The sequence below is a fragment of the Cellulomonas fimi genome, from assembly GCF_012952065.1.
Taxonomy (GTDB): domain Bacteria; phylum Actinomycetota; class Actinomycetes; order Actinomycetales; family Cellulomonadaceae; genus Pengzhenrongella; species Pengzhenrongella fimi_A.
In genome coordinates, this window is record NZ_JABCJJ010000003.1 from 57,672 (window position 1) to 114,519 (window position 56,848).

57 protein-coding genes and 2 pseudogenes (2 of these 59 only partly in view) are annotated in these 56,848 nt (G+C 70.6%); 8 read left to right on the top strand and 51 right to left on the bottom strand.

The genetic code is table 11. The features are described 5' to 3' along the window. The 18 genes from HIR71_RS03045 to HIR71_RS03130 form a co-directional block, all read right to left on the bottom strand. Positions 1-5, bottom strand: the start of a protein-coding gene (locus HIR71_RS03045; RefSeq protein WP_169323319.1) for an NAD(P)-dependent oxidoreductase. 661 nt of this gene lie to the left of the window's left edge; the window shows 5 of its 666 coding nt (coding positions 1-5); it begins with the start codon at positions 3-5; its stop codon lies off the left edge, out of view. Between the two features lie 242 nt (positions 6-247). Then, a complete protein-coding gene (locus HIR71_RS03050; RefSeq protein WP_169323321.1) occupies positions 248-1,630 on the bottom strand; it encodes an amidohydrolase family protein in 1,383 nt (460 codons plus the stop codon). Beyond that, positions 1,627-2,025 (bottom strand): RidA family protein, encoded by a 399-nt coding sequence (locus tag HIR71_RS03055; protein ID WP_169323323.1) that lies wholly within the window; start codon positions 2,023-2,025, stop codon positions 1,627-1,629. The genes HIR71_RS03050 and HIR71_RS03055 overlap by 4 nt, the downstream gene beginning before the upstream one ends. Before the next feature lie 52 nt (positions 2,026-2,077). Next, positions 2,078-2,842 (bottom strand): FadR/GntR family transcriptional regulator, encoded by a 765-nt coding sequence (locus tag HIR71_RS03060; protein ID WP_169323325.1) that lies wholly within the window; start codon positions 2,840-2,842, stop codon positions 2,078-2,080. Positions 2,843-2,888: 46 nt separating this feature from the next. Then, complete coding sequence (locus tag HIR71_RS03065) at positions 2,889-3,623, bottom strand: SDR family NAD(P)-dependent oxidoreductase (protein ID WP_169323326.1); 735 nt, start codon at positions 3,621-3,623, stop codon at positions 2,889-2,891. A gap of 98 nt (positions 3,624-3,721) precedes the next feature. After that, entirely contained in the window at positions 3,722-4,741 is a 1,020-nt protein-coding gene (locus HIR71_RS03070) for an ABC transporter substrate-binding protein (protein ID WP_169323328.1), read from the bottom strand. A gap of 43 nt (positions 4,742-4,784) precedes the next feature. Beyond that, positions 4,785-5,837, bottom strand: a complete 1,053-nt coding sequence (locus HIR71_RS03075; protein ID WP_169323330.1) for an ABC transporter permease — start codon at positions 5,835-5,837, stop codon at positions 4,785-4,787. After that, a complete protein-coding gene (locus HIR71_RS03080) occupies positions 5,834-6,628 on the bottom strand; it encodes an ATP-binding cassette domain-containing protein (protein WP_169323332.1) in 795 nt (264 codons plus the stop codon). The genes HIR71_RS03075 and HIR71_RS03080 overlap by 4 nt, the downstream gene beginning before the upstream one ends. 6 nt (positions 6,629-6,634) lie before the next feature. Next, positions 6,635-7,315 (bottom strand): isochorismatase family protein, encoded by a 681-nt coding sequence (locus tag HIR71_RS03085; protein WP_169323333.1) that lies wholly within the window; start codon positions 7,313-7,315, stop codon positions 6,635-6,637. A 543-nt stretch (positions 7,316-7,858) separates the two neighbouring features. Then, positions 7,859-9,034, bottom strand: coding sequence for a M28 family metallopeptidase (locus HIR71_RS03090; protein WP_169323335.1), 1,176 nt, complete (start codon positions 9,032-9,034; stop codon positions 7,859-7,861). 1 nt (position 9,035) lies between these two features. After that, positions 9,036-10,112, bottom strand: a complete 1,077-nt coding sequence (locus tag HIR71_RS03095; protein WP_211373716.1) for a phosphotriesterase family protein — start codon at positions 10,110-10,112, stop codon at positions 9,036-9,038. A 10-nt stretch (positions 10,113-10,122) separates the two neighbouring features. Then, positions 10,123-11,202 (bottom strand): DUF6786 family protein, encoded by a 1,080-nt coding sequence (locus HIR71_RS03100; protein WP_169323337.1) that lies wholly within the window; start codon positions 11,200-11,202, stop codon positions 10,123-10,125. A gap of 5 nt (positions 11,203-11,207) precedes the next feature. Then, a complete protein-coding gene (locus HIR71_RS03105) occupies positions 11,208-11,957 on the bottom strand; it encodes a glutamine amidotransferase (RefSeq protein WP_169323339.1) in 750 nt (249 codons plus the stop codon). Between the two features lie 10 nt (positions 11,958-11,967). Further along, positions 11,968-12,936 (bottom strand): ribokinase, encoded by a 969-nt coding sequence (locus tag HIR71_RS03110; protein ID WP_169323341.1) that lies wholly within the window; start codon positions 12,934-12,936, stop codon positions 11,968-11,970. 10 nt (positions 12,937-12,946) lie between these two features. Beyond that, a complete protein-coding gene (locus tag HIR71_RS03115; RefSeq protein ID WP_169323343.1) occupies positions 12,947-13,918 on the bottom strand; it encodes a substrate-binding domain-containing protein in 972 nt (323 codons plus the stop codon). Between the two features lie 56 nt (positions 13,919-13,974). Beyond that, positions 13,975-14,937, bottom strand: a complete 963-nt coding sequence (locus HIR71_RS03120; protein ID WP_169323345.1) for an ABC transporter permease — start codon at positions 14,935-14,937, stop codon at positions 13,975-13,977. Between the two features lie 22 nt (positions 14,938-14,959). Continuing rightward, positions 14,960-16,492, bottom strand: a complete 1,533-nt coding sequence (locus HIR71_RS03125) for a sugar ABC transporter ATP-binding protein (RefSeq protein ID WP_311836064.1) — start codon at positions 16,490-16,492, stop codon at positions 14,960-14,962. Continuing rightward, positions 16,485-17,597: a LacI family DNA-binding transcriptional regulator gene (locus HIR71_RS03130; RefSeq protein ID WP_169323347.1), complete on the bottom strand. Its 1,113-nt coding sequence runs from the start codon at positions 17,595-17,597 to the stop codon at positions 16,485-16,487. Before HIR71_RS03130 ends, HIR71_RS03125 begins: the two co-directional genes overlap by 8 nt. Before the next feature lie 419 nt (positions 17,598-18,016). Here HIR71_RS03130 and HIR71_RS03135 point away from each other — a divergent pair. Beyond that, positions 18,017-18,277 (top strand): annotated as a pseudogene (locus HIR71_RS03135) (integrase core domain-containing protein); the annotation flags it as partial. Between the two features lie 76 nt (positions 18,278-18,353). Here HIR71_RS03135 and HIR71_RS03140 read toward each other — a convergent pair. The 29 genes and pseudogenes from HIR71_RS03140 to HIR71_RS03280 form a co-directional block, all read right to left on the bottom strand. Further along, on the bottom strand, positions 18,354-21,491 hold the full coding sequence (locus HIR71_RS03140) for a LysM peptidoglycan-binding domain-containing protein (RefSeq protein ID WP_169323349.1): 3,138 nt from the start codon (positions 21,489-21,491) through the stop codon (positions 18,354-18,356). Continuing rightward, a complete protein-coding gene (locus tag HIR71_RS03145) occupies positions 21,488-21,943 on the bottom strand; it encodes a pilus assembly protein TadG-related protein (protein WP_169323351.1) in 456 nt (151 codons plus the stop codon). Before HIR71_RS03145 ends, HIR71_RS03140 begins: the two co-directional genes overlap by 4 nt. Further along, positions 21,940-22,398 (bottom strand): TadE/TadG family type IV pilus assembly protein, encoded by a 459-nt coding sequence (locus HIR71_RS03150; RefSeq protein ID WP_169323353.1) that lies wholly within the window; start codon positions 22,396-22,398, stop codon positions 21,940-21,942. Before HIR71_RS03150 ends, HIR71_RS03145 begins: the two co-directional genes overlap by 4 nt. Further along, positions 22,395-22,841: a TadE/TadG family type IV pilus assembly protein gene (locus HIR71_RS03155; RefSeq protein WP_169323355.1), complete on the bottom strand. Its 447-nt coding sequence runs from the start codon at positions 22,839-22,841 to the stop codon at positions 22,395-22,397. Before HIR71_RS03155 ends, HIR71_RS03150 begins: the two co-directional genes overlap by 4 nt. Positions 22,842-22,862: 21 nt before the next feature. Continuing rightward, positions 22,863-23,066 carry a hypothetical protein gene (locus HIR71_RS03160; protein ID WP_169323357.1) on the bottom strand — a complete coding sequence of 68 codons (204 nt, stop codon included), beginning with the start codon at positions 23,064-23,066 and terminating at the stop codon, positions 22,863-22,865. Between the two features lie 40 nt (positions 23,067-23,106). Beyond that, positions 23,107-24,018 carry a type II secretion system F family protein gene (locus HIR71_RS03165; RefSeq protein WP_169323359.1) on the bottom strand — a complete coding sequence of 304 codons (912 nt, stop codon included), beginning with the start codon at positions 24,016-24,018 and terminating at the stop codon, positions 23,107-23,109. Beyond that, positions 24,018-24,905: a type II secretion system F family protein gene (locus HIR71_RS03170; RefSeq protein WP_311836050.1), complete on the bottom strand. Its 888-nt coding sequence runs from the start codon at positions 24,903-24,905 to the stop codon at positions 24,018-24,020. The genes HIR71_RS03165 and HIR71_RS03170 overlap by 1 nt, the downstream gene beginning before the upstream one ends. Then, the gene (locus tag HIR71_RS03175; protein WP_169323361.1) at positions 24,902-26,443 is read right to left on the bottom strand and encodes a CpaF family protein; all 1,542 of its coding nucleotides are present in this window, start codon (positions 26,441-26,443) and stop codon (positions 24,902-24,904) included. Before HIR71_RS03175 ends, HIR71_RS03170 begins: the two co-directional genes overlap by 4 nt. Further along, positions 26,440-27,219, bottom strand: a complete 780-nt coding sequence (locus HIR71_RS03180; protein WP_169323363.1) for a CpaE/TadZ family protein — start codon at positions 27,217-27,219, stop codon at positions 26,440-26,442. Before HIR71_RS03180 ends, HIR71_RS03175 begins: the two co-directional genes overlap by 4 nt. Continuing rightward, positions 27,216-27,911 (bottom strand): SAF domain-containing protein, encoded by a 696-nt coding sequence (locus HIR71_RS03185; protein ID WP_169323365.1) that lies wholly within the window; start codon positions 27,909-27,911, stop codon positions 27,216-27,218. Before HIR71_RS03185 ends, HIR71_RS03180 begins: the two co-directional genes overlap by 4 nt. 33 nt (positions 27,912-27,944) lie before the next feature. Beyond that, positions 27,945-28,463: an ATP/GTP-binding protein gene (locus tag HIR71_RS03190; protein ID WP_169323367.1), complete on the bottom strand. Its 519-nt coding sequence runs from the start codon at positions 28,461-28,463 to the stop codon at positions 27,945-27,947. A gap of 389 nt (positions 28,464-28,852) precedes the next feature. Next, positions 28,853-29,410 (bottom strand): hypothetical protein, encoded by a 558-nt coding sequence (locus HIR71_RS03195; RefSeq protein ID WP_169323369.1) that lies wholly within the window; start codon positions 29,408-29,410, stop codon positions 28,853-28,855. Positions 29,411-29,770: 360 nt separating this feature from the next. After that, positions 29,771-30,628: a hypothetical protein gene (locus tag HIR71_RS03200; protein WP_169323371.1), complete on the bottom strand. Its 858-nt coding sequence runs from the start codon at positions 30,626-30,628 to the stop codon at positions 29,771-29,773. Positions 30,629-30,973: 345 nt separating this feature from the next. Beyond that, positions 30,974-31,249 carry a hypothetical protein gene (locus HIR71_RS03205; protein WP_311836051.1) on the bottom strand — a complete coding sequence of 92 codons (276 nt, stop codon included), beginning with the start codon at positions 31,247-31,249 and terminating at the stop codon, positions 30,974-30,976. 77 nt (positions 31,250-31,326) lie between these two features. Beyond that, entirely contained in the window at positions 31,327-31,803 is a 477-nt protein-coding gene (locus HIR71_RS03210; protein WP_169323373.1) for a prepilin peptidase, read from the bottom strand. Positions 31,804-31,934: 131 nt separating this feature from the next. Continuing rightward, a pseudogene (locus tag HIR71_RS17580) lies at positions 31,935-32,596 on the bottom strand (response regulator). An 11-nt stretch (positions 32,597-32,607) separates the two neighbouring features. After that, positions 32,608-33,549: a sensor histidine kinase gene (locus tag HIR71_RS17110; protein WP_169323375.1), complete on the bottom strand. Its 942-nt coding sequence runs from the start codon at positions 33,547-33,549 to the stop codon at positions 32,608-32,610. Beyond that, positions 33,546-33,752, bottom strand: coding sequence for a hypothetical protein (locus tag HIR71_RS03225; RefSeq protein WP_169323377.1), 207 nt, complete (start codon positions 33,750-33,752; stop codon positions 33,546-33,548). The genes HIR71_RS17110 and HIR71_RS03225 overlap by 4 nt, the downstream gene beginning before the upstream one ends. Before the next feature lie 8 nt (positions 33,753-33,760). Next, positions 33,761-34,846: a hypothetical protein gene (locus HIR71_RS03230; RefSeq protein WP_169323379.1), complete on the bottom strand. Its 1,086-nt coding sequence runs from the start codon at positions 34,844-34,846 to the stop codon at positions 33,761-33,763. Between the two features lie 224 nt (positions 34,847-35,070). Then, on the bottom strand, positions 35,071-35,793 hold the full coding sequence (locus HIR71_RS03235) for a GntR family transcriptional regulator (RefSeq protein WP_169323381.1): 723 nt from the start codon (positions 35,791-35,793) through the stop codon (positions 35,071-35,073). A gap of 36 nt (positions 35,794-35,829) precedes the next feature. Continuing rightward, positions 35,830-37,071 (bottom strand): dipeptidase, encoded by a 1,242-nt coding sequence (locus HIR71_RS03240; RefSeq protein WP_169323383.1) that lies wholly within the window; start codon positions 37,069-37,071, stop codon positions 35,830-35,832. Between the two features lie 18 nt (positions 37,072-37,089). Continuing rightward, positions 37,090-38,100 carry an ABC transporter ATP-binding protein gene (locus tag HIR71_RS03245; protein ID WP_472595085.1) on the bottom strand — a complete coding sequence of 337 codons (1,011 nt, stop codon included), beginning with the start codon at positions 38,098-38,100 and terminating at the stop codon, positions 37,090-37,092. Continuing rightward, positions 38,087-39,124: an ABC transporter ATP-binding protein gene (locus tag HIR71_RS03250; protein WP_169323385.1), complete on the bottom strand. Its 1,038-nt coding sequence runs from the start codon at positions 39,122-39,124 to the stop codon at positions 38,087-38,089. Before HIR71_RS03250 ends, HIR71_RS03245 begins: the two co-directional genes overlap by 14 nt. Continuing rightward, positions 39,121-39,987, bottom strand: a complete 867-nt coding sequence (locus HIR71_RS03255; protein ID WP_169323387.1) for an alpha/beta fold hydrolase — start codon at positions 39,985-39,987, stop codon at positions 39,121-39,123. Before HIR71_RS03255 ends, HIR71_RS03250 begins: the two co-directional genes overlap by 4 nt. Continuing rightward, positions 39,984-41,159 (bottom strand): M24 family metallopeptidase, encoded by a 1,176-nt coding sequence (locus HIR71_RS03260; protein WP_169323389.1) that lies wholly within the window; start codon positions 41,157-41,159, stop codon positions 39,984-39,986. Before HIR71_RS03260 ends, HIR71_RS03255 begins: the two co-directional genes overlap by 4 nt. Before the next feature lie 5 nt (positions 41,160-41,164). Next, complete coding sequence (locus HIR71_RS03265) at positions 41,165-42,058, bottom strand: ABC transporter permease (RefSeq protein WP_169323391.1); 894 nt, start codon at positions 42,056-42,058, stop codon at positions 41,165-41,167. Next, positions 42,055-43,011 carry an ABC transporter permease gene (locus HIR71_RS03270; protein WP_169323393.1) on the bottom strand — a complete coding sequence of 319 codons (957 nt, stop codon included), beginning with the start codon at positions 43,009-43,011 and terminating at the stop codon, positions 42,055-42,057. The genes HIR71_RS03265 and HIR71_RS03270 overlap by 4 nt, the downstream gene beginning before the upstream one ends. A gap of 42 nt (positions 43,012-43,053) precedes the next feature. Continuing rightward, positions 43,054-44,694, bottom strand: a complete 1,641-nt coding sequence (locus HIR71_RS03275; protein WP_211373717.1) for an ABC transporter substrate-binding protein — start codon at positions 44,692-44,694, stop codon at positions 43,054-43,056. Further along, a complete protein-coding gene (locus HIR71_RS03280) occupies positions 44,691-45,893 on the bottom strand; it encodes a dipeptidase (protein WP_169323395.1) in 1,203 nt (400 codons plus the stop codon). The genes HIR71_RS03275 and HIR71_RS03280 overlap by 4 nt, the downstream gene beginning before the upstream one ends. A 539-nt stretch (positions 45,894-46,432) precedes the next feature. Here HIR71_RS03280 and HIR71_RS16665 point away from each other — a divergent pair. Next, entirely contained in the window at positions 46,433-46,600 is a 168-nt protein-coding gene (locus HIR71_RS16665; RefSeq protein ID WP_249051520.1) for a sigma factor, read from the top strand. A gap of 275 nt (positions 46,601-46,875) precedes the next feature. Here the strand turns inward: HIR71_RS16665 and HIR71_RS03290 are convergent, their stop codons facing one another. After that, a complete protein-coding gene (locus HIR71_RS03290) occupies positions 46,876-47,616 on the bottom strand; it encodes a GntR family transcriptional regulator (protein WP_169323397.1) in 741 nt (246 codons plus the stop codon). A 79-nt stretch (positions 47,617-47,695) separates the two neighbouring features. Here HIR71_RS03290 and HIR71_RS03295 point away from each other — a divergent pair, with 79 nt between their 5' ends. The 6 genes from HIR71_RS03295 to HIR71_RS03320 all read left to right on the top strand — a co-directional run bounded on the left by HIR71_RS03295 (position 47,696) and on the right by HIR71_RS03320 (position 54,342). Next, positions 47,696-48,481, top strand: coding sequence for an SDR family NAD(P)-dependent oxidoreductase (locus HIR71_RS03295; protein WP_169323399.1), 786 nt, complete (start codon positions 47,696-47,698; stop codon positions 48,479-48,481). Between the two features lie 67 nt (positions 48,482-48,548). Next, complete coding sequence (locus HIR71_RS03300; RefSeq protein ID WP_211373718.1) at positions 48,549-49,307, top strand: SDR family NAD(P)-dependent oxidoreductase; 759 nt, start codon at positions 48,549-48,551, stop codon at positions 49,305-49,307. An 81-nt stretch (positions 49,308-49,388) separates the two neighbouring features. After that, positions 49,389-51,359 (top strand): bifunctional aldolase/short-chain dehydrogenase, encoded by a 1,971-nt coding sequence (locus HIR71_RS03305; RefSeq protein WP_169323403.1) that lies wholly within the window; start codon positions 49,389-49,391, stop codon positions 51,357-51,359. Continuing rightward, entirely contained in the window at positions 51,349-52,677 is a 1,329-nt protein-coding gene (locus HIR71_RS03310; protein WP_169323406.1) for an amidohydrolase, read from the top strand. Before HIR71_RS03305 ends, HIR71_RS03310 begins: the two co-directional genes overlap by 11 nt. Continuing rightward, on the top strand, positions 52,674-53,456 hold the full coding sequence (locus tag HIR71_RS03315) for an S-methyl-5'-thioadenosine phosphorylase (protein ID WP_169323408.1): 783 nt from the start codon (positions 52,674-52,676) through the stop codon (positions 53,454-53,456). Before HIR71_RS03310 ends, HIR71_RS03315 begins: the two co-directional genes overlap by 4 nt. Before the next feature lie 127 nt (positions 53,457-53,583). After that, positions 53,584-54,342, top strand: coding sequence for a nucleoside phosphorylase (locus HIR71_RS03320; protein WP_169323410.1), 759 nt, complete (start codon positions 53,584-53,586; stop codon positions 54,340-54,342). Between the two features lie 87 nt (positions 54,343-54,429). On the opposite strand, the gene HIR71_RS03325 is transcribed toward HIR71_RS03320, so the two are convergent. From HIR71_RS03325 to HIR71_RS03335, 3 genes are all read right to left on the bottom strand, one after another. Then, positions 54,430-54,885, bottom strand: a complete 456-nt coding sequence (locus HIR71_RS03325) for a cupin domain-containing protein (protein WP_169323412.1) — start codon at positions 54,883-54,885, stop codon at positions 54,430-54,432. 70 nt (positions 54,886-54,955) lie between these two features. Further along, positions 54,956-55,873, bottom strand: a complete 918-nt coding sequence (locus HIR71_RS03330) for an ABC transporter permease (RefSeq protein WP_169323414.1) — start codon at positions 55,871-55,873, stop codon at positions 54,956-54,958. Further along, on the bottom strand, positions 55,873-56,848 hold the 3' portion of the coding sequence (locus HIR71_RS03335; protein WP_169323415.1) for an ABC transporter permease. 239 nt of this gene lie beyond the right edge of the window; the window shows 976 of its 1,215 coding nt (coding positions 240-1,215); its start codon lies off the right edge, out of view; it ends in the stop codon at positions 55,873-55,875. Before HIR71_RS03335 ends, HIR71_RS03330 begins: the two co-directional genes overlap by 1 nt.

Sequence of the window (56,848 nt, forward strand, 5' to 3'; positions counted from 1 at the left end):
GACATCCAGACCCTGCCGTCGCTCGTCCGCCCGGATCGGACCCACGACTCCACCCCGGCCGCGGGGAGTTGCACCCACCGGACCGAGGGTGTGAGCTGGTCGTCGATGCCAGCTGGACGACTCGAGGTCCAGACCACCAGGTCGGCCGGCTCTATGTCGGCGACCACGACAGCACCTGCGGCGGTCACGGCGCGGGCGATGACGTCCGGTTGCGCGGGTGCGATCCGGACCCGTATCGCGATCGGTGTCATGCGGTCATCCGCGCGTGCCGGGCCACGAACCGGCCCCGGGCCGGCAGGTCGGTGAGCTCGCCGTCGGCCACAACCTGCTCGCCGCGTAGGAGGACGTGCCTCGGCCTGCCCTGACCCTTGCCGTCGTCGTAGAGCGAGAAAGTGTCCGGCGATGAGCGCCGGAGGTCGCTGCCGGCCCAGCGGGCATCGGGGTCCCAGAGCACCAGGTCCGCGTCGGCGCCGACGGCGATCCTGCCCTTGCCGTCGAGCTGCAGCGCCCGCGCGGCCCGCTCGCTGCTGGCGCTCACGACCTCGGCAGGCGTGAAACCGTGGCGGTGGATGCCCTCGCTCCACAGGAACGGGGTTCTGGCCTCGATGCCGGGCGCGCCGGCGGGGACGTGGCGGTGGTCGTCGGTGCGGGCGGACTTGCTCGTGGTGGCGTACGCGCAGTGGTCGGAGCCGACCGTGGTGACCGCGCCGCTGCGCACCGCCGCCCAGAGCGCCAGCCGGTCCTGGTCCCCGCGAATGGGCGGTGAGATCACGTACCGCCACGGGTCGGGCCCGGTGAAGACGGAGTCGTCGTGGACGAGGTAGTGGGTGCAGGTCTCGGCGAAGACGTCGCTGCCGGCCCGGCGAGCTGCCTCGACCGCGGCCAATGCTTCGTGGCCGGAGATGTGGAAGATGTAGACCGGGGTGCCGATACGGCGGGCGTAGAGGGCCACCATGCCGATCGCCTCGGCTTCGGCGAGTGCGGGCCGGCTCGCCGGGTAGTCGCTGGCACCCAGACGCCCGAGCGTCTCCTGCTCGTGCAACGTGGCCGCGAGGAGCTCGTGGTTCTCGGCGTGGAACCCGGGCAGGCCCCCGTGGCGGGCGATGACGTTCATGAGCTGCCATGCCGCGCCGTCGTCCACGCGGCGGTCCTGGTAGGTGGTGTACATCTTGAATGAGGTGAAGCCGTCGGCGATCACGTCGGGCAGCGCGTCCAGGACGGGGCGGGACGCGTCGGGCAGGATCGGGTGCAGGGCGAAGTCGATGGCGATGGTTGACCCGAGGTGGTCGGCGCGGTCGTGGCAGGCCCTTCTCAGGTCGTACCCGGGTTCGCCCGGCGGCACGAAGTCCACGACCGTGGTCGTGCCACCGAGCAGCGCGGCGCGGCTGGCGCCGAGGGCGCCGTCGACCGTGCGGGTGCCGTCGTAGGGCCAGTCGATGTGGGTGTGGGTGTCGATCCCGCCGGGGGTGACGATCAGTCCGGTCGCGTCCAGCTCGTGCTGGCCCGCTGCCGGTGCACCAGGTGCGAGCAGGGCGGCGACACGCCCCGCGCGGATCCCGACGTCCATTGGGGCGCTGTGTCCGCCTGCGACGACGGTCCCGCCGCGGATGACGGTGTCGAACCAGGTCACGCTGCTTCCTCCGGGGTGTCGCGCACGGCCCAGGCCTCGATCTCGAAGCGCAGGCCGCCTGCCAGGGCGATGCCGATCGTGCTGCGGGCGGGCAGCGGGTCGCTGAAGAACTCCTGGTAGATCAAGTTGAACGTCGCGAACGTCGAGATGTCGGTGAGGAAGCAGGTGGTCTTGACGACCCTGTCGGGTCCGGTGCCCGCCGCGTCGAGGACGGCCATGAGGTTGCGCAGCGCCTGGCTGACCTCGTCCTCGAAGGCATCGGGCAGCTGTCCGGTGGCGGGATCGGCGCCGACCTGGCCTCCGGTCACCACGAGGTGGTCCCAGGCGATGGCCTGGGAGTAGGAGGCGCTGGGGGCAGGGGCGGCGGCGGTGACGATCTGGGTGAGGGCGGGCATGACTTCTCCTGAGCGTGATGGGTCTCGATCCGGGGGTGAAGGAAGATCCGAGCTATCCGGCGGGTACGGCGCGGCCGGCGAGGAGGAAGACGGCGATCGCCTCCTGCATCGAGGGTGTGACGTCGATCGTCGCGTCACCGATCAGTCGGTCGAGGTGTCTGACCATCGCCGCCTCGGCGGCGTCCGGATCTCGGGACTCGATCGCGTCAAGCAGGTCGTGGTGCTCGTGGGTCGAGCGGCGGGTGGTGCCGCGGCTCTCGGTGATGACATCGAGCACCTGCTCGAGGTGGTCGAAGCGGGGGTCGAACACCACGCTCGCCAGTCCTCGCAGCATCCGGTTGGGCACCATCTCGGCCAGTGCGCGGTGGAAGTCCACGGCCTTGCGTCGTCGCTCGTCGTCGGTCTCGATGGACGACTCGTGCCCGACGAGCAGCGCACTCAGGTTGGCGACGTCGGCGTCCGTCGCGGCCAGAGCCGCGGCACGTGCGATCTCGCGTTCGACGCCGCGGCGGGCGTGCAGGAGGTCGGCGACGTCCTGAGCGGTTCGTAGCTCGAGGGATCCGAGCTCTTGGCTCCAGCGCAGCTCGTTCGCGAACCGGTCGGCCGCGGCCCGGCCGTCGCCGGTCAGGATCCTGCCCTTGCCGCCCGGGGAGTGGGTGAGCCCGCGGGCGTCCAGGCGCCGCAGCAGCCGGCTGAGGGTCGACTCGCTCAGACCCTCGAGCGGACCGTCGAGGCGCTTGCTGATCTCGCGGGCGCCGACCGGCTGAAGGTCGGCGATCAGCGCGAGCAGCGCACGCTCCCTGGGATCCTCGTTCATGACGCCTCGGTCTCCTGTCGTGCTTCGGGTGGGCAAGCTGGGCACGTCACTGGGCGGTGTAGCCGCCGTCGACGGGCCACACGGCGCCGGTGACGAAGCTGCCGGCGGGGCTGAGGAGCAGCTCGACCACGGCTCCGATCTCGTGCGGGGTGCCGACGCGCGCCAACGGCACCCGCTGGGTCACCACGGTCATGTCCTCCCCCGTCTGCTCGAAGCCTTGCCGCAGCATCGGGGTGTCGATCGGGCCCGGGCAGACCGCGTTCGCCCGGATGTTGTCCGGTCCACCATCCACCGCGAGGGCCCGGACGAAGTTGATCACGCCACCCTTGGCGGCGCAGTACGCGACGTTCTCGGGGTACCCGACCATCCCCACCTGCGAGGCGATGGCGACGAAGGACCCCCCGCCGGCCTCACGGAAGTCCGGCAGGCAGGCCTTCGCGAGGAGGAAGACCGCCGTCAGGTTGGTCCGCAGGACCGCGTCCCACGTGGCCGGGTCCATCGTGTCCACGGTCCCGGCCCGGGTGATCCCCGCCGCGGCCACGGCACCGTCGACGGCACCGAACGCGGAGCGAGCCCGGCTGACCGCGTCGAGCAGGACGTCCGCGTCCGTGACGTCACCCCGGACGGTCAGGACCGTCGTCGACCCCAGCTCGGTGACGGCCGGAGAGAGGTCCAGGGCCAGCACCGGGCGACCAGCTCGGGCCAGCGTCTCGACCGTAGCGCGGCCGATGCCGGAGGCGGCCCCGGTGACCACCACCGCGCCGGTTGTCGTGTCAGCCATCTCGGCGTCTCCCTGCAGGTTGGTGTGCGTGTGCGTGTGCGCGTGCATGTGCGTGGACGGGTCCCGGCGGCCTCCGGCCGCCGGGACCGCTCGTCAGGTCAGGAGCACGACTCCGGGTAGAGGAACTTGGCCACCTCGGGGTCGTCCATGTTCTCCGGCGTGACCAGGACGTTGTCCACGACGTTGTCGAACGGCTCGCCGCTGACATCCTCACCACGCAGGTGCTGAACCAGTCGCGTCATGGCGTCGTACCCCTGCTTGTACGAGCCCTGGGCCACCAGCGCATCGATGGTTCCGTCCCGCAGAGCACGGACGAGCACCGGGCCCGCGTCGTAGGCGATGACGGCCACGTCCTCGGCGGCCAGGCCCTGCAGGCCGTTGGCGGCGCCGGTGGCGCCGGCCTCGGAGGTCGTGAAGATCCCGACGATGTCCGGGTTGGCCTGCAGGCTCGACTGCACGATCGTCGCGGCCTGGTTCGGGTCGTCCTCGTAGTACTGGGTCTCGAGGATTTCCAGACCTTCGGCGCCCTCCATGCCGGCGATGAAGCCCTCGGCCCGCTCGTTGGTGATCGGCAGGCCCGGCCGGTTGTCCAGGACGAGGATCTTGCCGGTGGCGTCGCCGACCAGGCGGAGCATCTCCTCCGCGGCCAGCGCACCACCGGCCAGGTTGTCCCCGTGGAACTGCGCGAGGGCGACTTCCTCGGCGAGGGTCGCGTCGGTGGTGACGACCGGGAGGCCGGCGTCGATCGCCGACTTGACCGGTGCCAGCATCGCCTGCGGGTCGGCCGGGACGAAGATGAGGCCGTCCGGTCCACTGCTCACGACCGACTCCAGGACGGGCAGCTGGTCGGCGGCGTTCATACCCCGCGACGGACCGTCGTTGGACAGCGAGATCTCTCCCCCGAGCTCGGCGGCAGCGTCTTGGGCGCCGCACTGCATGGCGGTGTAGAACGGCAGGCCGTTGTAGGTCGTCAGCAGGGAGATCTCCAGAGGCCCGTCGTTCGAGCCCCCATCCGCCGCCGCCGCTCCCGGCTCGTTCGTGGTCTGCGTGCTGCAGGACGCGAGTGCGAGCGCCGCTGTTGCGACCATCGCTGCTCCCGCCAGACGGATCTTCTTCATTGTGTCTCCTGTCCTGGGGCGTGCGTTGTGGGATGGGGTGGAGCTAGCGCGGCGCGAGCTGGCCTCGCCGGATGCCGTCGATCCAGACGGCGGTGATGAGCACCAGGCCGATGGCGATGTTCTGGTAGAAGGAACCGACGCCGACCATCACGAAGCCGGCGAGCAGCACTGTGGGGATGAAGGTGGCGACCATGGCGCCGGAGATGGAGGCGCGTCCGCCGAAGAGGCTGGTGCCGCCGATGATCACGGCGGACAGCGCCGCCAGCATGCTGGTCTCGTGGCCGGCGATTGCGGTGGTCCCGAAGCGGGTGATGTCCAGGAAACCCGCGATCCCAGCCATCAGGCCGCTGATCACGAAGACCCCCGTGGTGGTGAGCTCGACGCGGACGCCGGCCCGGCGCGCGCCGCTCGCGGAGGATCCGACGGCCAGCGTGTGCCGGCCGAAGGCGGTCCAGGCGAGCACTGCCGCCCCGACGAGGCCCACCAGAACGGCGATGAGCAGGGGAACGGGCACGCCGAGCACCGCGCGCATGCCGATCGCGCTCTGCAGCACCGGCGGCAGGTAGGGAACGTTCGCGCCGCCGGTGACCACTTGGGCCAACCCGGTCGCGATGCCCATCGTGCCGAGCGTCACGACGAACGAGTTGATCCTCAGCCGGGTCACGAGCAAGCCGTTGAACATGCCCACGAGGCAACCTGTCACGATCCCGGCCGCAAGCCCCGCGGCGATGGCCAGACCCCCGTTCGCATACTCGCCCGCTGCTGCGGCCGCACTGCCTCCGGAGACCGCGAGCACGGTCTTGGCCGAGACCACCGACGAGAGGACCAGGTTGGCGGCCACCGAGAGGTCGATGTGCCCGGCCCCGAGGACGAACGCGAGGCCGACGCCGAGCAGCATGAGTCCGGCGCTGTTGCGACCGATCGCCTGAAGGTTGGTCAGGGAGACGAACCTCGCCTCCGGGCCGGCGATCGTGAACGCGATGATCAGGGTTACGACGGCCGCGACGACGTACCAGGTCGTGGAGATGCCGGTGAAGGTCGCCGCGGAGACGGCCGGGTGCCGCGTCTGGTTCTTGGCGGGGGCGGTGGTGGTCATGACGCCCTCCTCTCGTCGTTCAGGCTTGTCTCGCCGAGCATCAGCGCGACGACGTCGCTCACGGTGGTGCCCCTCGGGTCGACCTCGGTGGCGACCGCGCCCAGTCGCATGACGACGATGCGGTCGGCGATCTCGAGCACGCGAGGCAGGTCGTGGGAGATCAGCAGCACCGCGATGCCGCGCTGCCGGGTCGCCTCGATGGTGTCCAGGACGATCTTCGACTGCTTGGCGCCCAGGGCGGCCGTCGGTTCGTCGAGGACGACGACGCGGCTGGCGCGGGACACCGCACGGGCCACCGCGACGACCTGCCGCTGGCCGCCGGAGAGCTGCTCCACCGGCCGGTCCAGGTTCGGCAGGTCGATGCCCAGGCCGTGCATGAGTTCCTCGGACTTCTGGCGCATCGCCCGGCGGTCCAGCATCCCGAGCCGCCCGAGCAGACCCGGCTTCTTCAGCTCGGTCGACAGGAAGATGTTCTCGACGACCGACAGGTGCGGTGCGACCGCGAGGTCCTGGTAGACGGCCGCCAGGCCGGCATCCATCGCGGACGCGATCGACCCCGGCTCGAGCGCGGTCCCGTCGATGCGGACCTCGCCCTCGTCGGGCGTCACGGCGCCACAGATGCAGGAGATGAACGTGCTCTTGCCGGCACCGTTGTCGCCGACGATCGCGAGCACCTCGCCCGCCCGGACCTCGAGGCTCGCGCCGCGGAGCGCCTTGACGTGGCCGTAGGTCTTACGCAGCCCCGTGGCGGTGAGCACCGGCGACGACGTTGGCGCGGCGTTGATGGACATGGAAGGTCATCCCTTGCGGTCGGGAAGGGCGGACAGGGTGCGCAGGACGTCCTGGAGGGGCTCGACGTCGGCGTAACGGGCGTCGATGTCGAACAGGTTCGCCGCGTGGGCCGAAGCGGAACGGTCACCGACCGCCTCAGCCGGGACGATCACGTGGTAGCCCCGGTTGAATGCGCTCTCTGCCGTGGCGCGGATGCAACCGCTGGTGCTGCAGCCGACGACGATCGTGGTGTCGACCTTGGCCGAGGTGAGCATCGCCTCCACGTTCGTGCCGAAGAAGGCCGATGCCCGAGGCTTGTTCACGAGCGGCTCGTCAGCCCGCCGCTCGAGGCTGGGACGCAGCGCGACGTTCTCGCTGCCGATCAGCATCTTCTCGCTGTGCGGGGTCTTGCGCCGCACCACCTCACCGATCTCCGCGAAGCTCGGGTCCCACGCCATCGTCGTGAAGATGATCGGCAGACCCTTGGCCCGCGCCACGGCGAGCAGGTCGACGATGCTGCTCTCCACGGCGGACAGGTCGGTGCCGATCTGCGCACCGGGGTTCGTCCACGCGCCCGCCATGTCGATGACGAGCACCGCCGGACGCTCACCCCAGCCGACCCGCCCCGCGAAGCCGGCGCCGGCGTAGAACTCGCGAAGCTCGGCGTTGTCGAGGCTGTGCTCGTACTTCGGGGCCAACTCAGTCATGTCGCTCCTCTGGTGTCTCTGATCGCCTTCCAGGCACAGTGAGGAGCATCACAAGCCAACGAGGCGTGTGTCAACTATGACCAACGTGTGTCAACCATGACCGCAGCCAGAGACCGCGCGGTGGGTCGAGTGAAGCCGCTGGTCAGCTCGCTTTACTCGCCATATCCGCATGTCGCCGACACCGGTGAGGTGGATCCGACTCGTCTCAATCTTCGAGATAAGAGCCCGTCTTGAACCGCCGGTCGCGGTGATCACTGCTCGATCAGGCATCTAGTCGCAGTGATCGTGTGCGGAAGAGATGACGAGACAGGATCCGATCGGGGTCGCTTCCACTACGTGACCGATTTCGAGTCACTCAATGGTCAGCGCTTCGTCGCATCGTCACGAGGTACAGCCCTTCATCCTCATCGGCGCTCGGTTCCCCATCGCCGAGCTGGACGCCCACCTGGCCGCACGGATGGCGCTCTGGGCGCACGAACTCAACCTGCTGCGGACCATCCCTCGGGCGTCGGGTCCATGTGGAGGGATGTTCACCGCCCCAGATCAGAACGGCAAAGAGATGCCTCGTGCCGGTGTCCGCGATGGTCGTTCGAGGGTTTCGACCAGTTCCTGGACGAGCGGTACCGTCCAGGCGATGTTGGCCGCGATGCCGTCGTTGGGCAGGTCGTCCGGCTGGTGAAGGCGGTGCAGGTCGTTGAAGGTGAAGTGCATGGATGGGACGCCGGCCGCGTAGAAGGCGGCGTGGTCGGTGCCGTAGGTCGGAGGGAACCTCGAGATGATCTCGAGCCGTTCCCGGGTGGAGCCTGCGAAGGCTCGGACTCGGTCCACGACTGTCTCCTCGAAGGCCTCGGGGCCGATGAAGACCTCCAAGAAGTCGCCGCGGCCCAGGCCGTCGAGGTTGATCACATAGTCGAGGCGGTCGAGGTCTTCGTCGCTTGCCGCGGCGACCATCGATCGTGATCCAGCCAGGTGCCATTCCTCAGCGGTGAAGAAGGTGATGGTGACCGGTCGGGCGGGGGGTTGCTGCATCCACTGCTCGGCGAGCAGAAGGAGCGCGATCGTGCCGCTGCCGTTGTCATAGGCCCCTGGGGTGTTCCAGAAGGTGTCGTAGTGCCCACACACCAGAACGCCACCGGTGTCCGTGCGGCCGGGGATCGTGACGGTGAGGTTCTCGCTGACCGCCTGGCCGCCGTGCGCGCACTCGGCCGAGAGCCGGACGGATACCTCATGTCCGTCGGCGAGCCACTCGCTGATCTGCAGCCCGTCGATCCTTCCGATCGCCAGATGCGGCACGGACTCGTCGGACCCGATGGGCAACGGCTGTGGGGCTGCGGGCCCTCCGTCACGGGCGTGAAGGTATGCGACGACGGTCCCGTCGACAACAGCGGCGAACTTGTGCCATTTCATCGAGTCCGCCCATAGTCCCTGGACACCGTGGGGTCGCAGGGTGGCCCGGATCTGACCAGTCGACGCGCCGCTCCACAACATCGGCCAGCAGGTGAGCTGCCGGACGATGGGGTCGGTGACCTCCACCAGTGCGGTCGCGCCGGGGTCCCATCCGTCGGTTCGGACCTGGTGCCCCTCGACGTCCAGTCCGAGCGCGGTCAGTCGGCCGCGCAAGAAGTCTGTGGCCGCTGAGATGCCTGATGTCCCGTGGAACCGTGGTCCGAGCTCGACGAGGGAGCGAAGCTCGCTCAACGCCTTGCTACGAAGATCCATCTCAGTTGTCTCCCTTGGCTCGCCAGGCGGACTCGAACAGCCTCGCGGGGTTGTCGGTCAGTAGTGCGGACGCCACGTCCGGGGCGATGCCATGCCGACCGACCAGCCGCGGAAGGAACAGTCGAGGGATGTACGCGAATCCGTTCCCGCCGTTCCGCGTCCACATGGCTTTGACGAACACGTCGTGGCTGAGCAGGATCCTGTCCCCGAACCCTTCGGTGATCAGCCGCGCGACCGCGGCGGCATCGTCGTGGGGGCTCGGGGCCTGCCCGCCGTGGTCGGCGTAGTAAAACCCCATGCCGACCATGTCGTAGCCCAGCCACGCGCCCCGAGACGCAAGCTGCGCCTGGTAGTCCGGGTCCACGCCCGACGGGTTCATGTGGCCGAGGACGACGGACGAAGGGGCGGCGCCCTCCTCCTCGATGATGTCGAGCACCCGTGAGCCGAGCCGGTCCCAGCCCGGAAGGTGCACGATCAGCGGCAGACCGGTACGCAGCTGAACCCGGGCCGCGGCCCTCAGGCACCGTTCCTCCGAGTCGGTCATGTCCGCAGAGATGCCGAGCTCGCCCAGCACCCCCGGGCGGATCCCCGTCTCCCCCACCCCGTGAAGCACCTCGTGGAGCAGTTCGTCCGCCAGGTCACCGACCGTTTGGGCGCGCACACGTTCGTCGTGCGTGGCGCCGACATACCAGGTGGAGCCCATGACGACGTTCAGGCCGGTGCGCTCGGCGATCTCCACGAGCCTGCCCGGGTCGCGACCCATCCCGGCGTTCGTGACGTCGATGACGGTGCGGCCGCTGGCGGCCAGGAACGGCTCGAGCTCGGCGACCGTGGCGTCGACGTCGTCCAGCCGGCAGTTGTCCGGGTGGAAGAACGGGTCTTCACGGAGCGCCCAGGCGATCTGGGCGCCGGCAGGCTGCCGGGCGAGCTCGGCCTTCCAGGGCTGGGGTGGCTGCCAGACGTAGGAGGAGAAGTCGGCATAGAGATGCTCGTGGGTGAGGGTGAGGCCCAGGTTCGCGGCCGGCACCGGCCCCTGCACCGTCTGCACCGCGACGATGCGCCCTTTATTGCGCGTCACGCGGATCCCTTCATGCCGCTACCCCGGGGTCCACGCCGAGCAGGTGCTGCGCGATCTGGCGCAGCTCTTCCGCCGTTCCGAAGAACCACCAGGACGTGAACTCGTCGACCGACTCCCGACGCCCCGTACCGCCGGCGATCGTGCGGCCGCGCGCCTCGACCTCTCCGAAGCCTCCCAGCCCGCCGTCGTCGTTGTAGACGTGCAGGGAGTCGCCGAGCAGTCCGACCGCGAAGTCCGGCTCCTCGGCGTAGATCGAGGACGGGTCGTTGCCGACGTTGCGGACCAGCAGCGCCCCGCGGCCCTGGTCGTCGATGCGGAAGTACCCCGCCCGGCCGTGGACGTGGGCGGCCTTCACGCCGATCTTGTATCGCTGGTCACCCGTTATCCGGGCGGTGACGGCACCGGGTACCAGGGCGAGCAGCTCCCCCGCCGGCTCGTAGTAGTCCGTGACCTCGGGGTGCGCCGTGGCCGGGATGATGACCTGACCGCCGGGTCGGACCTGGGCCAGGTTCCACGATTCGCTGACCGCCGAGGAGTCACCGCCCTGACGGATCGCGACCCGTTGGGTGTACCCGGCGAACTGCACGTCCCCGAGGCCCTCGGCGAAGGCCCGGGTGAAACGGAGCGGGTGTTGCGCCGGCCGCACGGTGATCGTCAGGTCGATGTCCACCTGGCCGGTGCTCAGGCTGTAGGCGGTCAGGACGCTGCGGCGGGTCAGCACGCACTCGTCCTCATTGCCGGTGAGCGTGTGCTCCCCGGGGTCCATGGCGGATGGCAGGTCGTAGCTGCCCCAGTAGTCCGACCGGTCCGGGATCATGTACTGGATCTCCGGACCGATCCACAGACGTTCGCCGCCGACGTTCCAATGGCCCGAGGCGATCAGTGCCGCGAACTGCTGCGGGTCCGCGAAGGCCGACGGGATCCAGTTCGCGCTCGTGTCGGACTCGGACCGGAACGGGCCGTAGATCCGCGCCCCGCGCTGTGAGACGAGCAGAAGCGACCCATCCGCCAGCCGGAGCGTGTGATGGGGGATCCCTTGAGCGTCCAGGCGCTTCACCACGGTGAGGTAGGTGACGGTGTCGTCGTTCATAGCGCTCACCGGGCGTTTGCGGTCCACCGCACGAGGTTGTCCCACAGCTGCTGGTAGGACGGCCAGGCCAAGAAGTCGGGGCTACCCCAGTGCGGGCTGCAGTCGGAGGCGAACACCGACGTCCTGCCCGCGCCCACCTCGCGCACTGCCACGAAGGGGTCGCCGTCGTACTCCACGAGCACCTGGCCCTCGGCGATGGGCCGCAGCTTGTTGTAGCCCAGAAAGTGGGCCCACTGCGTGTCCACACCCGCGAGCACGGGGTGGTCGGCCTGGACGACGGTTGGCGTGACGCCCTCCGGGGTCTCGATGCGGTCGTCGAACCCGAACATGCCGACCGGGAGCACCGTGGCGATCGGACTGAAGTGGTAGTTGGCCTTGCCCTCGAAGCCCGAGAACGACATGAAACCACCGATCATCATCAGGCCCCCGCCGAGATCGGTGACCCACCGCTTCAGTTCTGCCAGCCGGTTCGGCGTGCGACGTCCGTGAGTGAAGGCGTCCGCGTGCAGCAACAGCGTGTCGGCCGGGATGTCGGAGAGGATCACGACGTCGTATGCATCGAAGTCCTCAGCGGTCCATGGGGCGGTGTTGGTCGCCAGGTGGTTCGGGATGACTTCGACCTCGTGACCGGCGGCACTCAACGCATCGGTCAGCGGCTTGTAGCCCTCCCCGAACTCGCCCGTGGAGTACGCGGACGACCCCTTGAGGTGAATCCCGTACGACATCCACGTCTCACCGATGAGCAAGACCTTCATAGCTGGTTCCTCACTTCTTGACTACCTGGGTACGGACAAACTCTTCAGCCTCGAACCGCGTCGGGTAGGACGCCTGCGCCCCGCGCCGGGTCACCGCCAAGGCCGCGTACGCGGTCGCGTAGGTGCTGGCGCTGAGCAGCGCCTGATTTCCGGCGAGCGACTCCGCCAGCGCGCCGACGAAGGCGTCTCCTGCGCCGGTGGAGTCGACCGCGTCCACGACCCGCGCGGGCACCGAGTGCACGCCGTCCTGGTCGAGGACGACACTGCCCTCCGCGCCGAGGGTGATGACCACGCTGAGCGGACCACGAGCATGCAGACGTGTCGCGGCCGCGCCCGGGTCCCGCTCGACGTCCGCGGCGCTCAGCCCGAGCAGGTGTGCGGCCTCGTGGCCGTTCACCACGAGGGGGTCGGCCACCCGAAGAACCTCGGTCGGGAGCTCGATGACCGGGGCAAGGTTCAGGACCACCCGGACGCCGGCCGCGGCCGCCGACAGGGCGGCGCGGGTCGTTGCCGCTGACGACAGCTCGCCCTGCAGGACGCACACCGACGCGCCGCCGATCTGTGCGCTCTCCTCCATAATTAGGTTGTCGTCCACCTTCGCGTTCGCGCCGGCGATGATGATGATCGAGTTGTCACCGTCGGGCCCGACGACGATGACGGCGGAACCGCTCGCACCGGGGACACGGTGCACGCCGGTGACGTCGATGCCGTCCCGTATCAGCGCTTCCAGCAGCATTGTCCCGTGGACGTCGTCCCCGACGGCGCCGACGAAGGTGACGGCCGCGCCGCTGCGGGCCGCCGCGACCGCCTGGTTCGCGCCCTTGCCGCCGGGGAGGACGGTGAGGTCCTCCCCGGCGACGGTCTCACCCACATCGGGACGACGAGCCACCCGCGTGACGTAGTCCACGTTCGTCGAGCCGACGACGACGACGCGCGGCCCTGCCTGCTGACTCGAGACCCGGGGTCCGTGGGCGTTCATGCGTCGGTGCTCAGCTGTCCGCGGTGACGGTCTTCACGTCGACAACCGTCGTCTCCGGCAGGTCCTCGCCGTCCAGGACCGCCAGTGCCTGGTCGACCCCCGCCTTGCCGAGCTCGCCGGCCTGCTGCGCGATCGTCGCGTACATCGTGCCTTCCTTGATCGCTGCCAGGGCGTCGGGCGTGCCGTCGATGCCCACGACGAAGACGTCGTTGCCGGCGCGCGGACCGAGGGCCTGGATCGCACCGAGGGCCATCTCGTCGTTCTCGGCGAACACCCCGACGATGTCCGGGTTCGCCTGGAGGATGTTCGACATCACGTCCAGGCCGCGTGCCCGGTCGTAGTCGGCCACCTGGGCCGCGACGACCTCGACGCCCTCGGCCGCGTCGACCGCAGTGTTGAAGCCCTCGAACCGCTCGTTCGAGGACGGCAGCCCGGAGATGCCGCGCAGCACCGCAACCTTGCCTTCGCCGCCGATCGCCTCCACTAGGGCCTCGCCGCCCAGCCGACCCAGTTCGACGTTGTCCGAGGCCACATACGTCTCGGCCTCTGCGCCGTTGACCTCCCGGTCGACGAGGATGACCGGCACCTCGGCCTCGTTCAGCCTCTTGACCGCGGGTGCAACCGCCTCGGAGTCGGTCGCGTTGAGGACCACGATGTCGAAGTTCTGGCTCAATGCGTCGGCGAGCTGGTTGCTCTGCGTGGCGGGGTCGTCCTGGGCGTCGACCACGACGAGCTCGACTCCGGCCGCATCCGCCGCCTCTTGTGCGCCGTCGCGCATCTCGATGAAGAACGGGTTCGCCAGCGTGGAGACCGCCAGCAGGATGCGCGCGTCCCCGCCGCCGTCGGCGGGAGTGCCCGCCACGGTGTCGGTTCCGCCGCCGCCGCCACATGCGGCCACACCCAGGACCGCTACGGCGGTCACCATCGTGACTGCGGCGCGCGTCAGCCGCTCCTTCGCGCTGGTGTTCTTGAACAGTTCCATGACGAGACCTCCGGTGTGTTGGGTAGTGCGTTGTCGTTTTCTCGAGGGGGCAATCTTCAGGCAGCCCGGAACCGACGCCGCAGTGAATCGGCGAGCACGGCGAGCGCAATCACCACGCCGATGGCCACCTGCTGCCAGAAGGGGTTGACGTTGAGCAGGTTCAGGCCGTTTCGGATGATGGCGAGCACCAAAGCCCCGATGAGGGTCCCGGAGATCTTCCCGACGCCTCCGGACAGGCTTGCACCGCCGATGACGACGGCCGCGATGGCGTCAAGCTCGTACCCGGCGGCGGCCTGCGGTTGGGCCGAGGAGAGCCTGCCGGCAAGCACCATGCCGGCCACGCCGGCAAACAGCCCGGCAAGGACGTACACATAGATCAGGTTGCGCCGGACCGCCAGGCCGGAAAGCCTGGCCGCCTCCTCGTTCCCACCGATCGCGTACATCGTGCGGCCGGCCAGCGTCTTGTTCAGGATGATGGACGCGATGATGCCCATCACGATCATCACCAGGATTGGTACGGGGAACCACCCGCCTATCCGCGAGCCGAGCCAGGTGATCGGTCCTGAGGTGGCGATCGGCGTCCCACCGGAGATCACCAGCGTCAGACCACGCCCGATACTGAGCAGGGCGAGGGTGGCGATGAAGGACGGGATCTTCCCGAATGCCACCATGATCCCGTTGACGGCGCCTGCTGCGGCGCCCACGAACAATCCGATGACAAGGGCAGGGACCGGCGCCATGCCGCCGACCGTGCCGGCCCACCCGGCCGCCACGGCCGACAAGGCGGCCAGGCTTCCGACGCTCAGGTCGATCCCGCCGGTGATGATGACGAACGTCATGCCGAAGGCCAGGATCGCGACGACGGATGCCTGAATTCCGATGTTCGTCATGTTGGCCACGCTCAGGAAGTTCGGGCTGGCGAGGGCGAGCGCCGCGAACAGGAGCACCAGGCCCAGCAGCGCCCCGTTGGAGGTAATCGCCGTGTACCAGCGCCGGTCGCCCCGGTCTCGTCCGGTCATTGGTTTCTCCGCGCTTTCTACGTTAGTGGGCACGAGACGACTCGACCTCCTTCACGGCCAGTGCCATGATTGATTCTTGGCTCGCTGATTCGAATGACATCTCTCCGCTGACCCGCCCGTCGGACATGACGATGATGCGGTCCGCCATACCGAGAATCTCGGGTAGGTCACTCGAGACCATGACCACCGCGCCACCGCTGGCAGTGAGCTCGTTGATGATTTCGTAGATCTCGACACGCGCTCCGACGTCAACGCCCCTGGTCGGTTCGTCCAGGAGCAAGATCTTCGCTCCCGCGAGGACCCACTTGCCGAAGACGACTTTCTGCTGGTTGCCTCCGGAGAGCGTTTGCACGCTCTGGCGGATGTTGCGCATCCGCACCCGCAGGCGGGCGGTGACCCGGCGGGCGTCGTCCTCGACGCGGCGCTGGTCCACGAAGCCGCCGCGGGTATAGGTCCGAAGGTTCGCCAGGCTGACGTTCTCCGCGACGTCAGCACCCAGGACGAGGCCCTGGGTCTTGCGGTCTTCCGGCACGTGACCGATGCCCGCTGCCACGGCGGCGTGGACGTTATGGCGCGGCACGGGCTTGCCTTGAGCCAGCACCTCGCCGCTGTGGTAGTTGTCGGCGCCGGCGATGGCGCGGATGACCTCGGTCCGGCCTGCGCCGACGAGCCCCGCGATGCCGAGGATCTCGCCCCGGCGGACGTCGAAGGTGATGTCCTCGAACGCACCACGGCGGGTCAAGCCACGAACCTGCAGCAAGGGTGCGTGCCCCTGCCCGGCGACATGACGCCGGCGCGGGTACTGCGCATCGATGTCGCGACCCACCATCAGGCGCACGAGCTCGTCCTCGTCGGTGTCCGCGGGAACCTCGGCGACCTTGCGCCCGTCCCGCAGGATGCTCACGCGGTCCCCGATCCTCGGTACCTCGCCCAGGTGGTGTGAGATGAAGATCTGACCGACCCCGTCGGCCCGCAGGGACTCCATGACCTCGAACAGTCGGTCGACCTCCTGGTCCGTCAGCGCAGCCGTCGGCTCATCGAGCACCAGGATCCGTGCATCGAGGCTCAGCGCCTTCGCGATCTCGACCAGCTGCTGGCGCGCGACGCCGAGCGAGCTGACCGGCCGCGCAGGGTCGACGTCGAGCCCCACTCGCTGCAGGAGCGGTCGGACCTGACGACGGTTGGCACGCGCGGACACCACGCCCGCCCGATGCGGTTGGCGCCCCAGCAGGATGTTCTCCGCGACGCTCAGCTCAGGTACCAGGTTGAACTCCTGGTAGATCGTGGCTATGCCGAGCCGGTGCGCGTGGTGGGCGTCGTCGATCCGGGTCTCCTGCCCGCGCACCCGGATGTCACCGCTGTCCGGGTGATGGACACCGGCCAACATCTTGATCAGGGTGCTCTTGCCGGCACCGTTCTCCCCCAGCAGCACGTGCACCTCGCCGGCATGGACCTGGAGATCGACCTCGTCCACCGCCAGTACCCCGGCGAACCGCTTGGTGACCTTCTCCAGCCGGATGAGCTCATCGCCCATCCCGCTCTGGCGTTCAGGCATGGACGACCCCCTCCGTGATGCGCGCGCGTGCTCGACTCGACGTGGACCCAGCCCTATCCGGTGGTGCGTCCTGATCCGGTGCGGCGTCGTCGGCTCGCTGGTTCGCGACACCGGTCGATTCCCGCACGACCAGTTGGACGGGGAGCGTGACCCGGCTCTCGGCCGGCCGCTCACCGGTGCTGAGGATCGTCATCAGGACGCTCGCCGCCCGCTCACCCAGAGCGGCGACGTCCTGGTGCACCGTGGTCAGTCCAGGGACGGTGTTGCGGGCGGACGGGATGTCGTCGAACCCCATGACGCTCACCTGACCCGGTACTGCGAGGCCGTGGGCTCGCAGCTCACGCAGCGCACCGAGGGCCATCTCGTCATTGGCGGCGAAGATTGCCGTGCGAGTGCCGTCCAAGAACTGATCGATGTGGGCACGGGTCGCCGCCTGGCCGCCGTCGGCGGTGAACCCCCCGTCGGCTGTCGTCGCGGAGCTTCCAGAGACACGCTGCCAGGCCCCCAGGAAGCCCTCGATCCGGTGCTGGCTGCTCAGCAAGTTGGCCGTGGCGGTCAGGAGCAGTGCGTTGTGGTGGCCCAGCGCGAGAAGGTGCTCGGCGGCCAGGCGGCCGCCATCCCGGTTGTCCGAGACCAGGATCGGCGCGGTGGAGCCCGGAACCTCCTCATCGACGAGGACCAGGGGCAGTCCGCCGATCGCCCGCGCGATCTCGCTGTCCGTGAAGGGAGAGCCCGCCGAGTAGATGACGCCATCGACGGCTCGGGACCTGATCATCTCTAGATGCATCAGCCCGCGATCCCGGTCGAAACCCGTGTTCCCGATGACGACGTTGTACTCCTGACCGCTCGCCACCCGCTCGACGCCCTTGGTGAGTTCGGCGAAGAAGGCGTTACTGATGTCGGGCACCAGCAGGCCGATGAGCTGGGTCCGGCCCAGCGCGAGGTTGCGAGCCGAACGCATCGGCGCGTACCCGAGTTGCAGCATCGCGGCCTTGACCCGCGCCGTGAGCGCGGGGCTGACCGGGCGGTTCCCGCTGAGCACGTGGGAGACCGTGGTGGGGCTGACGCCAGCAGCGTCCGCGACATCCCTGATCGACGCGCCCATCAGACACCTTCCACACGTTGCAAACCGCTTTGTTCGCCAGCATGAACCATAGGCCCGACAATGGGGCGTTGTCTACAAAGCGGTTTGTTGTTGCCGAATCGTTATGCGCGGCCGCTTCGCCCGCGGCGCATCGACGACGCCCTGTCCCGGCGGAGCGGGTCGTCCTGTCAGCCCTGCACATCCGAAGCCCTGACGAGGTCACCGGGCTCGGCGTGCTCGTACGGCGTCATCCGCCTGGCGACGTGTCTTGTGCCGGGTCTGATCGAGACACTTAATCCTGGCGAGGATGAGGGTCATGGCGGCACCGAAGAAGCCCCCCGAGGAGCTTCGAGAGCGGTCGACCTCCGACGGGGTCGTGCGACGCGACCGGGGCGGTGGCGCGAGTGGTCGAGCGGCTCGAGGATCGGCGTGGGGCGTACGCCAACTCGATCGGCTCGGTCGGTGATGCCTACAACGCCCTGATGGAGACGATCAACGGTCTCTACAAGGCCGAGTGCATCCGCGCCACGGTGTTCCACGACGGCCCCTACAAGACCATCGCGGACGTCGAGTACGCCACCGCCGGCTGGGTCGACTGGTACAACGTCCGCAGGCTCCACGGCTCGCTGGGCAACATCCCGCCCGTCGAGTACGAGCAAGCCCACTACGCTGCCCTCAACCGAGAGCCGCACCCCGTATAGGAACGGCCGAGAACCTGGGGCGCTTCATCTCGGCAAGAGCGGTCGTTCGCTCGAGCTGCCGGCGAGCAGCCTGCGCTCAGAGCAGCACGGCTCGGAGCAGGTCGAGCGTTTCGTCTTCGAGGTCGCACCCTGGGTCGATCTCGTCGATGCGGGCTCGGAGGGCGTCGGCGAGGCGGTGTACCTCAGCTGTGTCGCCGGCGCGGTGGGCGGCTTCGATGGCGTCGCGGAAGATCTGTTCGTTGCAGGGGTCGATGGCCAGGCCGGTGCTGATCGCGGTCCGGGCGGCGCGGTGGTCGCCGCGGTCCAGCTCGATGCGTGCCAGGACGTGGGCGACGTCGACGATCTGGGCGGTCATGTCGTTGATGAGCATCTCGGCCCAGGTGTAGGCGTTGTAGGGCACACCGGCGAAGGGTCGTCCGCGGACGAGCCGCAGCGCCTCGCGTAGCGCGACGGGGTCGATGTTGTCGGGGTTGAGCCCGCGCCCGGTGAGGGTGAGGAAGTCGTCCCAGTCGGTGCGCACGCGGGGGTCGAGGCGGTAGGTGTCGTGGTCGGTGAGTTTCATCAGGTAGGGGCTGCCGTCGGGCGCGGTGCCGAGCCAGCTGCGGGCGCGGGAGACGTCTTGGTTGCGGCGTGCGGCCTCGATGCGGCGGCCGTTGCCGAGGACGTTCTCGACGTCGGCGCTGGTCGCGCCGGGTGTGAGGGCGAGGTAGGTGATGAGCTCGGTGTGTCGGCGTATGCGGTTCTGCGTTCCCCGGTCTGGGATGCCCTCGATCTTGACGGGACCGAGGACCAGGACCCGGGGTGCTGGCGTGTCCGGGGGCTCGTCGTCCCTGGGTTCGGTGGTCGTCAGCGAGGCCACGTGCGGGTCAACGGCCCTGGTGGGACGGCTGGGGAGCGTCGCCCGGATCGCCTCGACATCGGTGCCGGTGTCCGGTGGTGCGTCGGGTGGCTCGCGTTCGGGTTCGATGGTGGCGCGCCGGAGGGCGTCGATAAGGGCCGCATAGTCGTCGGGGTTGAGTCCTTGGGCCTCGACGTTGAGGCCGAGCGGTTCCAGACGGCCTGTTCCGTCGGTCGCGACGTCCAAGCGCCAGGTCGAGGGACGTGCCGTGGTGACCAGTGCGTGGCCGGCCCAGGGGGCGACGTCCTCGTCGATGTCGGGTGCGAGGAACACCGTGGGGGTCCAGGTGTCGGCGGCCGTGGTGGCGGTGCGTGCGTGCAGCGCGTCGGCGACGTCCGCGTGCTGCAAGACGTGGGCGTCGTCGTGCTGGGCGGTGTGCAGCCGGACCTGCAGGTCACCGGTCGAGGGAACGTGCTGGATCGACACGGAGGGGCATGCCTCGGCGAGGTTTGCGTACTCGGGTCCGAGCACGATCTCGAGCCCGACCGACGGGTTCGTGGTGGCCAGCTCGCACGCCAGCGCGCGCATCACGTCGGCGGCGACCGGGTCGGGGCCGTTGATAGCGAAGGTGCCGGCGGCTTCCAGGTTGACCAAAACGAGCTGGTGTCCGGTGACTCCGATGCTGACCAGCGCCGGGTACGGGTGCGGGCCGGTCACGATGTCGCCCGGGTGGTCGTAGATCGTGGTGAAGCTGTCCAGGGGTGCGTGCCAGTGGCGCGTCCCGGTGGGCTCGAACGGTGCCACTGCGTCGGCGTCGTCGGCTGTCAGGATCAGGTCGATCGCGTCGTCGGAGATGAGCACGACGGCGACCCGGGGCAGCGGGCGCTCTTGCGTGCGGCACGTGGCGGCGAGTCTGAGGAGGCCGGCGCGGAGCCCGGCGGGGGTCAGCGGCACCGGGGCTTGGCGGAGGGTGTGTTCGGCGTTCGCCGCGGGTGAGGCCTGTGCGGGTAGGGCGATCCGCTCCCCCGGCCGGCGCAGGCGGCGCTGGCGTGCGCGTCGACGGGCCAGCTCACCGACGATGCCCACTGCGGTCAGGGCGGTCAGTCCCAGTACCAGGGTGCCGACGGAGGGAGCCTCGTCGCCGTCTGCGACCGCGGGCTCGTCCTGGCGGCTGTCTTCGGACGGGGCGGCGTCGTCGGCCCGGGCGTCCGGTCTTTGGTCCACGGGTGCCGGCTCCGCCGTCCGGGGCCCGACCGAGCCAGCCGACCCGCGCGGCTCCGTCTGCTCCGGAGCGGACGCGGCCGGTGCCGGGGGTGTGGGCACGACCGGTGCGGACGGGTCAACCGGCGTCGCGGGCAGGTGGGTTGTCGCGGCCGGGATGGTGATCTGCCAGCCGGGGCGGATGAGGTCGGGGTCGGTGAGGGTGTCGCCGTCGGGCTGGGCCCGGCCGGCGTTCGCGTGGAAGATCTCGGGGTAGCGGGCGCCGTCGCCGAGGTGCTCCTGGGCGATCTCCCACAGCGTGTCCCCGGGCACCACTGTGTGGGTCGCCGGGACGTCCTGGCCGTTCGGTTCCCGAACAGCGGGTGGGGTCAGCGCGCCGGCGTCGGGGGGTAGGCGCAGCTGCCAGCCGGGGTAGAGCCAGTGCTCGTCGGTCAGTGCCCGCCCGTCCGGCTGGGGTCGGTGCAGGTTGAGGTCGAGGATCTCGGTGAACCGGTGCCCGGCGCCGAGGTGGCGTTCGGCCAGCCCCCACAGGGTGTCCCCGTGCTGGACGGTGATCACGGGGTGCCGGTCGACCGGGGCCGCGGGCGCGGGTGTTGGTGGAGGTTGGGGTGGGGTGTAGCGGTCGGCGATGGCGACGGCGTCGGTGACGCGCGCCGACGCCACGGCTGCGGGGTTGGGTTCGAGGCGGGGTTGCTCGGGTAGGACCAGCTCGATCGCTGCCTGGGTCGGCGCGGCGGTGGAGCCGATGAGTGGGCTGGCGGTGGTCAGCAGGACCCCGGCGGTGGCCAGCAGGGACCGGGCGGCCCCGCGGGTCCACCCCAGGAGCGGGATGGATGGCATGGGGGTGCGCCGCAGGGCGCCGGCGAGCTCGAGCAGGACAGCCAGGGTGAACCAGGCCCACCCGGCCCAAGCCACCAGGGCCATGGTGTGCAGCAGGAGGGTGCCGTCGTCGGGGCGCATCACGGCGGTGCGGACCTGGTCCCAGGTGGGCCAGGTCTCGGGCCAGGCGATCGGCGCGACAACACGCAGCACCAGGGGGATGCCGACCGTGAAGGCAAGCAGCGCCACGGTGGCCCCTACCGCCTCGAGCACCCGGGCGAGCCGGGCGCGCGCCGGTGCCGACGGGGCCACGGTCCGGGGGTGGGTGGGGGTCATGTGCCGCCTCCGGTGACGCCGTGCACGAGGGTGACCTCCGCGTGGCCCGTGACGGTCAGCGTGTGGATGCCGATGAGCCCGAGGAACACGGTGGGGGCGGTGTCGGTCACGGTGACCTCGAGGGTGGTCCCGTCCGGGCCGACGCTGACCGTCCCCTGCTCGCCGGTGGCGGTCAGGTAGGCGGTTGCCGCGTTCGCGGCGGCCTGCCGGTCCACCCGCACCCGGGTGCCGCGGACGGCCTGGGGCAGGTCGATGACCTGACCGGCGGCGCGGGCGGCTTCCCCCGCCACGGCGTCGGCGCGTTGGGTGGCGCGCAGCTTCGCGCCGCCGTCGGCGACCAGCCCGATCAGGACGAGGAGGCCGACGACGCTGATGGCGAGGAACACGGTGACGGCCCCGGCCTCCCGGTCCGTCGCGGTGACCCGGCTCAGGCGCTCTCGCCGGGTTCTCATCGGGTCGACCGCCACTGGTCCAGGGCCGAGGTCGCCTCGGCGCGCAGGGTCCGAGAACCGGGGATGGCGGGCACGGCGAGGTCACCGAACGCGACCGTGCAGGTCACGGTCGCGGTGACGATCGCCGGCTGTCCCACGTCGGCCGCGAACCCGGTGGTGTCGACGACCACCGACGACGGCGCGCACCGAAGGTCCTGGCTGTCCAGCTCCCGGTACGCGGCGCTGGTCGCCGCGGCGTGCGCGGCGGCCGGTGCGCGGGCCAAAGACGCCTCCCGGGCGGCGGCGGACGCGGCGTGCTCGACGGCGCCGGCGGCGACCTGGACGCGTCCGGCGAGGACCACCAACCCCAGGAGCACGATCACAGCAGGCGCCAGGATGGCCAGCTCGAGGGTCGCGCTTCCCCGCTCCCGCTGCGACCCGACCCGGCAGCGGACGCAACGCACCAGGCGGCTCATGGGGTACCCGCCGTGGTGAAGCGTTCGACCGGACCGGTGGCGGACTGCCGCACGAGGAGTCCGGGCACCCCGGGCAGGACCGACAGGGAACGCCCGGTCACCTCCACGCCCACCTGGCTTGGGCCGGGGGTGGTGCCGGTGATCGTGATGTCGGTGAGGGTGTCGGCGCCGTGCGCGTCGAGGAACGCGCGCGCCGCGGCGGGCCCGGCGGCGGGGTTGGCGGCGTAGGTGCGGGCCGCGGTGACGCCGTCCTGGGCGGCGGCCAGGGCCAGGGAGCGGGCGTTGAACCACAGGCCGAACTGCACGATGGCGACCACGACGGCGAGCAGCACCGGGAACACGATGGCCACCTCGAGCGAGACCGACCCCGCCTCCCGGTTCCCGGGCGCGGGTCGCTGTCCCCGGCTGTGGTGCTGCGGGGTGTGGGCTGTGGTCGTGGTCATCGCGGTGCCTGCCCGGGGGTGTCAGGTGATCTGGTCGACGCGGCGTTGCACGGCGGCGGTGATCGCCACGACCAGGACGGTGGCCACCGCGATGAGGCCGAGCACGATGATGACCAGCTCGAGGGTGCTGGACCCGGCGTCGCCGGTGCCGCCGCGGTCGCGGACGGTCCGTCGGGCGGTGGCCAGGTAGCCGTCGATGACGATGAGTGCGGCGAAGGTGTTCACTGCGGTTCTCCTTGCGGTGCGGGCCGGTGGACAGGTGCGGTCAGCCGAACAGGAGGCGGGCGAAAGCGGGGTAGCCGACCAGGGCCATGAACGCGACGCCGAGCAGGGCGACGGGCACGATCATGTGTTCGGAGGCGGCGTTCGCCTTCGCTGTTGTGGCGGTCAGCAGCTGGGTGCGCAGGGACGCGGCGCGGGCGCGCAGGGTGGTGTACACGGCGGCGCCGTCCTGCCCAGACAGGCGCATGATGTCCGCCAGATCCCCCAGCTCTGGGACGCCGGTCGTCTCGGCCAGGTCGCTCAGCCCGGCCCACGCCGGCTGCCCGGCCAGCTCCGCGCGGAGCAGTGCGTCCCGGATCCGGGCGAACTCCCGGGAGCCGCCGATGGCCGCGGCCCGGTCCAGCGCCTCGGTGGTGCCCGCATCGGCGGCCCGCTCCAGGGCGACCAGCTCCAGGAAGACGCACGCGGCCCGGCGCATCGCCTCCCGGGCGGCGGTAACCTGGCGGCGCAGGTCCACGTCGGGCAGGACGAACAGCACCCCGGCGAGCACCAGGGCCACCGTGGTCGGGATGACGGCGGGCAGCCGCACCCCCGCGATGGCCAGCCCGAGCGTCACCAGGGTGGGGAACGCCAGCCCGAGCAGGGCGTACCCGGCCTTGCGGGCGGCAAGGTCCTCGGGTCGGCGGTCGAGCAGGTGCAGGTCCGCGGCGTACCGGCGCAGCCGCAGCACCTCCACCAGGCGCGGCAGCACCCGGTCCCGCACCCAGGCACCCGGGCCCCACCCCCTGCCGTCTGCCGAAGATCGGGCCCGCCAGCGGGGGTCGTCGGCGGTGCGGGGGTCCAGCCGGAGCAGGGCGGCATGCAGGTCCGGGTGGGTGGGCACCGCCCCGGCCACGATCATGGTGACGCCCACCCCGACGAGGGCGCCGGCGAGCAGCACGTGCCAGGTGACCATCAGCGCCTCACCGCCTCCACCGCCGGGGCGAACTCATGGGATACGGGCAGGAACCGGGGCTCGGGGGCGGACAGGGTCAGCGCCCGCATCCAGACCAGGCACCCGACGAACGCGGCCGCGATGAGCGCAAGAATCGCCTGGCCGATCGGGTCGCCGTACGGGGCGAGGTAGGTCCCGTTGAACCCGCCAACCGCCACGGCGGCCAGGGTGATGAACGTGACGGCCCGGGCGGTCGCGCGCGGTTTGGCGCGCTCGGCCTCGACCTTGCGCCGCACCGCGACGTCCTCGGCCACGGAGTCCGCGACCGCGGTCAGCACCCGTGCCAGCCCCGGCCCGCGCCGCCGGGAGGCGAGCACGAGGGCGGCGGCGACCAGGTCGGCGGACGCGTCGTCCAGGTCGTCGGCCAGCGCCCGCAGCGCCTGCTCGGTGGGCCACCGCGCGGACAACCGGGCCACCAGCGCCCCGATCTCGGCGGCGATGGGTGCCGGGGTGGTCCGCAGGCTGGCGGTCAGCGCCTGCTCCAGACCGACCCCGGACAGCAGGATGTCGGCCAGGCGGCGGGTCCATTCCTCGATGGCCTCCACCCGGTCGATCCGGCGGGCCGCCACGCTCGAGGTGCCCAGCAGCACCGGCAGACCGACCACCGTCACCGCGACGATCGGCCCGACGACGGGCCACCCCGTCACGGCCCACCCGGCGGCGCCCGCGACGCCGACGACCGGCCACCGCCACCGGGCCCACCCCGACCGCACACCCGCGGCCCGGGGCCTGCGGACCCGGGGGCGAGGCGCGCGCGGCGGCGCGGTGGTGCGGCGGGCGCCGGCCACGACCATCAGGATCCCGACGACGACGAGCGCGCCGCCGAGCCCGGCCCCGAGCGTGGTCACGATGCGCCGCCGATCGTGTCCAGCGGCGTGGTCCACGTGCCGGCGCGTTGCTCGAGGAAGGTCGGGTCAAACCCGGCCCGGACCAGGTCCGGCAGGCAGCCGGGCCGGTGCAGCGGGACGGCCCGGCCGTCCGGGCCGGGCCCGAACACCGCCGTCGTGGCCGGTCGAGCGCCCTCCCCCAGCCCGGTGATCTCCACGACCTGGGACACGAACCGATGCTTGCGCCCACCCGCCGCGGACTCGTCCAGCAGCGTCAGGTGGACGAAGAAGTCGACCGACCCGGCCAGCAGCCGGTAGGCGAACGTGTCGGTCATCGACACCCCCGCGGACAAGCACAGCGTGACGATCCGGTCGATGGCGTGCTGGGCGGTGCGGGCGTGGATCGTGCACAACGACCCGTCTCCGGTGGACATCGCCTCGAGCATCGGCAACACCTCACCGCCGCGGACCTCCCCGACGATGATCCGGCGCAGGTTCATCCGCAACGCGTCGGTCACCAGGTCCGTCAAGGTGACCTCACCGGCCCGCCGCCCGGCGCGGTCCTTCTCGCTGGACCCTTCCCGGGCCTCCATGGCGACCACCCGCGGGTGCCGGTCCGGCAGGTCCTGCAGGTGCAGCTCGTACTCCTTCTCGATAGTCGCGAACCGTTCCATCGGGGCGAACTCGTTCGCCAACGCCCGGATCAACGTGGTCTTGCCCGCGTTCTGCAGGCCGGTGACCACGATGTTCTTGCCCGCCCGCAGCGCCGCCCGCAAGAACGCCGCCAACGCCGTGTCCAGGGTGCCGAGCGTCACCAGGTCGTCCAGGTCCACGTCTCGGACCCGGTGCCGGCGGATGACCACGTGCGGCTGCGGGGTCACCCAGGCCATCGCGGTCAGCCGAGACCCGTCGTCCAGGCGCAGGTGCAACACGGGGTGCGCCGAGGAGAACGTCCGTTCGGCCGACCCGGACCGGGCCGCCAGCAGCTGCAAGGTCTCGATGAGCTCCGCGTCCGACTCGGCCACCGCCGGGCCGGGCTCCTCGCGGCCGTCGGCGTAGGACACCCACACCCGGTCGCGCCCGTCGACCTCGATGTTCTCCACGTCCAGGTCGTCCACCAGCGGCTGCAACCGGCCCAGCCCGAACAGCGCCGCCATCACCGCCCGCGCCGTGGCGAACTCCACCTCCACCGGCCACGGGTCCTCGCCCGCCCGCACCCGGGCCCGGGCCCGCTGGGCGAGCTCGTCGGTGATCAGGGCCCGCGCCAGCTCCCGGCGCTCACCCGGGTCCTGGACCTGGTTGGTCTGCAACCGGGTCGCCAGCTGGCCGGCCACCGCGCCGCGGACCTCCCGCACCAGCACCACATCGATCGCCGCGGGCTCCGGCGCCACCTCGGGACCTATCCCCGGGGGGCCGGAGCCACGGACCTCGGCGGGGTCGGCGGGGAGCACGTCCAACGCGCGTATCGACACGAGGTGGGCCCGTCCGTTCCAGGCGGTCCCGTTGGAGGAGTGCCCGTTGCGGTGGTACCCCGGCCGGGAGTGGTCGTCGTCGGTCATGACCGGACCTCCCGGACGGGCCGCAGCCCCTGGCCGGCGGCGGTCAGCTCGGTTGCCAGCGCGCGTGCCCCGCGCACGAGCGCGGAGTTTTCGAACCGGCGCCCCGTGCCCCCACCCGCCGTCAGGATGCCGGCGGCCCAGGGGTCCTCGGGAAGGGTGAGCACACCAGGCAGGTGCAGCTCGCGGGCGATCTCCCCCGCCCCATAGGGTCGCGCGGCCCCGACCACCACCCCGAGGGTGGCCGCGGCCGGGCCTCGTAGGGTGTGCAGGGATCCGAGCGCCGCTCGAGCGCCGGTGATGGACGGCAGGGTCGAGCGGAACACCACCGCGACCACGTCCGCCCGCTCGAGCAACGCGGTCGGCTCATACCGGTGACCCAACCGCCCGACGTCGACCACCACATCCACCCCGGCCTCGTGCAGGGCGCGGGCACCCTCGGCCAGTGACGTCGCGAGGTCCCGGACCGTGCGTCCCTGCGCCGGGTCGGTGATGCCAGTCAGCACCCAACGCGCACCCGCCTCGTCCAGCGCGACGGCGTGCTCGAGCAGCGTCTCGCCACTGACCGCGGTGCGATCCGAGGCAAGGGCCAGGATGCCGCCGTCGGCCCCGACGCCCGCCCGCAGGAACCCGGGCAGGATGCCCGACCCGGCGACGTCGGCGTCGACCACGAGCGAACGTCGCCCGGGGTGAGCAAGAGGCAGCGCCCAGGCCACGACCAACGCGGTCGCGGTCACCCCCGGCGCACCCGTCGCCGAGCAGAACACCAGCACGCTCACGACCTCTCCCCCGCGGTGCTCGAGTCGGCCGGTTGAAGCAGCAGCGCGAAGCGGCCAGTTGCCGCGCGAGCGGCCACCGCCGGACCCTCACCCTCCGCGACCACAACATCCACGACCACAAGCCCGTTGAGGTCCGCCGTCCCCACCCGGACCACTCCGACGTCGAACGTCCGCGGAGAGCTCTCGGGCGGATCGGCGTCCGCGGGGGGCGTGTCCACCACCAACAGCCGGTCACCGGGCCGGAGGCCGCCGGCGGGCATCCGCGCCGCATCCAGCGCAAGAGGCACCAGCACCTCACCAGGCCCCGGAGGTCCAACCGGCGTCACCTGCCCGGGTGCTAGCAGGGATCCGGCGACCAGGTCGGTCCCGGCGACCATCCCCACCACCCGGTCCGCCTCCTGCGCGGGCACCGTGCCCACGGCCGGGTCCACCGCCACTTCGACCGGTGTCACGTCCTGCGCCGTGAGCATCGCCCCGTACGGAACGTCCCGCGCCAGGCGCAGCACGCTGGCCCGGTCCCCCGCGGCGGCCACGAACCACGCCGCCACCAAGGCACCAAAGATGACCAGCACGACGCCGCCCACCATCACCGCGGGTCGGCGCCGGCCCCGCGTGACCACTCCAGCCGACCGGGCCTGGCCGTTCAGCGTGCCGGGCGTCGAACCTGTAGTCGCCCTCGTGAATGCCGACATGACGTGCGCCCCCTACTCAGCGCTCAATCCCGGTCAACCGGTGATCAGGACCTGCATCTCCCCGATGCGGACCGTCGCCGACGACGCCCGCGTGACGGTCAACGACCCCGAAGCGCCGCCGCCCGCCCATGTGACCTGCCACGTCGTCGTGGCGGTGATCCGGTACGCGTCGTCCGGCTGGCCCGCCGACGACTGCTGGTACACGTGCTGGCACGTCGGCGACTCGACCCCGCCCTCGAAGTACGGGGTGCCCGGGTTCGCGCACCGCACCGTGGTGCCGTCACCCATGTCCCACGCGATCTCGCTCGCCTGAGCCGTCGCCGTCACACTCAGCCCCGGCACCGACGCCGTCGCGGTGTTCGGACCCCACGTCGTCGGCCCCACCCCGGTCCACAGCCACACCGGGACGCCCACCAGGCCGGTACGACCCGGATCCGGCGTGTGCCCGATCGCCGGACCCGTCAGCTGCATCTGATCCACCGCCCGCGCCGCGAGCTCACCCGGCGTCGTCTCCGTCGCACCGAAACCCTCCGGCGGCGCCGCAAGCCACACCCATCCGCCGCTCGTTCCAGGAGCGCCCAGTGGTGCGGTGCAGGTGACGATGTAGACGGCGCCGTTCGGATAGTTCCCGCCCCACACTGCTTCGCTCGGGGCTGGTTGAGGTTCCCGCAGTCGGTAGTAGCAGGAGTCGTGGTTGTTGAACCAACCCCAGTCGTCGTCGAAGCACGGGACCGGTTCACCGATGGCCTGGAGGGCACAGGTTCGCTGAGTCGTTGGCGCTGGGTTTGCCTGACCGGTGTCCGGCGGCTGGCCGGGGACTTCCACCACCACGATGCAGAGTGGGAGGTCAGGCGGGCAGTCGACCGGCCCGGTGGATCCTCCGGCAGCCGACGTGCCGAGCATGAGGGCCGCAAGGGACATCACGCCGAGAGCGGCGCGCGTCAGCATGTCGTATCCCGGTGTGGGACGGAGCTGCGGATGAGCCAACGCCCTTCAGCAGTGAAGGCGGTGGATTCGGTCACGACACGCGTGGCTTGATCTGGGGCCGCCGCGCTCTCACCGCTCGCGGTGTAGACCGGCTGCCAGTTGGTTGCGTCGACGCAGTCCGTGATCGTGGCCGAGGCGCCTTCGCCGAGCTGAATCTCGGTGATCACCGGCGTCAGAACGGGCTCGCCGAGCATCGAGATCCCGTTGCGGCGGAAGGTCGCGATTGTCGATTGCGCATCAGTCAACGCAGTGTCGTCTGCGAAGCGGGCCAGGTTCGGGTCCTGCTGCTGCGCGGGGTCGGCGTACGAGGTGACCTTGGCGGCCCAGTACCCCCGGTAGGCCTCGAGTACTGCTGCCTCAGCTGCGGCTATTGCCGGGTCCGTCGTCGGCGTCGGGGACGGTGTTGGGCTGGACGACGTCGGCGGGGCCGATGACGAGGGTTGCGGGTCGGCGGCGCCGGCGGTGCAGCCGGACAGCGCGACGACGACTGCCAAGCAAGCAGCTGCCTTCACGGAGAAGCTCGTCGGTCTCATCGGCGATCACCCGTCCCCCAGCGGATCGCACGGCGCTCCTGTGACCTGCCCGCGATCGGCAGATCGCCCCATTGCACACCTTTCGGGCGGCTCGCAACACCCCCGAGTGGACTCGAGGTGAGAGCCGGCGCCTGCGCGCTGTGCTGGGTTGGCATGCGTCCATGAACCGACCTGCCGCCCGGCCCAGGCCACCCGACCCTGGCGTTCCTGTGGATAAGTCGGCCGCCGGCGCAGGGGTGGACAATCGGATCGCCCTCCATACGAGTAAGGGGTTCCTCGGAGAGCAAGAAGACCGGGTCCGGGAGGGCACCCGATGAGCCGGTGTTCTGCGCGGAGATGTCAAGAAGCCCTCTCCCGCTTCCTGGCATCCCGCCGCAGGGCAAGTGCCGCGACGCGACGTGGCGGGCGCATCCACTCCACCGCGGTCGACCGCACGGCCGCCTGGACGCCCACGTCGTCGAGCACGCCGGCGCCTTCCCGCCGCACCCGGGGCAGCAGCCCGTCCCAGCCGGGCTCCCCCAGCAGCAGCACCATCGTGCGGCGCACCTGCCACGGCGGAAGCCCGAGCTCGGCGGCGAGCGGTCGCCACCCAGCTTTTGCGCGCGTCCCATCGACGTCGTGGACCGGGATCTCAGCGAGCACGCGAACGAGCCGAGCGGCCGTCTCGAGCTGCCAGCCCGCATGCACCATCGCGCCGACGATCACCTCCAGGCCAGGCCCGAGCGCAATCCCAGCGCCAACTGGCTGCTGCGGCGCTGGCTCCAGGCCGACATCGAGGAGCCGATCCAGGCTCACCACCATGGGTACGGCGCCTGTGCGGGCATCGCTCCGGGCGCGCCATGCCTTGATCGACGTGGTGCAGTAGCGGGCGGCCAGCGCCTCGCCGCGCACGGCGCGCTGCACCGCGACCCACACCACTCCCCATGGGGAAGCGGCCTGCCGCAGCGAAGGGGCGCGCAATGTCTCCCAGGCGGTCTCCCATCCGGTGGCCTCGGCCTGGCTGGCGGCGAGACCGCGCAGCCCCTCGGCCACCACCATCGGTCGCACCAAGTCCTCGCGGACGAAGGTCAGGAGCGCGGTAGCGACCGGATCGTCCCAGCCGCAGGCGTCGATGCGGCCGAGTTCCTCGAGCAAGTTGCGATCGTCACGCAGCCTCTTGCGGGTGCGGGCCGAACGGACCTCGTCGACGGTGTCCATGAGCTGCCTCCGGTGTCGTGGTGGACACCACCCACGACAGCCCGCACCCATTGACAGAACCCTGACGGTTCACGTTCGCGCTGGTAGACGGCTCGGTGTAGGCATGAGTCAGCCAGTGCCGTCATCACGGTGTCAATGTCGCAGCGATGCGGACAACCACGAGCCCGGACATTGACAGAGCCCTGTCAACGTCAGCGCGGTCACGGTCACGGTCGCGGGCGTCGGCCGCTCCATCGAGCACGACGGGTCCTGCAAGTACGACGGGTCCTGCGCCGATGCCCCGGGGCCGGTGGACGCGGTTGTCAACGCCTCACGCCGCCAACGCGACCTCGGCGACGGCGGCCGTCAGGCCTTGACCGGTGGCACGAACCAGCTCACCGAGCGCATGACATCGTTCGCCCGCAACCATTCGAACCGCTCCGTGGCGGAAGCGGCCGGGTCGTCGCGCCAGGACACCATCACGTGCGTCGGTGTCCAACGAATCGCGCGGGGGGCGCGCCACTCCTCCGCCCCGTCCTCCCAGACCACGTGGGCGATCACCGGGATCTCCCCCATCGGGCGCACGGGCGCGGTCCGCGGGACTTCCCGGTTGGCCACGCGCCGGCCATCGTCACCCGCCACAATCCGACACCTTGCTCGAACGCGTGTTCGAGCGTATCGCATGCCGGCCCGGCTCTCCCGCGGGACTGACGCCCCCCCTACAGGGCCGCCACTCCCAGGGCTGCCAGGGCGCCGAGGATCATGAACGGGCCGAGCGGAAGTGTGCTTCGTCGACCCGCCCGCCTGATCATGAGCAGACCGATGGCCACAGCCCCGGCCAGGACGAAGGTCAAGACCGCGGCCGCCAGCAGCGTCAGCCAGCCGAACCACCCGGTCATCAGCCCGACGACGCCGGCCAGCTTCACGTCACCGAACCCGAGCTCGCCGGGCACGGCGAGCGCGATGCCCAGGAACACCACGAACATGACCAGCGCACCGACGCCGGCACGTACCAGCGCGGAAGGGTCGCCTGCGTGCCAGGCGGACGCTACCAACGACGCGAGGACTCCCAGGGCTGTCGCGAGCAGGAGGCGATCCGGGAGCTTTCGGGTGCGGACGTCCACAACACCGAGGACGACACCGCCGACCACGAAGGCCACCACCGCCGCGAGGGCGAAACCGTCGCTGGCCCACATGCCCTCATCCTGGCGGAGCACAGCAGGCACAGCGATCGAGCATCAGTGGGTTGTGGAGAGCAGTCGCGGTGCCGCACCGCCCGGTGCACGGCGCGACCTCGTCGGCCCGGTGCCGCCTGCGCGTCGGAGCCCTACCCGCGCCCGTCACCCGGCCGGACGATCCCGGACTCGTACGCGTACACGATCGCCTGCGCGCGGTCGCGCACCCCCAGCTTGTGGAGCACCCGCTTGACGTGCGTGCGGACGGTCTCCTGCGAGATGTACAGCCGAGCCGCGAGCTCCGCGTTCGACGCCCCGGACGCCATGGCGAGGAGCACCTCGGTCTCGCGCTCGGTCAGCGGGTCCGCGAGCGGAGGCAGGGGCGCCGGCGCCGGGGTGCGCGCGAACGCCTCGATCAGTCGGCGGGTCACCGACGGCGACAACAACGCCTCCCCCGCGGCGACCACCCGGACGGCGGCGATCAGGTCCTCCGGCGGCGTGCGCTGAGCAGGAACCCGGACGCACCCGCCCGGATCGCGGCGAACACGTACTCGTCGTGCTCGAAGGTCGTCAGGATGACCACGCGGGTCGAAGGTGCCCGTACGCCCAGGAGCGCCGTGGCCTCGATGCCGTCCATCACCGGCATCCGGACGTCCACCAGCGCGAGGTCGGGCACCTGCCGGGCCACGAGCTCGACACCCTGCCGCCCGTCGGCGGCCTCCCCCACCACGACGACGTCGCCGGCGCTCTCCAGGATCATCCGCACACCCCTGCGCACGAGGTGGTCGTCGTCGACCAGCGCGACGCGGATCATCGGCCCACCGTTCATGCCCGCACCGGCAGCGTGCAACGCACGGACCACCCGCCGCGGGGGTCCGGGCCGACCTCGGCGGTGCCGCCCAACGCCTCGGCGCGGGCGCGGATGCCGACGAGCCCTCGCCCCGACGGGGACGCCGTCGCCGCCCGTCCCGGCGCCCGGTCGCTCACCCGCAGCCGCAGGGCGTCGTCGTCGTACCGGATCTCCACCTCGGCCGGCGAGCCGGCAGCGTGCTTGGCGACGTTGGTCAGCGCCTCCTGGACGACCCTGAACGCCGCCAGGTCGACCGGCCTCGTCAGGGCACGCGGGGTGCCCACGACCCGCACGTGCACCGGCACCCCGGCCGCGGTGAGCTGGGCCGCCAGGTCGTCGACCGCCGCCAGGCCCCGGGCGGGCCGGCGGTCGGGCGGCGCGTCGAGCACGGCGAGCGCCTGGTCCAGATCCGCCAGCGCGTCCCGGCCGACGCCCTCCACGGTCGCCAGCGCGGCCGCGCTCGCCTCCGAGTCCCGCCCGAGCATCCGGCGGGCCGCACCCGCCTGCAGCACCATGACGTTGAGCGCATGCCCGACCACGTCGTGAACCTCGTGCGCGATCCGGGCCCGCTCTGCGGCGACCGCCGCGGCCCGCTCGGACTCCCGCCGCTGCTCGGCCTCCTGCGCACGCCGAAGGAGGTCCTCGGCGGAACGGCGCCGCTGCCGCTCCGCCTGGCCGGCGACCCATGCCAGCGCCCACACGGCGACCAGGAACCCCGGCAGCCACGGGACGCCCGACGACGGAACGAGCGTCCAGTACACGACGATCCCGGTCAGCCCGACGACCAGCCCGATCACCGCCCGGACCCGGGTCGCCGCGTGCGCCCCCACCAGGTACAGGCTCACCGCGTTCGGGTACGGGTACAGGCCGGCGTCGTAGAACAGCGCGGCCATGGCCTCCAGCGCCGCCGAGCTCACCAGGTAGGCACGAGCGGGAACCGGCGACCGAACGCCAGCGCCCCGCCGATCGCCGCGGCCAGCACGAACGGCCACGGGGACCCGGCGCGCTCGGCGACCGCCTCGGCGAACAGCAGCGCGATCGCCATCACCGCGAGGACGACACCCCAGACGCCGACGCCGTCGGCCTCACCTGGGCGCAGCAGCCTCCGGACGCCGCCCATCACCCTCCTCACCCGCCAGTGGCGCCCGCACCCACGCGCTCGCCCCGCACAGCATCGCCGACCACGACGGCAAACGGGGCCAGAACCGCGAACGTGGCGAGCGCCAGCCCGAAGACCATCGGGCCGGCGAGCTCGAGCATCGAGCGACCCGCGTAGGCCTGCCCGATGACGAGCCCGGCGAGAACGGTGTACCCGGCCGCGCAGACCACCATGGTCCTGGTCCGCGTCGCCGGTCCCAGCCCGGACCTGCCGAGCAGCAGCGCCAGCACGCCCAGCACCTGGATCCCGTGCAGGGCGACCGCGTGCGCAAGTTTGCCGGACCCCGCCAGACCGATCACCACCGCGGACGGGACGGCCTCGTTGGCCTCGACGTAGGCGAGCCCCCGGCCGAGCAGGTCGCCGCCGATCGCCGACCCGACCAGCACGAGGCCCAGACCCACGAGCACCCCGATCACCGTGGGGGCCGGTCGCCGCAGCCGCAGCGCGGCCCACAGCGCGAGCGCGGCGACGCCGACCCCGAAGACGACGATCGTCACGCCCATGAGCCCGAAGATCACCCCGTCCACCGGCGTCAGCACGTTGAAGTGCGAGGCCACACCGCGCCACCGCTGCGCCGTGATGAGGGCGACCTCGGCCGCGCCGCCCCCCGCGGTCAGCGCGGTGGTCGTCCATCCCCACCTCGGGCTGCGCGCCAGCACGCCCTGCACCCAGCCCGCCGACAGCAGGAACATGCCGAACGAGACACCGAAGAGGATCGGCTTGCGCCACGACACCGCACCCTCCCAGGCGCCACCGTCCACGGCCCAGACCCCGACGTGCACGATCCCGGACCCCAGCAGCACGACGGCGGTCGCATACATCGCCCGCTGGTAACCGTGGCGAGGTGCCGCATCGGCCAGCGCACCACGCAGGAGGGCGAGGAACGCCACGACCGCACCGCGCAGGAGCCGCCGGGGACGCGGTGGGGCCGCGACGTCGCCGTCGTGCGGTGCGGTGCCGCCGGCTCCCGCCGGCCTGGTGGGCATCACGGTGGACGGCGGCGCAGGCCGCACAGCGGTGGACGGGGACGACGGGACGGCGCGCGTGATCGACATGGTCCCAGCCTCGCCATGACCCGATACCCGGTCGTCCTCCGCAGCGGGGACATCACCGTCACCCCGCGGGGTGACACCGCCGCGGCCCGCGCCGCGCCGGCGCAGCCGGACCGGGCCTCGGCACCGGAACGGCACCGCCAGCACACGCCCCCACGAGCCACCCCGGTAGCCGGAACAGACCCCACCCAGCGCGACGGCGTCGTAGACAACGTGCTCGGGGCACGTCAGCGGGTAATGCGCATCCTCACCAGGTCGGTCCGCTGGAGGGATCGCCCATAGGCGAGCGGCTCGTTGTCGGGGCTGTAGGTCACCTGCACCGCACGAATGACGGGGCAGCCTGGGTCGAGCCCCAACGGCTCCGCGTCAGCTGCGTCGAGGGCGACCGCTTCGATGTCAGTGACCGTGTGCGCGGTCGCCCCGCGTTGATGTCGGTTGAGCATCTCGAAGAGGTCGGTTTCCAGGCTCCGCATCGGCGCCGGGTCTATCGGTCGCCCGAAAAGCTCCAGGGGGATGTGCTCATGCATCAGCGCGGCTGGTGTCCCGTCGACCGCGAAGAGTCGACGCACGAGCCACGCGGTGGCGCCGTTCGAAAGCTGGAGCGCCCGGCTCGCGTCCGGCGGGCACTCCACGCGCTCGCACGTCCCGTCGAGCAAGGTGACGATGCGTCCGCTGGACTGCACGCGGTCCCTGAACGATTGGATCGCTGACATGTTGAGCGACGCAACCGGGCGTGGCGGGTTGACGAACGTGCCTGCGCCCCAGCGCCGGTTGACGATCCCTTCCGTCGCCAGGATGCCGAGGGCCTCCCGCACCGTGCCGCGTGAGACGTCCATGGACTCGGCCAGGGTCTTCTCCGTGGGCAACTGGTCGCCCACCTCGAATCTCATGGCGATGAGATGACGGAGCCGCAGCAGGGCGCTCTGGACTGCCGTGTCTCGGTTGGCCATTTCTCCTCTTCGACCGATCCGCGCTGAGCTGTGAGATCACCAGACCTGATTGAGAACTCGCAGGGTATTGCCTCCGAGCACCTTCGTGATCTCGTCGTCGCTGTAACCATGGCGCACGAGCCATCCGGTGATGTTCCAGAAGCTCTCGCCAGGGTTCTCCAGCCCGTCGACGTACTCGACCTGCGGGTGGTCAAGCCGGCCCTCCTCCTTCTGGGCGTAGTTGCCGGCGTAGGTACGGTGCACCGCCACGTGGTCGCCGAACATCGTGTCGGGCCCGAACGTCACGTGGTCGATGCCGACGAGGTCCACGCAGTACTGGAAATGGTCCATCACCGATTCGAGCGTGTGCACGGGGTGGTCGGGCGACAGGGTGGTGTGAGGAGCCGCCTCGAGCCCGATCAGCCCACCGCGCTCGGCGCAGGCGATGATGACCTCGTCGGGCTTGAGCCGCGGGATCGGCCAGACCGCACGCGCGCCGGCGTGGGTGATCATCACGGGCACCTCCGACTGCTCGATCACGTCAAGGCTGGTCCGGTCGCCCGAGTGCGAGATGTCGATGAGCATGCCCAGCTTGTTCATTCGGGCCACGGCCCTGCGGCCGAACGCCGTGAGCCCGGCGTCGCCCTTCTCCGCCAGCCCCGAGCCCAGCATGTTCGACTGGGAGTACGCGATGCCCAGCTGCCGGACACCGAACCCGTACAGCATGTCCAGCCGGTCCAGCTCGTTCTCGATCATCGTCGAGCACTCGAACCCGGCGACGAGCGCCAGCCGACCGTTCGCCTTGGCGTCGAGGATGTCCTGGACCGACGTGGCGTGGACCACGTAGTCCTGCTTGGCCAGGTCGGCGAGCCGGAACCCCAGCGCGTAGATCATGTCGTCCCACTTCCAGCCGTGCTGGCTGGTCACGCACGACGCCCCGGCCATGAAGTTGTCGACGACGGCCGTCAGGCCGGAGTGCGCGAGCCCCTCGTAGCCGGTGCGCTGCCGACCGGTCCGGTTGTAGCGGCGGATGCTCGCCTCGTCCTCGGGCAGCACGATCGCGTGCTCGTGCAGGGAGATGACGATCTCGTCGCGCATGATCCGAACGACGCGGTGGGCCTCCTCGGGAGACAGCCCGCCGTCGTACGCGGGGACCCGGCCCACCTCGGCCGCGAGGTCGAAGTGCTGGTAGTCGACGCCGGGCTCGAGGTAGCCGTACGCACGGTAGCCCTGGTGGGCGGGCGCCGGCCCGGCCGCGGCCCGGGCGTTGTCGAGGGCGGAGGGTGCGGGAGTCGTCATGGTGGGGAGTCCTTGTGGTCAGGAGGCCGTGGTCGCGGGCTGGGTCATGGGGAAGTGGCAGGCGAACGCCTGCTCCCTCGGGTCAGGGGCGGTCAGGGGTGGCTCCGTGGTGGCGCACACGTCCTGCGCCTTCCAGCAGCGGGTCCGGAACCGGCATCCCGACGGCGGGTCCACCGGGCTCGGCGGGTCGCCCTCCAGCAGTCGGCGTGACCGGGTCCCGCGCAGCGCGGGGTCCGGCACGGGGACGGCCGACAGCAGCGCCGAGGTGTACGGGTGCCGCGGCGTGTCGTAGACGTCGGTGCGGTCACCGAGCTCGGCCATCTTCCCGAGGTACATGACGCCGATCCGGTCGGAGATGTGCCGGACGACGGAGAGGTCGTGCGCGATGAAGACGTACGACAGGCCGAGCTCGCGCTGGAGCCGCTGGAACAGGTTGACGACCTGGGCCTGGATCGACACGTCGAGGGCCGAGACCGGCTCGTCGCACACGATCACCTCCGGCTCGAGCGCGAGCGCCCGGGCGATGCCGATGCGCTGCCGCTGGCCGCCCGAGAACTGGAAGGGGTAGCGGTCCAGGTGGTCGGGGTTGAGGCCCACGAGCTCGACCAGCTCGTCGATCCGAGCCTCCCGACGGGCGCGCGGCAGCAGGTCCCGGTGGATCTCGAACGGCTGCAGGAGCAGGTCCCGGACCGTGCGCCTGGGGTTGAGGGACGTGTACGGGTCCTGGAGCACGATCTGGACGCGGCGCCTGAGCACGCGGAGGTCGCGGCCCCGGGCGGCGTGCACGTCCTCGCCGCGCAGGGTCACCCGCCCTGCCGTGGGGCGTTCGAGCCCCACGATGGTCCGCGCGAGCGTCGACTTGCCGCAGCCGGACTCCCCCACGATGCCCAGGGTCTCCGACGCCCGCAGGTCGAAGCTCACGCCGTCCAGGGCACGCACCACGTGCGGGCTCCGGCGGAGCAGCGACCCCCGCGCCGTGAAGTGCTTGGTCAGGTTCTCGACGCTCAGCACGACGTCAGGCATGGCCATGGAGCACCTCCTCGCGGCGGTGGCACGCGCTGAGGCGGCGCGTGCCCGGGGACAGGGGCTCGGGGTCGACGAGGGCGGGCCGCTCGACCGTGCAGCGCTCCACGACGGCGTCGCACCGCGGCGCGAACGCGCACCCGGGCGCCCTCCCCAGCAGGCTCGGTGGCGTGCCCGGGATCGCCCACAGGGTGTCGTCCTCGCGGTCCACGCGCGGGATGGACCGGAGCAGGCCGCGCGTGTACGGGTGCGCGGGGGCGGCGAACAGCTCGTGCACCGTGCCCTGCTCGACGATCCGCCCGGCGTACATGACCGCCACGGTGTCGGCGACCTCCGCGACGACGCCGAGGTCGTGAGTGATCAGCACCAGCCCCATGTCGAGCTCGCGCTGCAGGTCGAGGATCAGGTCCATGATCTGCGCCTGGACGGTCACGTCGAGAGCCGTCGTCGGCTCGTCCGCGATGAGGACGGTCGGCTCGAGGGCGAGAGCCAGGGCGATCATCACGCGCTGGCGCATCCCGCCGGAGAACTGGTGCGGGTAGTCGCGGGCGCGGTCCGCCGGCGCGGGGATGCGCACGCGCTCGAGCAGCTCCACCGCGCGTGCGGCCGCCGCCCGCCGGCCCATCCCCCGGCGGACCCGCAGCAGCTCGGCGATCTGCTCGCCGACCGTGAAGACGGGGTTGAGCGACGAGAGCGCGTCCTGGAAGACGATCGCGATCTCCTCCCCGCTCACCCGCCGCCGCTCCTCGGCCGACGCGGTGAGCAGGTCCGCCCCCCGGAACAGCACGCTGCCGCCCGTCACACGGCCCGGCGGGTCCAGCAGCCCCATGACGGTCTGGGCGGTGACCGACTTCCCGGACCCGGACTCGCCGAGGAGGGCCAGGGTGCGGCCGGCGTGCACGTCGAGGCTCACACCCTGCAACGCGGGCAGGGCGCCGTCGCGCGTGTCGAACTCGACGCTCAGGTCACGCACGCTCAGGACGGGCGCGCGCACGTCGGTCGTCGGGCCGTCAAGCAGCGTCTCCGTCATACCGGCGCCACCCCCGCACGGCGCAGGAAGTCACGGACCACGGCCTGGAAGCGCTCGGGCTCCTCAAGCTGCGGCGAGTGCCCGGAGTGCTCGAACACGACAAGCTCACCGTGCGCGACGCCGTCCGCGATCCGCTGCGACGCCGGGACGGGGGTGCGCCAGTCGTGCCGTCCGACGGTCACGAGCACGGGGCACGCGATCTCCCCAAGGCGCGGCGCGAGGTTGTACGCCGGCATGTTCACGCCGAAGGCGTAGTTGTGGGTCGCGTAGTGGTAGGTGGTGCTCGCGGCCTTGCGCTCGACCGCGGCCGGGTCGTAGCTGTGGTCGTAGAGCGGGAGGATCGCGCGCCAGTACCGCTCGAACTCGGCGTTGTCCGCGAAGCGCCCCGTCCCGATGCGCTCGATCGCCCACGGCTCGATGACGACGCGATCGGTCGACCTGGCGCGCTCGACCGCCAGGTGGTCGTGCTCGGTATCGGCCGCCGTGTCGCGGAGCACCAGGGCGCGCACGTGCTCCGGGTGGGCCAGCGTGTACTCCATCGCGAGGAAGCCGCCGTAGGAGCCGCCCGCCATGACGACGTCCCCTAGGTCGAGGCGGGTCCGGATCGCCTCGATGTCTGCCACCCACTGCTCGTGGCTGAACGGGCCTTCGTCGGACGAGGCACCGGAGCCGCGCGCGTCGAACGTCACGATCCGGTACCCGTCCGCGAACGCCCCGAACGAGCGGACCGGCTCGGCCCGCGAACCCAGCCCCGGCGCGCCGTGGTGCACGACGATCGCCGGCGCGTCCTCGGGTCCGAGCATCTCGATGACCAGGCGGGCGCCGTTGATGGTCTCGGTGAACTGCTTGCTGACGGTGCTCATGCGGCGATCACGTTCTCCTCGAGGGTCCGCGGGTACTGAGTGAGGCGCTCCGGGACGGCGTCGGTGACCAGGACCGTGTCGGAGATGCGGTAGCCGCCGTGGCCCGGTACGTAGACCCCGGGTTCGCTCGACAGCACCATGCCGGCGGCCAGCACGGTGGGGTCGCCGTCCTCCACCCAGGGCGCCTCGTGCTGCGCGACGCCGATGCCGTGACCCTGGCGGTGGCGGAGGCGCTGCCCCAGGCCGGCGTCCCGGATGACGTCGAGGCACTCGGCGTTGACCGACGCGCACGTGCGGCCGACGGTCATGGCGTCGGTGCCCACCTCCTGCGCGCGGCGGGTGACGGCGAAGTACCGCTGCTGCTCGTCGCTCGGCTCGCCGATCACGAACGTGCGCTCGCTCTCCACGAACCGGCTGAGGACGGCCGCACCGAGCGACAGGATCACCGTGTCCCCGCGCTCGAGCCGGCGACGGCTCGGGAGACCGTGTGGGTGCGCGGAGTTCGGGCCTGCGTACACCAGCCCCCCGGCGAGCTTGGTCGTGTAGAGCACCCGGTCGTAGCGGCTGTACATCGCGTCCGTGCCGTAGCCGATGACGTGCCGGGCGAGATCACCCTCGGTCGGCAGCGGTCGCCCGGACGCGATCGCGTCCTCGACCAGCCCACGGCCGGCCGCCAGCATCTCGTCGCAGATCGCGGCGGCCTGGCGGTGGAGCACGAGCTCGGCCGGCTGCTTCACCAGTCGCAGGGACGCGATCGCCGACGTCGTCTCCCACCGCACGGCGGGGAGCACGGCCCGCAGGCGCTCGAGGGAGCCGTGCGCGAGCGAACCGGTGACACCGACTCGCGCCGCGGAGAGCCCGCGCCGTGCGAGCTCGGCGGCCAGGTGCTGCTCGGGGGTCACGACGCCCGGGTACTCGAAGTACGTGCCGACCTCGGCATGGATCCCCTGCGCAGCGGCGTACTCGCGGTCGAGCTCGGGCACGAGGCACAGCCGCGCGCCGTCGGTGCCGAACCACAGGTACACGGGCCGCTCGGTCACCGCGTAGAAGAACCCCACAAGGTACGCCACGTCGGCGGGGTGGGTGACGAGGACGCCGTCGAGGCCCTCGTCGTCGAGCCGTGAGCGGAGGCGGGCCGCGACGCCGTCGTAGAAGTCGACCGGGAGGTGCATCCGGCTCACATCCCCTTCGTGCGCGGGTCGCGCGAGTCGTTGTAACGGACGCCGGCGATCGTCGATGCGAGCACCAGCAGCAGGATCGCCAGCGACGGGAACAGGGTCTGCCACCAGGCGGTGGCGATGGTCCCCGACCGCTGGGCGTTGAGCAGGATGCGGCCCCACGACCACGAGGACGGGTCGCCCATCCCGAGGAAGGACAATCCCGCCTCCGAGATGACAGAGCGCGCGGCGGTCAGGAGCACGCTGACGACGATGAGTGGCATGACGGCGGGCAGGATCTCGCGCGTGATGATCCGCACGGCACCCGCCCCGAGCACCCTGGCCCCGTCGATGTACGGCATCGCGGCCACCACCATCCCGTTCGAGCGGATGAGGCGTGTCACCTCGGGCCACGACAGGACGCCGATAACGACGACGAGGGTGGTCACGCTCGGTCCCGCGAGCGCAGTGACCAGGATCATCAGGGGCAGCAGCGGCAGCGAGAGCATCACGTCGGTGATCGTCGTCACGAAAGGGTCGAGCCACTTCAGGTAGGCCGCACCGAGGCCGAGCGCGGTGCCGATGACGATCGCGATGAGCGACGCGACGACGCCCACCGTGAGGCTGATCCGCGTGCCCCAGACCACCTGGGTGAAGACGTCCTGGCCGAGGTCGTCGGTCCCGAACCAGTGGGCGCCCGACGGCGCCTGGAGGATGTCGGTCCCCAGACCGCCGGGGCGCTCCATGAGCATTGGGCCGAACACGCCCGTGAGCACGAAGACCACGAGCACCGCGACCGACAGCCAGCCGGACGGCTTGCTGAAGAAGCCGCCGGGTCGCTTCGGGGACAGGGACGTGGCGGCGAGCGCCGCGAGCGGGACGTCGGGCGCCGGGGCGGTCGAGGTGCTGCTCATGAGGTGCGGATCCTTGGGTTCAGGACCATGGACACCATGTCGGTGACCAGGTTCGCCAGGACGACGGTGATGGCCAGGAGGACGAAGGCGCCCTGGAGCATCGGGTAGTCGAGCTGGCGCACGGACTCGTAGATCAGGCGGCCGACGCCGGGGTAGGCGAACACGGTCTCGGTGAGCACCGCGCCACCGATGAGCGTCCCGAGCTGGAGCCCCATGAGGGTCAGCGCAGGAAGCATCGCGTTGCGCAGCGCGTGCCGCCAGATCGTGCGCCGCGGCGTCAGCCCGCGGGACCGGGCGCTCTTGATGTAGTCCTCGCCGAGGACCTCGAGCATGTTGGTGCGCAGCGTGAGCGCGTAGGGGCCGAGCTGCACCAGGACCAGCGAGAACAGCGGCAGGGCCAGGTGGTGCAGGAGGCTGAGGTACGCGGCGAGGCCGCGCGTGTCGGGGTCGATCGCCTGGCCGATCGGGAACCAGCCGAGGTTCGACCCGAAGACGACGAGCAGCATGATCGCGATGCTCGGCACGAACAGCGCGTTGGCCGTGATCCCGAAGACCTGGACGAGCTTGTCGATCACCTTGCCGCGACCGACCGCCGCGTACACCCCGAGCGGGATCCCGATGAGGATCGTGAGGACGAAGGCGCTGCCCGCGAGGAGCAGCGTCCACGGCAGGCGGTCGAGCAGCACCTCGCTGACCGGCACGAGCTGCCGGAACGAGACGCCGAGGTTCCCGCGGAGGAGCTCACCCAGGTACAGGGCGTACTGCACGAGCAGCGGCTTGTCGAGGCCGTACTGCTCACGCAGGGCGGCCTGCATCTCGGGGGTCATGTCCCCCTCCACCACCAGGAGGGTGGGGTCGGCCGGCAGCAGCCGGAGCAAGAAGAAGGTGATCGTGACGGCGATCCAGATCGTGAGGATCGCGCGGAGCACCCTGGTCGTGACGAACCGCAGCACGGTCGTCCCTCCCCTCCTGGTGGTATGTGGGTCGTGGACCGGTCAGTCGACCGGCGTGACCTGCGCGAGCGAGTAGCCGGTCACCATGCCGAGCAGGTCACTCGGCGAGGGCGCGAAGCCCTCGAACCGGTCGGAGCGGTACGCGAAGCGGAAGTTCTCCACGTACAGCGGGGTGAGCAGCGCCTGGTCGTGCACGTAGGCGTCGATCGCCTGGATCTTGCCGACGAACTCCTTCTCGTCGACCGTCAGCGCCGCGTCGTTCACCAGGGCGTCGAGCTCCGCGTCCTGGACGAGGTTGTAGTTGATGCCGCCCGGGTTGGAGGACAGGTAGGTGCTGCGCAGCTGGTCCATCGGGTTGTCGAAGACGCCCCACTGGGACAGGTCGATCTCGTACTCGCCACCCCGGGTGCGGGCCAGGAACGTGTTCCGCTCGACACAGGCGAGGTTGATCTGAATCCCGGCCTCGGCCGCGTCCTCACGGACGACCTCCGCCACCCGCGTGAGGTTCGCGTTGGACTGGTCGCACACCATCTCGAACGACAGGCCGTCGAGGACGCCGTCGCCGTCGCCGTCGCTGTACCCGGCCTTCTCGAGCAGCTCGCGCGCGCCCTCGGGGTCGAAGGGGTAGGCGTCGAGGTCGGTGTTGTCGAACTGCGCGAAGATCGGGGAGATGGGGCCGACCATCGGCTGGCCCTCGCCCTGCAGGATCGTCGCGATGATCGACTTGGTGTCGACCACCATGGACAGCGCCTGGCGCACCGCCTGGTCCGCGAGCGCACCCTTCGTGACGTTGTAGGTCAGGTGGGCAAAGCCGAGCGAGCCCACGGTCTCGAGGCTGATGCCGTCCGCTCCCTCGAGCGACGCGGCGGCCGACGCCGGGACAGGCGTGCCCATGAGGTCGATGTCGCCGTTGCGCAGCGCGAGGATCATCGTGTTGACGTCGGGGTAGACCACGTACTCGACCGTGCCGACCGCCGCGCCGCCCTCGGGGGCGTGCGGGTAGTTCGGGTTCGCCTTGAGGGTGTAGCGCTGCCCGCGGGTCATCGAGTCCAGGACGTAGGCGCCTGCGCCCACCCAGTCGGCGTCGTTGGCGAACGTGGACAGGTCGCCGGCCTCGGAGAAGACGTGGGCCGGGACGATCGGCATCCAGAAGCCGACGCCCTCTGCGAACGGCGCGTACGGCTGGGAGAGGTGGAACACGACGGTGTTCTCGTCACGGACCTCGACGGACTCGACCCACGTCAGCTTCGCGGCGACGTTGCCGAGCTTGTACTGCATGATCGCCTCGGCGCTGAACTTGACGTCCTCGGCGGTGAGCGGTGTCCCGTCGGTCCACTGGAACCGCTCGTCGAGCGCGAAGACGACCGCCTTGCCGTCCTCCTCGTACGAGTAGCCCGTGGCGGCCTCGGGGACCTTCTCGGCGTTCTCGTCGATCCGCAGGAGGTGCGGGTACATCGCGTTGAGGATCCAGCTGTCGGTCTTGGACAGGGACTGCAGCGGGTTGAAGTTCTCGACGTCGGTCGTCGTGCCGATCCGGAGAGTGGCCTGGGCGGAGCTCGCCGTCGAGCCGCCCTCGCTCTCGGTGCTGCCGTTCCCTTCGTTGAGCCCGCAGCCGGTGAGGGCGAGCACGCCCGCCGTCACCACCGCGGTCAGGGCGCGCAGGCGCCGTGTTCCGTTGTTCACCAGACCTCCTTGAGTACACGCAGGATGTTCGAACCGATGACCTTGCTGATCTCCTCGTCCGACCAGTCGTTCTTGACCAGCCAGCCGACGATGTTCGTGAAGTTCTCCGCGGGGTTCTCGACCCCGGCCACGTACGGGACGCGCGGGTGCTCGACGTGCCCGTGCGCGTTGGCGATCGTCAGGTGGCCGCTGAACGAGTCGTGCAGCCCGACGTGGTCGCCGAAGTTGGTGTCCGGCCCGAACGCGACGTGGTCGATGCCGACGAGCTCGACGCAGTACGTGAAGTGGTCCATCACCGACTCGAGCGAGTGCTCCGGGTGCTCCGGCGACAGCGTCGTATGCGGTGCCGCCTCGATTCCGATGACGCCGCCGCGCTCGGCGCAGGCGACGATCACCTCGTCGCTCTTCATCCGGTTGGTTGGCCACACGGACCGCGCGCCGGCGTGGGTGATGAAGACGGGTACGGCGGAGTGCTCGATCACGTCCATGCTGGTGCGGTCGGACGAGTGCGAGATGTCGATCGCGATGCCGAGCTTGTTCATGCGTTCGACCGCTCGGCGGCCGAACGTCGTCAGGCCGCCGTCCTGCGGCTCGGCGAGGCCGGAGCCCAGCTGGTTAGCCATGGAGTAGGCGATGCCCATCTGCCGGACACCGAGCCCGTAGAGGATGTCGAGGCGGTCGAGCTCGTTCTCGATCATCGTGGCGGCCTCGAGCCCGGCGACGAGCCCGACCTTGCCTGCGGACTTCGCGTCCTCGATCTCGGCCACGGTCCGCACCAGGACGACGTAGTCCTGCTTGGCGATGTCGGCGAACCGGAGGCCGAGGTCGAAGATGACGTCGTTCCACTTCCAGCCGTGCTCCGACGTCACGCAGTTGGTGCCGTTCATGAAGTTGTCGAAGAGCGCAGACATGCCCGATCGGGCGAGCCCCTCGTACCCGAGCGCGTTGCGGCCCGTGTGGTTGTACTCCCTGAGCTGGTGCGGGTCGGCGGTGAGGACCTTCGGGTGCTCGTGGAGGGAGATGACGTGCTCCTGCTCCAAGATCGCGGTCACGCGCTCCGTCTGCTCATCGGTCAGACCGAGATCGTAGGGTGCCACGCGCCCGATCTCAGGCGCGAGGTCAAAGACGCGGTAGTCGGCGTGCGGTTCGAGGTAGTCGAAGCTCCGGTACCCGCGGTATTGCGGACTAGGCGTCTGCATCGTTCTCCAGTGGTCGGACCTTTGGTGTCTCTGAGCATATGCATAGGTCGGACCTCTCGATCATTTGTCCTGACATGTGAGATCCAACCCACAGCGACGTCGCCTGATCACAGGTGGACGGAGTCGGGTAAGCGCACCCTGACGACGGGGCTAGCTTTCGCTGCTGCGGGGAAGCTGACCGGCGCCAAGTGGCACGGCAGCGCCGCTGGTCGCCGACATGCTGGAGGCCGGCGGCGGGCTCCGTGACGAGGGGTTCACCGCGGCCGGTTGCGGCGCGGCTTGTCGGCGCGCGCGTCACGGGCCAGCTTGTCTTCCGTGGGGAAGCTGACCGGCGCGGATGCGGCCGCGGCGTTGGAAGCCGCCGCCCTCTGACGACCTGCCCGGACGCGGCTTGACGTGGAGATGGCGCGCTTCCGGGAATGATCGGGGGGCGGGTCTGGTCGCAACTTCCACCCTCAAACCCGTGGCCTCGGCGTGCTGGTGGTGATCGCCGATGCGGCCTGCGACACGCTTCCCCGGGTGGTGGACAGGCACAGGATATGAGCCATGCTTCGCGTGCTCCTGATCGGGAGCACACCTTCAGATCGTTGTACGAGGCGGTCTACCCGGACCTCCTGAGATTCGTCCAGCGCCGTACTGGTCGCAACCATGCCGAAGATGTCGCCGCTGACGCCTTCCTGGTGGTGTGGCGCAGCCTCGATGAGTGACCGCGCGCCCACGATGACGCGCGGGCGTGGATCTTCGGCATCACCCGGAACATGTTGCTCAACAACCGCCGGGGCGAGCAACGTCGCCAGACGCTGGGCGAGCGCCTCGCTGAGACCCCGACTTCCCCTCCGGCGAACCCGTCCCCGCGGAGTCAGCCATACCTCCTGACTGTGCCGACCAGCCAGGTGACGACCGTCCTCCGCGGCCGGGCCGAGTGGGGGCGAAACCCACTCGGTCTGCGAGTGCGAGCGGTGTCCTGCATCTGCCTGTCGGATCAGCGAGTGCGCAGGATCGAGAACTGGAACCGACCCTCGATGAAGTAGGTCCGCGAGCGGAGCACGGGTTGGGCGCTCGCGTCGTAGTGCGTCTGCTCCAGGAGCAGGTAGACCTGGTCCGGCGGGCGCTCCCCCCAGCCAATGTGGGCGCCCCGGGCGGCGTGGATGTCAGCGACCGCGGTCTTGGAGACGATGCCAGCGGACTCGAGCAGGTGGAAGAGTGAACCCTTGACCGCGGCCGGATCGAGGCCAGTCGGTAACCGCCAGGCTGGAATCGTGTCGTAGGAGAAGGCCACGACGACTCCGTCGGCAAGTACGGCGCGCTCGACGGCGAGCACCCTGGAAGGTCCCTCTACCGCGAAGGCGTCGAGCTCGTCCTGGCTTGCCTCGCGAAACTCCACGGATCGGTACTGCATGCCGGGTTCCATACCGTGGGCGGCCACCGTGTCGGTGATTGACTGCAGCTCCTGCAGCCCGGCCTTGATCCCCCTGCCGAACGGCGTCACGAACGTCCCGACCCCGTGCCGCGTGACCGTCAGGCCATGGATCTCCAGCTGCTGGAGCGCGCCGCGCACCGTGCTGCGCGAGACGCCGTACCTGCTGGCGAGCTCGCCCTCGGTCGGTAGCTGGGCACCGACCGGCCACTCCCCCTCCTGGAGGCGGGCGCGGAGGTCGTCCGCCAGCTGTACACGCAGCTGTACGCGAGTCCCCAGAGGAGAGGTCGAGCGGTCGTCCTTCATGCCGTGCATGATACGCACGATTCGTTGACGACGCCGGATATCCGTCGTAGGTTGTCCGACAACTACTCAGGAGGACTACGTGACTCGTCTCGCCACGCCCACCGCACTTCCCGACCTGCGCGGCACCGTTGCCGTCATCACGGGTGCGGGAGGTGGCATCGGAGCGGGTATCGCGCGTCAGTTCAGCGCTGCTGGCGCGGCGGTTGTTCTGCACTACCTGACGAGCAAGGACCAGAGTGCGGCGCTCGCCGCGGAGCTGGTCGCCGCGGGCGCTGAGGCGTTGACCGTGCGGGCGGACATCACCGACCCCGAGCAGTGCGTCGCCCTCATGCAGGCGGCGGTCGATGCTTACGGCCGCCTGGACGCCCTGGTCAACAACTCCGGGGTTCAGCCGAACGAGCCGCTCGAGGACATGACCGTGGAGCAGTGGCGTGCCGTCGTGGACACCAACGTGACAGGGACGTTCGCTGCGACGCAGGCTGCCGTCGCGGTCATGCGGCACAGCGGCGGTGGCTCCGTCACCCACATCGCGTCGATCGAGGGCTCGCACCCTGCCCGCGCACACGCGCACTACTGCGCGTCGAAGGCCGCCATCATCATGCATGCGCGCACGGCTGCGCTCGAGTACGGCGCGTGGGGCATCCGCGTCAACACCGTCTCCCCCGGGCTGATCGACCGCGAGGGTCTGGCAGCTGCCTGGCCCGACGGCGTCCAGCGCTGGCTCGCCAACGCACCGCTCGGCCGGATGGGCGCGAGCACCGACATCGGCAACGCCTGCGTGTTTCTGGCGTCGCCCATGGCGGCCTGGATCACCGGCCACGACCTGGTGGTCGACGGCGGGATGGGCGCCAGCCCCACCTGGTAGGTCGCCCCGCCCAAGAAACCACCCGAGCATCAGGAGATCCACTGTGAGTGCGCCGCTGCATGACCGCGTGACCATCGTGACCGGCGCTGCCGGCGGGATCGGCGAGGGCGTCGCCCAGGCGCTGCTGGACGACGGCGCCCGGGTCGCCCTGTGGGACCTGTCGAAAGAGCGCACGGAGCAGGTCGCCCGGCGGCTCGACCCGTCCGGAGAGCGTGTGCTGGCGCTGGAGGCGGACGTGACGGACCAGGACGCCGTGGATGCCGCGGTCGCGGCGACCACGGCGCACTTCGGTCGCCTCGACGGACTCGTCAACAACGCCGGGGTGATCGCCATGGCGCCGTCCTGGGAGGAGGACGCAGCGCACTGGCGCCGCCATCTCGAGGTGAACGTCACGGGGACGTTCGTCTGCAGCAAGGCGGTCGGCGACGTGTTCCGTAGTTCTGGCGGCGGTGCGATCGTCAACGTCGCATCGAACTGCGGCAAAGCCGGCTACCGCAACATGGCCGCGTACAACGCGAGCAAGTCGGCCGTCATCGGGCTCACCCGCTCCCTCGCGATGGAGTGGGCCGACGTCGGAATCAATGTCAACGCCGTGTGCCCGGGCGGGGTGGACACACCGATGCTCAGCCAGGTGGCCGACTGGCTCTCACCGCGGATCGACGTGCCCGCCGAAGAGCTGCTCGCCGGGATGGGCGCAGAACAGCTGGGTGGCCGGCGGATCATGCCGATCGAGATCGGCCGCGTGATCGCCTTCCTGCTGAGCAACGCCGCCGTCATCATCCGCGGCCAGTCCATCAGCGTGGACGCCGGCGCCACGCCCTACTGACCTGCGACTCACTCCCGGCGCGAACGGCCTCAGACCAGCTCTACGCCGGGACGACCGGCGCTCTAGACAGGAGATCTCCCCATGCAGCACCGGTGGAATCAGGCCGAGGCAGCGCGCCTTGCCACCCCCCTCGACGAGTGCGCCTACGGCTCGCGCCTCCTCGGCTCCGAGCCGAGCCTGGTCCTGCACGGCGGCGGCAACACGTCGGTGAAGGGCACCATGCCCGACGTCGTCGGGGGCGACGTGGAGGTGCTGTGGATCAAGGGGAGCGGCTGGGACCTGGCCACCATCGAACCCGCCGGCTTCGCACCGCTCCGGCTGGGCCGGCTGCGAGAGATCCTCACCGCCACGAGCCTGAGCGACCCGGAGATGATGAACGCTCTGCGGTGCGCGCTGATGGACGCCAGCGCACCCAACCCGTCCGTGGAGACACTGCTCCACGCCTTCCTGCCGTTCGCAGCTGTGCAGCACAGCCATGCCGATGCGATCGTCACCCTCACCAACCAGCCCGACGGCGAGGCCGTGGTCCGCGAGGTGTTCGGAGACCGCGTCGTCGTCCTGCCCTACGTCATGCCGGGATTCGACCTCGCACGGCTCTGCGCCGAGCAGTGGGCCGTCCAGCACCACGACGGCATCGTCGGCATGGTGCTGCTCAACCACGGGCTCTTCACGTTCGGCGCGAGCACGGAGGAGGCCTACCTGCGCCACCTGGAGCTGATCACGCTGGCGGAGAAGTACCTGGACGCGGCAGCCCCCCGGCCCGTCACCGTGGCACCCCGCGCACTGCCGGACGTGGACGCCGTGACCCTCGCACGGCTCCGACGGTCCCTGAGCGAGGCGGCGGGCTTCCCCGTCGTCACCACCCGCCACACGGACGAGCGGGTCCGCCGCTTCCTGGCGCGCAGCGACCTTGCGGACCTGACCCAGCGCGGGACCGCCACGCCGGACCACGTCATCTATACCAAGCGCACCCCCATGCTCGGGCGCGACGTCGCGGCCTACTGCCAGTCGTACCAGCAGTACTACAAGGAGCATCACGATCGCGGCCGCGGGCCGCTGACCATGCTGGACCCGGCACCGCGGATCGTCCTGGACCCCGAGCTCGGCATGGTCACCGTCGGGCGTCGTGGCAGGGCCGCGGACGTCGTCAACGACATCTACCGGCACACGATGGACGTCCTCGAGCGCGCCGAGCAACTCGGCAGGTTCACGGTGCCGTCGGCGGGTGAGCTCTTCGACGTGGAGTACTGGGACCTGGAGCAGGCGAAACTGCGGCGTGCCGGATCCCCGCCCCAACTCGCCGGGCAGGTCGCAATCGTTACCGGTGCCGCCTCGGGTATCGGCCGCGCCTGCGCCGAGGCGCTGCTAGCGGCCGGCGCCAGCGTGGTGGGCTGGGACATCTCGACCGACGTCCCGACGTCGTTCTCGAGTGTCGAGTGGCTCGGACTGCGGGTCGACGTGACCGACCCGGCGGCGGTGCGCGAGGCACTCAGGTCGGGAGTCGAACGCTTCGGCGGCGTCGACATCGTGGTGGTCGCAGCAGGGATCTTCCCGTCCAGCCAGCGGCTGTCCCAGCTCGAGCCGGACAGCTGGCGGCTGGCCATGTCTGTCAACGTCGACTCAGTCGCCGAACTCTTCCGCCAGGTGCACCCGCTCCTCGTGGAGTCCCCCATGGACGGACGAGTGGTGATCGTCGGGTCCAAGAACGTGGCAGCGCCGGGGCCCGGTGCCGCCGCCTACTCCGCCTCGAAGGCAGCCCTTCACCAGCTTGCCCGGGTGGCTGCACTCGAGTGGGCCGAGGACGGTATCCGCATCAACACGGTCCACCCGGATGCGGTGTTCGACACGGGCCTCTGGACACCCGAGCTGCTTGCCGCCCGCGCCGAGCGTTACGGCATGAGCATCGAGAGCTACAAACGGCGCAACCTGCTCGGTGCCGAGGTGACCAGCGCCGGCGTCGCGCGCATGGTCACCGCGATGACCACCGACGTGTTCGCCACCACCACGGGCGCCCAGGTGCCTGTGGACGGAGGCAACGACCGTGTCATCTGAGACCCGGATCGTCGGTGGCACCGTCGTCACGATGGACAAGATCGGTACCGTCCACACGGCAGGCGAAGTCGCCTACGGCACGTCCGGGACGCTCACCTATGTCGGGCCCAGCCGAGGACCGGCGCGCCCGGGCGACCTGGACGTGAGCGGTGACATCGTCATGCCGGGGCTGGTCAACGCACACGCGCACTCTGCGATGACCCCGCTGCGCGGCTTCTCCGACGACCAGGACCTCGAGCAGTGGCTGCGCGACATGCGCCGGTTCGAAGTGAAGCTCACCGCGGAGGACATCGCCTGGGGCCTGCGCCTGGCCATGGTCGAGATGCTGCGTTCTGGCACGACGACGTTCGCGGACATGTTCCGTTGGGACGCAGCCCTGCTCGGTGACGTGGTGGGCGCCGGGATGCGGGTGCTGGCCGCGCCCGCAATCTTCACCGAGGACTCGGTCGGCTTCCCGACCGCCAGCCCGCAGGACGGCCGCGCGACGATGGACCTGACGGAACAGCTGGCCCAGGAATTCGCTGGGGACCGCCACGTGCGCATCACCTTCGGCCCGCATGCGCCCTACACGTGCTCCCCCGAGCTCCTGCGAGAGGTCGCCCGGCGCGCCGCCGCCGCCCAGGTCGGCGTGCAGATCCACCTCTCGGAGGGCGCCACCGAGGTGCGCCAGAACATCGCGCGCTACGCCCGCACCCCGATCGCGCACGTGGCGAGCCTGGGCCTCCTCGAGGTGCCCACGCTCGTCGCCCACGCCGTTGCTGCCACGGACGAGGACATCGAAATCCTCGCGGCCGCGGGTGCCGCGGTCTCCCACAACCCCGTCTCGAACCTCAAACTCGGCTCCGGGGTCGCCCCCGTGCCGGCGATGCTGGCCGCCGGGCTCACCCTCGGGCTGGGCACCGACGGCGTCGCGAGCAACAACACGCTCGACATGTTCGAGGAGATCAAGGTCGGCACGATTCTGCAACGCGGCCACCATCAGCAGGCGGGCGCCGTCGGATCGGCGACCTTCCTGCGGATGGCGACCTCGGAGGGCGCACGGGCTGTGGGGTTCCCCGAGACCGGAAGTCTCGAGGCCGGCCGGTGGGCGGACCTGGTGGTCGTGCGCACGGATTCCCCCAGAGCGACGCCCCTGCACTCCTTGGGGACCTTCTTGGGTTTCGCGGCGCAGGGGCAGGACGTGCGGCACGTCGTCGTCGACGGTCGGCACGTCGTCCGCGAGGGAGTCGTCACCACGTTGGACGAGCAGCAGATCAAGGCGAGGGTCGCCGCGACAGCGACTCGTATCGTCCGGGAGCTGAAAGGTGAGGACGCATGAGCACCATCGTGGGAGTCATCGGCGGTTCCGGGCTCTACGAGCTCTTGGACGGCGCCGTCGAGCATGCTGTCACCACGCCGTACGGCGCCCCGAGCAGCACGCTCTCGACCGGACAGATCGGAGGTAGGGACGTCGCTTTCATCACCCGTCACGGGCGGGCGCACGAGCTGGCGCCGCACACCATCAACTACCGCGCGAACCTGTGGGCGCTGCACGACATGGGCGCACGGACGGTCATCACCTCGTCCGCCGTCGGGAGCCTCAAGCCGGACGTCCAGCCCGGTGAGTTCGTGCTGTGCGACCAGTTCATCGACCGTACGTCCGGGCGCATCGACACCTTCTACGAGGGCCCGAAGGTCGTCCACGTCTCCGTGGCCGACCCGTACTGCCCCGAGCTGCGGGCGCGGGCGACCGAGGTCATGAAGCGCCTAGGTGAGCGCTACCACCCGACAGGCACCGCGGTCGTGATCCAGGGGCCGCGGTTCTCGACCCGTGCGGAGTCCCGCTGGTTCCAGCAGATGGGGTGGGACGTGCTGAGCATGACCCAGCATCCCGAGACCGCCCTGGCGCGCGAGCTGGCCATGTGCTGCCTAAATGTCTCGTTCGTCTCAGACCACGACGCAGGGGTCACCGACGACGCCGAGCCCGTCCGGGCAGGAGACGTGTGGCGCCGCATGGCGGAGAACCAGGGGCGCATCCGTGCCGCGCTGGCCGCCCTCATCGTTGCCGCTCCGGACATCCCGACCTGCCGCTGCCGCGACGCTCTGTCGGACGTGTGAGTTCCCGACCGTTGAATCGACGGCAATCCGGCAGCACCTCGTCCACGGCGACGCCCATCCCCGCACAGACGCGGAACAGCGACGGGACGCCGCTCGGCCCACCGAACACCCCCAACCAGGAGGCACGATGACCAGCACCGCTGTACGGCTCGGACCCGACGACACCCTGACCTTGACCCAGATCAAGGTCCGCGACCTGGCACCCCGCGTGCTGGTCGTGGGCGATCCCGCTCGCGCACGAAAGGCCGCGCAGCTGCTGGACGATACGCGCCAGGTCGGGGAGAACCGGGAGTACGTGACGTTCACCGGCACGTACCACGGCACCGCCGTCAGCGTCGTTTCACACGGCATCGGCGCCGCCGGGGCCGGCGTGGCGTTCGAGGAGTTGTGCCGTGGCGGCGCCCAGCGGATCATCCGCTCGGGGACGGCGGGCGGTCTGCAGCCCGACGTCGTCGACGGTTCGCTGGTCATCGCCACGGCCGCGGTGCGCCGCGACGGCCTCAGCCAGCACCTCGTCCCGCTGGCGTTTCCGGCTGTGGCCGACACCGCCGTGGTCGTCGCGCTTTCCGAGCACGCCGCGAGCACCGGGCTAGACGTCCATCGTGGCGTCGTCCTCACCTCTGACGCGTTCTACCCGCACACGCTCCTCGGCAACGACCACGAACTCTGGCAGCAGGCCGGGTGCGTGGCGGTGGAGATGGAGATCGCCCCGCTGCTGGTGATCGCGGCGCTGCACGGCGTGCAGGCAGGAGCGGTGCTCGCGATCGACGGCAACCCCCTGGCCGAGCACGACCCGTCCATGGCGGGCTACCAACCCTTCCGGGAGATCGTCCACGAGGCCGTGGCCGGCGCGCTGGACACCGCGCTCAACGCCCTCGTCGCCTGACCCGACAAGGCACCACGGGCTGACGGACGGGTAAGGGCTGGGCACCTCTCCGGATGCCCAGCCCTTACCCGTTCGTCTGCAGGCCTGTCAGCGTGTGAGCGCCGCGATCCGCGCGGCCTCTCCCGGGTACTGCCGGATCAGCTCGGCGCGGTCCCCCAGGCGAAAAGCCTCCCAGCTGAACGCCGGCGCCATCGTCGTGCCGATCAGCGTCCACGAGCCGGTCGACGACGAGCCCTGCCACACGCCTGCCGGCACGACGAGCTGAGGTCGCTGACCGGCCCGGAAGTCCGGTCCCAGGAGGACTCGGGCGGTGGACCCGTCCGGCTCGAGCAGCAGCAGCTCCAGCGGGTCACCTGCGTACCAGTGGTAGACCTCCACGGCGTCCAGGACGTGCAGCGCCGAGAAGTCGGCGCCGGCGAGCAAGTAGTAGATCAGCGTCGAATGATCGTCCTTGTACGTCTGGCGGTACAGGCCGCCCTCCTCGGGCAGCGGCTCCAGGCGGAGCAACTCCACTATCTCCTCGGCGGTGACGTCAGTGGGCATGCGAGTCTCCTGTCATAGTTCGGGTGCGGGTTGGACGCGCGAGCTCACGACCGGCCGGGGCCGGCCCGCGTCAGGTAGCGACGGACGTCGACGCGCGCGCGAACTGCCGGCGAGCGACGACCAGCGCAACGAGCGTGACGACGTAGGGGGCAGCGTCGGTCAGCTGGGACGGCAGCCCGTTGCCCTGGAGCCGGAACCCGATCGCTTCGGCGAAGCCGAACAGGAGCGCCGCTCCCAGCACACCCACCGGGTGCGCACGGGCGAGCATGACGGCGACGACCGCGATCCAACCGCGACCGGACGTCATGTTCTCCGCGAACTGCACCACGTTGCCAAGCGACAGCTGCGCACCGGCCAGCCCGCACAGCGCACCGGACGCCAGGATCGCCCCGTACTGATATCTGCCTGGCTGGACACCGAGGCTGGAAGCGGCAAGCGGGCGCTCCCCTACCCCGCGCAGACGCAGCCCCACCGCCGTGCGGAACAGCACGAGCTGGACCACCGGGACCACCAGCAGGGCTACGTACCCCACGAGCGTGAGGTTAAACAGCACCGAGCCAAGCCACGGGAGCTGGGAGAGCGCCGGGATGGGCATGGTCTTCAAGCCGACGATCCGGGGATCCTGGAAGACTCCGCGGACGTCCCAGACCGCAACCAGCAGGAAGGCGGTGATGCCCACGGCGAAAAGATTCAGCGCGACTGCGAGCACGATCGGGTCACCCTTGCGGGTGACCGCTCCGTATGCCAGGACGGACGAGACCGCGACTCCGGCCACCACCCCGCTCAGCACACCGGCATACGCACTGCCGCTGAAGTAGGACCCGGCGACAGCGGCGAAGGCACCGGAGAGCATCAGACCCTCGAGGCCGATGTTGAACACCCCGGCCCGTTCGCAGATCAGTCCGCCGATCGCCGCGAGCAGGATAGGGATCAGCGCACGGAACACGGACGCGAAGAGTGCGCTGTCCAGCAGCTCGACAGAGAACATCAGACCCTCCCGAGGTCGTCGGACTGCTCGCGGACCGTACTCTTCGCGCGGCGGCGCCAGGTCACCTGGACCCGGATCGCGATCAGGACGATCACGATCGCTTGGATGAGCTGCGAGATCTGCGCCGAGACACCGGCGCTGCGTTGCATGGCCTCGCCGCCCACGATGATGGCGGCGAAGAATGCTCCGGCCACGGCGACCCTCAGGGGTCGGCTCCCGGCGAGCAGGGCGACGAGCAGCCCTGTCCACGCGTAGTTCGTGGCGATGAGGGCACCGTCGACAAGCCGGATCTGGCTGCCGAGCACCAGCATGATCCCGACGAGCCCGGCGATTCCGCCGCTGACGAACATCGTGCTGACCTTGAGCCGGTCCGTGCGGACACCCGCGTATCGCGCGAAGTGCGGGTTGAGACCGGTGATCCCTGCCTCGAAGCCGGCAGGTGTGCGGCGGTTGAAGACCAGGACGGCGACAATCAGCAGGGCGACAACGACGAGGCTCCAGTCGAGCGTGCTCGTGAGCCGCACAAGGATATTCTCCGGGCCGAGTGCTCGTGCGATCGCGGCGCCGAGCGGAGAACTCTCGGAGAGGAGCGACGGGATCCGGACGGCCTCCGGCACGGGCTCGGTGGCTACGAGGCTGGATCCCTTTTCCTTGAGCGGGAAGCGCACCAAATAGGAGCTGAAGTAGCGCGCTGGGTAGCTCAGCAACAGGCTGCTGATCAAGATGGGCACGGCGAGCCGGGTCTCCAGGACCGCGGACAGCGCCCCCCACAGCCCGCCTGCGAGGACAGCCGCGGCGAAGGCGAGCAGCATGACCAGCAGGCCGGGTCCGGGGACGAAGAGTGCGACGACCGTTCCGGCAAGGCCGCCCAGAACCATCTGGCCTTCACCACCGAGATTGAACACCCCGGCCCGGAAGGCCACCGCCAGCGCCAACGCCATCCCGACGAGCGGGACTGCGCGCTGGAATGTGTTG

Coding starts and splice junctions, on each gene's coding strand:
- HIR71_RS03055 (WP_169323323.1), bottom strand. CDS start 2,025: ATGCCCGCCCTCACCCAGATCGTCACCGCCGCCGCCCCTGCCCCCAGC.
- HIR71_RS03060 (WP_169323325.1), bottom strand. CDS start 2,842: ATGAACGAGGATCCCAGGGAGCGTGCGCTGCTCGCGCTGATCGCCGAC.
- HIR71_RS03065 (WP_169323326.1), bottom strand. CDS start 3,623: ATGGCTGACACGACAACCGGCGCGGTGGTGGTCACCGGGGCCGCCTCC.
- HIR71_RS03070 (WP_169323328.1), bottom strand. CDS start 4,741: ATGAAGAAGATCCGTCTGGCGGGAGCAGCGATGGTCGCAACAGCGGCG.
- HIR71_RS03075 (WP_169323330.1), bottom strand. CDS start 5,837: ATGACCACCACCGCCCCCGCCAAGAACCAGACGCGGCACCCGGCCGTC.
- HIR71_RS03080 (WP_169323332.1), bottom strand. CDS start 6,628: ATGTCCATCAACGCCGCGCCAACGTCGTCGCCGGTGCTCACCGCCACG.
- HIR71_RS03085 (WP_169323333.1), bottom strand. CDS start 7,315: ATGACTGAGTTGGCCCCGAAGTACGAGCACAGCCTCGACAACGCCGAG.
- HIR71_RS03090 (WP_169323335.1), bottom strand. CDS start 9,034: ATGGATCTTCGTAGCAAGGCGTTGAGCGAGCTTCGCTCCCTCGTCGAG.
- HIR71_RS03100 (WP_169323337.1), bottom strand. CDS start 11,202: ATGAACGACGACACCGTCACCTACCTCACCGTGGTGAAGCGCCTGGAC.
- HIR71_RS03105 (WP_169323339.1), bottom strand. CDS start 11,957: ATGAAGGTCTTGCTCATCGGTGAGACGTGGATGTCGTACGGGATTCAC.
- HIR71_RS03110 (WP_169323341.1), bottom strand. CDS start 12,936: ATGAACGCCCACGGACCCCGGGTCTCGAGTCAGCAGGCAGGGCCGCGC.
- HIR71_RS03115 (WP_169323343.1), bottom strand. CDS start 13,918: ATGGAACTGTTCAAGAACACCAGCGCGAAGGAGCGGCTGACGCGCGCC.
- HIR71_RS03120 (WP_169323345.1), bottom strand. CDS start 14,937: ATGACCGGACGAGACCGGGGCGACCGGCGCTGGTACACGGCGATTACC.
- HIR71_RS03125 (WP_311836064.1), bottom strand. CDS start 16,492: ATGCCTGAACGCCAGAGCGGGATGGGCGATGAGCTCATCCGGCTGGAG.
- HIR71_RS03130 (WP_169323347.1), bottom strand. CDS start 17,597: ATGGGCGCGTCGATCAGGGATGTCGCGGACGCTGCTGGCGTCAGCCCC.
- HIR71_RS03140 (WP_169323349.1), bottom strand. CDS start 21,491: ATGACCCCCACCCACCCCCGGACCGTGGCCCCGTCGGCACCGGCGCGC.
- HIR71_RS03145 (WP_169323351.1), bottom strand. CDS start 21,943: ATGAGAACCCGGCGAGAGCGCCTGAGCCGGGTCACCGCGACGGACCGG.
- HIR71_RS03150 (WP_169323353.1), bottom strand. CDS start 22,398: ATGAGCCGCCTGGTGCGTTGCGTCCGCTGCCGGGTCGGGTCGCAGCGG.
- HIR71_RS03155 (WP_169323355.1), bottom strand. CDS start 22,841: ATGACCACGACCACAGCCCACACCCCGCAGCACCACAGCCGGGGACAG.
- HIR71_RS03165 (WP_169323359.1), bottom strand. CDS start 24,018: ATGGTCACCTGGCACGTGCTGCTCGCCGGCGCCCTCGTCGGGGTGGGC.
- HIR71_RS03175 (WP_169323361.1), bottom strand. CDS start 26,443: ATGACCGACGACGACCACTCCCGGCCGGGGTACCACCGCAACGGGCAC.
- HIR71_RS03185 (WP_169323365.1), bottom strand. CDS start 27,911: ATGTCGGCATTCACGAGGGCGACTACAGGTTCGACGCCCGGCACGCTG.
- HIR71_RS03200 (WP_169323371.1), bottom strand. CDS start 30,628: ATGGACACCGTCGACGAGGTCCGTTCGGCCCGCACCCGCAAGAGGCTG.
- HIR71_RS03210 (WP_169323373.1), bottom strand. CDS start 31,803: ATGTGGGCCAGCGACGGTTTCGCCCTCGCGGCGGTGGTGGCCTTCGTG.
- HIR71_RS03225 (WP_169323377.1), bottom strand. CDS start 33,752: ATGGGCGGCGTCCGGAGGCTGCTGCGCCCAGGTGAGGCCGACGGCGTC.
- HIR71_RS03230 (WP_169323379.1), bottom strand. CDS start 34,846: ATGTCGATCACGCGCGCCGTCCCGTCGTCCCCGTCCACCGCTGTGCGG.
- HIR71_RS03235 (WP_169323381.1), bottom strand. CDS start 35,793: ATGGCCAACCGAGACACGGCAGTCCAGAGCGCCCTGCTGCGGCTCCGT.
- HIR71_RS03240 (WP_169323383.1), bottom strand. CDS start 37,071: ATGACGACTCCCGCACCCTCCGCCCTCGACAACGCCCGGGCCGCGGCC.
- HIR71_RS03245 (WP_472595085.1), bottom strand. CDS start 38,100: ATGGCCATGCCTGACGTCGTGCTGAGCGTCGAGAACCTGACCAAGCAC.
- HIR71_RS03250 (WP_169323385.1), bottom strand. CDS start 39,124: ATGACGGAGACGCTGCTTGACGGCCCGACGACCGACGTGCGCGCGCCC.
- HIR71_RS03255 (WP_169323387.1), bottom strand. CDS start 39,987: ATGAGCACCGTCAGCAAGCAGTTCACCGAGACCATCAACGGCGCCCGC.
- HIR71_RS03260 (WP_169323389.1), bottom strand. CDS start 41,159: ATGCACCTCCCGGTCGACTTCTACGACGGCGTCGCGGCCCGCCTCCGC.
- HIR71_RS03265 (WP_169323391.1), bottom strand. CDS start 42,058: ATGAGCAGCACCTCGACCGCCCCGGCGCCCGACGTCCCGCTCGCGGCG.
- HIR71_RS03280 (WP_169323395.1), bottom strand. CDS start 45,893: ATGCAGACGCCTAGTCCGCAATACCGCGGGTACCGGAGCTTCGACTAC.
- HIR71_RS16665 (WP_249051520.1), top strand. CDS start 46,433: ATGAGCCATGCTTCGCGTGCTCCTGATCGGGAGCACACCTTCAGATCG.
- HIR71_RS03290 (WP_169323397.1), bottom strand. CDS start 47,616: ATGAAGGACGACCGCTCGACCTCTCCTCTGGGGACTCGCGTACAGCTG.
- HIR71_RS03305 (WP_169323403.1), top strand. CDS start 49,389: ATGCAGCACCGGTGGAATCAGGCCGAGGCAGCGCGCCTTGCCACCCCC.
- HIR71_RS03315 (WP_169323408.1), top strand. CDS start 52,674: ATGAGCACCATCGTGGGAGTCATCGGCGGTTCCGGGCTCTACGAGCTC.
- HIR71_RS03320 (WP_169323410.1), top strand. CDS start 53,584: ATGACCAGCACCGCTGTACGGCTCGGACCCGACGACACCCTGACCTTG.
- HIR71_RS03325 (WP_169323412.1), bottom strand. CDS start 54,885: ATGCCCACTGACGTCACCGCCGAGGAGATAGTGGAGTTGCTCCGCCTG.
- HIR71_RS03330 (WP_169323414.1), bottom strand. CDS start 55,873: ATGTTCTCTGTCGAGCTGCTGGACAGCGCACTCTTCGCGTCCGTGTTC.